Here is a 57,671-nt window from a genome sequence, read left to right on the forward strand (position 1 = left end):
ACGCGCCGATCTGGCTCGAGGTCAGCGCCACCACCTGTTCCGTGGTCAGCACGCCCACCTGGGTTGTCGTCAGGGCGGCAACCGCTGCCGTGCTCAGGCCGGAGATGTCCGTCGTCTCGATCGCCACGATGGCCGCCGTGTTCAGCGCGCCAATCTGGGCCGTCGTCAGGGCACCCAGCTGGGTCGAGGTCAGCGCCACCACCTGCTCAGTGGTCAGCACCGCCACGTCGCGGGTTTCCAGCGCCCGCACCTGGGCCGTCGTCAGCACGCCCAGCTGTTCAGTCGTCAGCACCGCAATCTGGGCGGTGTTGAGCGCCGCCACTGCCGCCGTGCTCAGGCCGGAGATGTCGGAGGTCTCGATGGCGACGATCGCAGCGGTGGACAAGGCACCGATCTGGGCCGTCGTCAGGGCGCCCAGTTGAGCCGAACTCAAAGCAGCCACCTGCTCGGTATTCAGCACCGCCACGTCACGGGTTTCCAGAGCGGCAATCTGACTCGTCTTGAGGACGCCGATCTGTTCCGTCGTCAGGGCAGCCACCTGTGCCGTCGTCAAGGAGGCAATTTGAGCTGCGGACAGGGAAGTCGTAAGTGCAGTGATATCAGTGGTTTCGATCGCCACGACCTGAGCCGTGGTCAGAGCACCGATCTGAGCCGTGGTCAGGGCGGCAATCTGGCTCGAAGTCAGGGCCACCACCTGATCCGTGGTCAGTACCGCCACGTCGCGGGTTTCCAGGGCGGCAATCTGGCTCGTCTTGAGGACGCCGATCTGTTCCGTCGTCAGGGCAGCCACCGCAGCCGTCGTCAGGGCAGCCACCGCGGCCGTATTCAGCGCCGTCAGGTCACCCGTTTCGATCGCCACTACCTGGGCCGTCGTCAGGGCCCCTACCTGGCTGGTCTTCAACGCGCCGATCTGGCTCGAGGTCAAGGCCACCACTTGTTCCGTGGTCAGCACGCCCACCTGGGTCGTCGTCAGGGCGGCAACCGCCGCCGTGCTCAGGCCGGAAATGTCCGTCGTCTCGATCACCACGATGGCCGCCGTGTTCAGCGCGCCAATCTGGGCCGTGGTCAGGGCACCCAACTGGGTCGAGGTCAGGGCCACCACCTGCTCGGTGGTCAGCACCGCCACGTCACGGGTTTCCAGGGCACGCACCTGGGCCGTCGTCAGCACGCCCAGCTGTTCAGTCGTCAGCACCGCAATCTGGGCGGTGTTGAGCGCCGCCACCGCGGCCGTGTTCAGGCCGGAGATGTCGGAGGTCTCGATGGCAACGATCGCAGCGGTGGACAAGGCACCGATCTGGGCCGTCGTCAGGGCGCCCAGTTGGCTGGAAGTCAGGGCAGTGACCTGGTCGGTGGTGAGCACCGCCACATCACGGGTTTCCAGGGCAGCAATCTGGCTCGTCTTGAGGACACCGATCTGTTCCGTCGTCAGGGCAGCCACCGCAGCCGTCGTCAGGGCAGCCACCGCGGCCGTGTTCAGCGCCGTCAGGTCACCCGTTTCGATTGCCACTACCTGGGCCGTCGTCAGGGCCCCTACCTGGCTGGTCTTCAACGCGCCGATCTGGCTCGAGGTCAGCGCCACCACCTGTTCCGTGGTCAGCACGCCCACCTGGGTTGTCGTCAGGGCGGCAACCGCTGCCGTGCTCAGGCCGGAGATGTCCGTCGTCTCGATCGCCACAATGGCCGCCGTGTTCAGCGCACCAATCTGGGCCGTGGTCAGAGCACCCAGCTGGGTCGAGGTCAGCGCCACCACCTGCTCAGTGGTCAGCACCGCCACGTCGCGGGTTTCCAGCGCACGCACCTGGGCCGTCGTCAGCACGCCCAGCTGTTCGGTCGTCAGCACCGCGATCTGGGCGGTGTTCAGCGCCGCCACTGCCGCCGTGTTCAGGCCGGAGATGTCGGTCGTCTCGATGGCAACGATCGCTGCGGTGGACAAGGCGCCAATCTGGCTGGTCTTCAACGCGCCGATCTGGCTCGAGGTCAGGGCCACCACTTGTTCCGTGGTCAGCACGCCCACCTGGGTCGTCGTCAGGGCGGCAACCGCTGCCGTGCTCAGGCCGGAGATGTCCGTCGTCTCGATCGCCACAATGGCCGCCGTGTTCAGCGCGCCAATCTGGGCCGTCGTCAGGGCACCCAGCTGGGTCGAGGTCAGCGCCACCACCTGCTCGGTGGTCAGCACCGCAATGTCACGGGTTTCCAGGGCACGCACCTGGGCCGTCGTCAGCACGCCCAGCTGTTCGGTCGTCAGCACCGCAATCTGGGCGGTGTTGAGCGCCGCCACTGCCGCTGTAGACAGGCCGGAAATGTCAGAGGTCTCGATGGAAACGATGGCCGCCGTGGATAAGGCACCGATCTGGGCCGTCGTCAGGGCGCCAAACTGGCTCGAGGTCAGGGCTGCCACCTGCTCGGTGGTCAGCACCGCCACATCACGGGTTTCCAGCGCACGCACCTGGGCCGTCGTCAGCACACCCAACTGCTCAGTCGTCAGCACGCCCACTTGGGCGGTGTTCAGTGCCGCCACTGCGGCCGTGTTCAAGCCGGAGATGTCGGAGGTCTCGATGGCGACGATGGCCGCCGTGGACAAGGCACCAATCTGGGCCGTCGTCAGGGCACCAAACTGGCTGGAAGTCAGAGCGGCAACCTGCTCTGTGGTCAGGACCGCCACGTCGCGGGTTTCCAGCGCACGCACCTGGGCCGTCGTCAGTACGCCCAGCTGTTCGGTCGTCAGGGCAGCTACCGCAGCCGTCGTCAGAGCAGCCACAACAGCCGTATTCAGCGCCGTCAGGTCACCCGTTTCGATCGCCACTACCTGGGCCGTCGTCAGAGCCCCTACTTGGCTGGTCTTCAACGCGCCGATCTGGCTCGAGGTCAGCGCCACCACTTGCTCCGTGGTCAGCACGCCCACCTGGGTCGTCGTCAGGGCGGCAACCGCTGCCGTGCTCAGGCCGGAGATGTCCGTCGTCTCGATCGCCACGATGGCCGCCGTGGACAGCGCGCCAATCTGGGCCGTCGTCAGAGCGCCCAGCTGGGTCGAGGTCAGCGCCACCACCTGCTCGGTGGTCAGCACCGCCACGTCGCGGGTTTCCAGCGCACGCACCTGGGCCGTCGTCAGCACACCCAGCTGTTCGGTCGTCAGTACGCCTACCTGGGCCGTATTCAGCGCCGCAATACCGGCTACCGACAGAGCTGAAATATCCGAAGTTTCAATGGCAACGATGGCCGCCGTAGACAAGGCCCCCACCTGAGCCGTGGTCAGAGCAGCAATCTGGGAGGACGAAAGCGACTCAACCTGGCTGGTGGTCAGCACTGCCACATCGCGGGTTTCCAGGGCAGCAATCTGCCGGGTGCTGAATACATTCAACTGCGCCGTCGTCAGCGCCGCCACCTGATCGGTACCCAAAGCCGCAACAGCGGCAACGGAAAGGGCAGAAACATCAGACGTTTCGATTGCCACCACCTGCTCGGTCGTCAGGGCGGCAATCTGGGTAGTACGCAAGGCGGCAATCTGGGCAGAACTCAGCGCGGCGATCTGATCAGTGGTGAGAACAGCCACATCGCGAGTTTCCAGCGCGGCAATCTGGCTGGTTTTGAGAACTGCAATCTGCTCGGTGGTAAGGGCAGCTACCTGAGCCGTATTCAGCGCTGCGGTCGCAGCAGTGGACAGACCGACAATATCCGTCGTTTCAATCGCAGCAATCTGGGAGGTCGTCAGGGCGCCGACCTGGGTCGTCTTCAGGGCGCCGATCTGGGCAGAGGTCAGCGCAACGATCTGGGAGGTCGTCAGGGCAGCGACCTGAGAGGTTGTTAGTGAGCCAACCTGATTCAAAACCTTGAGCACCGCGATGTCAGCCGTTTCCATCACGACCAACTGCGCCGTATTCAAGGCAGCAATCTGGGTAGAGGTAAGCGCCATTACCTGAGTTGTAGTCAGGACCGGCACTTGCACCGTAGTCAGGGCCGCTATGTCGGCCGTAGTAAGGGCAGCGATCTGCGAAGTAGAGAGGGCCGCGATCTGAGCCGTGTTCAATGCGGAAATTACACTCATTTTTTTGCCCTTTTTTTGGAAGACAGCGCTCTGACTAATAACGTAAAGACACGTAAAGCGCACGATACACCATTGCGCCGATTCATTACATGAAATCGGCGTCAAGCATAAAGTGTGCCCACAACCCCGTTCGAGACCGAAGGGAATCCTTACGTCGTTTTACGGCTGGTAGCTCTAATACTTTAGGCCAGGGAAGAAAAAAAACTGAAAGACTTTTCATCCCAAACGGGACGACGGAAAAGGTTCAGCCCATTCACTGGGTGCCAGAGGACTTATGCACCAGAAACGTCACAGGGATGTGACAAGAATTGGCAGTTCGTGCTCAGGAAGCCACCGCGAGTTCCTGGCGCCGGAACTCCGCCACCAGCAAGCCGCCCTCCAGTTTGAGAATCCGGTCAGCAGCGGCTGTTGCATTATTGCGGTGGCTGATCATGACAACCAGTCGGCCTTCTGCCTTGAGCTCCCGAACCGCCCGCAACAAACACCCTTCGCCCGCGTCATCCAGATGGGCATTGGGTTCATCCAGGACGATCAGCAGAGGATCGCCGTACATGGCCCGGGCCAAGCCGATACGCTGGCGCTGGCCGGCGGAAAGCAGATGCCCCGACTCGCCAATCTGGGTGTCATAGCCTTTCGGATGCCGCAACACCATTTCGTGAATGCCGGCCCGTTTGGCCGCCCGGACCACCTGCTCCGGATCCACTTCACCAAACCGGGCGATATTCTCGGCGATGGACCCCTCGAACAACTCGATTTCCTGCGGCAGATAGCCAATCCGGGGACCGAGAAGATGACGATCCCAAGCTTCCACATCCCGTCCATCGAGCAGAACCTCACCTTGCCGCTCCGGCCAGATACCGACCAGACAACGGGCAAAGGTGGACTTGCCGGAGCCGGAAGGCCCCACCACCACCACCACCTCCCCCGAAGAAAAGCTGGCATTCAGGTGTTTGAGAATGGGCTTGGCCCGTTGGCTGGCGGTAGCCGTTAGTCCCCGGACCAGCAGTTCAGCCCGCTCCGGTACTGCATCATCCAATGAGGAAGGACGCCCCCCTCTCTCCAGCAGTTTCTCCAACCGCAGGAAGGAAACCCGGGCAGTAATGAAATTGCGCCAAGTGTTAACCATCATGTCGATGGGCGCCAAGGTACGGGACATCAGCAGATTGGCTGCCACCATGGCCCCCGGCGTCAGCCGGCCATCGATGACCAGCAGGGATGAAATGGCAATGATCAGGGACTGCTGGCTGTAGCGCACAAGCTTCGAGATTTCCTGCAGCCGGTGCGACCATTCCTGGGCCTGGTGATTCAGCCCCAGGGCCCGTTGCTGCTTCTCCCGCCAACGGCGCCGCAGGTTCTCTACCATTCCCAGGGACTCGACCACTTCACAGTGGCGGCTCTTCGCCTGCACATAGCCCAGGGCCTGGCCGCTGGACTCCAGAGCTGCCTCCAGGGGTTCGTGGGTGTAGTAATGGGTCGCCCAGGTAACACCTGCCAGGAGCAGACAAAACACAATGGCACTAAAGCCCAGCAGGGGATGCAGGATAAACAGCACCCCGATGTAAACGATGGTCCACGGCGCATCGAAAAAGGCAAAGATGGCCGGTCCGGTCAGGAACTGGCGAATGCCGGTGAGATCACCGAAACTCTGCACATGGGTTCCGGTACGATTCAGCACCGACTCGAAAGTCGCCTGAAAAACCCCGGTGCTCAAATATTCGTCCAACCGCACGCTCAGGCGCACCAGCAGCCAGGAACGCACCCACTCGGCAAAACCCATGATGCCCAGCAGGACGAAGGCAATGATGGTGAGGGAAATCAGGGTCAGTTCGCTCTGACTGATCATGACCCGGTCGAAGACCTGCAGCATGTAAAGCGTGGGCACCACCATCAGCAGGTTCGAGACAAAACTGAACAACCCCACCACCATGAACTCACGGCGGAAGCCCCATAGAGCATTGGCCAGGACGCTGCGGGAAAAGAACTCCGGCTTTTTCATGCCCCGCTCCCTCCCGAAGCCGGGGCAGGCACCGCTTTCCCCTTGATGGACTGGGGATAGAGCACGGCCAGCACCTCATCGCGCTTGCCATAGAGCTTCACGGCCCCCTCCTGGATCACCAGCAGGGAATCCACCACCCGCAAAACGCTGGTCAGGTGGGAAATAACCACCACCGCAACACCGCGGGCCTTCAGCATTTCCAGCGCCTGGGCCAGGGCCAGGTCACCAGCCTCATCCAGGCTGGCATTGGGCTCATCCAGCACCACCAGCTTGGGATTGCCATAGATGGCCCGGGCCAGGGCCACTCGTTGGCGCTGCCCGCCGGAGAGGAAGCAGCCGTCGCTGCCGACCTGACTGTCGTAGCCCTCGGGCAGGTCGGCAATGTTCTCGTGCAACCCGACGACACGCGCCGCCGCCTCCACCTGCTCCATGTCGACGTCACCGAAGCGAGCAATGTTCTCGGCCAGGGTCCCTTCAAACAGTTCCACATCCTGAGGCAGATAGCCCAGGTGTGGCCCCAGTTCCGTCTTGTTCCATTGGTAGATGTCGACGCCGTCCAGACGCACCTTGCCCACTGCGGCAGGCCAAACCCCCATCAGTACCCGGGCCAGGGAGGTTTTGCCGGCAGCGGAAGGGCCGATGATGGCCAGAATCTCTCCGGGAGAAACCTTGAAATTCAGTCCTTTCAGGATCGGCGCCCCGCCACCGGGAGCCGCCGCCACCACGCCCTCCACCGTCAGATGCCCCTGGGGGGCCGGCAGCCTCATGCTGGCCGGCTTCGCCGGCAGGTCATGCAGGACCTTTTCCAGCCGATCAAAGGCGTCACGGGCGCCCACCACGATCTTCCACATCGAAGTCAATTGCACCAGCGGCTGGACCACCCGACCACCCAGAATGGTCGCAACAATCATGGCGCTGCCGCCACCACTCATCAGTCCTTTCAGCGTCAGCCAGCATCCGAGCCCCAGCAGCAACGAGCCCTGGCCGATCTGGACGACCTTGGCCAGGGTCATCCCTTTCCCCGCATGATCGGAAGCAATCGCCTGCAACCGCAGGAAACGGCGTTGCCGCACCATCCAGCGCTCATGCAGATGGGACAGCATGCCCATCGCCTGAATCACCTGGGCATTGCGCAGAACACCGTGGGCGTAGCCCTGGGCTTCCATCATGGCACTTCCCGCCTGCTTCAGAGGGGGATCGGTACGGCGCTCCTGAACGTAGGTCAGCACGAACTGGATCAGCGCGCCGATCACCGAAAAGTGACCCAGTACCGGGTTGATGCTGTAGATGAGCAGCAGGAACAGCAGGGAAACCGGCACATCCAGCGCCGCCATGAGGGCAGGACTGACAAGGAAGTCGCGCAACGTGCGCAAGTCCGAGAGGGAATGCACTGCGCCGCCCGGCAGGCGTCGCAAACTGGCATCGAACACCAGGTTGAACAGGCGATCCCCCAGCAGGGCTTCAAGCTTGAGACCAGCCTGGAGCATGATCTCGGCCCGGACGTAATCCAGCACCACCGTCAGCACATAAAGCCCGAGCACCAAGCCCGTCAACATCACCAGGGTGGTGAAGTTGCGGCTGTAGATGACCCGGTCGTACACCTGCATCATGTAGGCGACCGGCGCCAGGGCAAGGATATTGATGAAGCAGCTGAAAAAGAACGCCTGGCGGAAACTGCCACCCAACTGGCCAAAAATCCGCCACAGCTCTGAAGTGCGTTTGCCGGCAGCGTTCATGTCGACCTCTCTGGCAAGCACTGCACCACGGCTTCCGGCATTTCCGGCAGCAACTGCCGCCAGAACTCGGGCTCGTACTTCCACCAGGCATGCCCGCCCATCGGCGCCTGTCCACCGTTGACGGCGAAATAGAAGGAAGGCTTGAGTTCCATGGCAAAACGGGAGGCCATCACTTCATTGGGCAGGATGAAATCGGTGGATAGCCCGCCCATGATGGAGAAGAAAAGGTCTTCGCTGGAGCCGGTGCGGTCGAAGATATCCACCGCAGCGCCGAACTCCTGGAGCAGGGACAGGCATTTGCGCACCCGCCGCAGCGAGAGTCCTCCATTGCCGACATGGGCCCGGGTCCGCTTGCCCCGCGGCCCATCGAAAACCCCGGCATTGACCAGAATCTCCACACCATCGGGCCAGGGCGCCCCCACATAATCGAAAGGCTGGGCAGCCCAATAATCCAGTTCGTCCTGCAGCAAGATGGCATCGGTCTGCAGGATGAGCAGATACTCATAGCTGAGGAAACGGGTATAGAACCCGGGACTCAGCAGCAAGCGGTTGTAACCGGGAATGGAGACGAAGTTCTCGGCGGGAAAGGCCAAGTACTGCATTCCCGGGTAACGGGCCTGGTATGCCGAAAGATCCAGGCCTTCAGGACCGATAAAGAGCAATGGGTGCCGGCCGCCGAGCACGGTCAGGGAATGGTCCAGAGAGTACTGTTCCAGGGGGTCGAGGCGGTCCTTGTAGATGGGAACCAGGATGATGGTTTTACGCATGGCCGCCGCTCCGGGAATCATCACTGGTCCAGGCCCAGATAGCCGCCCTGGTAGCTGCGATCACCGCTGGCAATGGCCGCGATGAACTGCTCCACGGCAAGAAAGACCTGCTCGCAACGATTGTCGATATGGTGCTTATCCAGAGCCTCCGCAACGCGTTGAATCAGGCCGCTTTGCCCGGCTGCATCGAAACGGGCGACGGCCTGGTCATTGATGGCCCGGGGATCGATCAGATCGGCCACTTCGTAATAGAGGGGAATATCGCCGAGCAAGGCCACTTCAGGCAGATTGCGATAGAAGGAGGGCACGATGGGAATCCCACCCACCATCAGGGCGTTGTAGACCCGAATCGGCACGCCGCCCAGAACCGGAGCGATCCAGTGGGTCTTGTGGGCCGCCCACTCGCGAAAGTTGTCCAGATCCGACTTGTGCTTGTAGTCGTTGCTGGCAAACCCGACCGTGGGGAAGGTCTTGGTCACGGTGGCCAGAGCCCGGTTGCGACGCTGATAATTGCCGTAGAAGGCATGAGGCCCTAACGGTTCGTTGCTGCGGGCTTCCAGCAGCACACTGAAATGGTCGGCCACGAACTTCCGGGTCCATTGATGCACGCCGATAAAAACAGGGCCAATGACGCAGGGATTGAAGTGGGACAGCAGGAAGGCGTTTTCGGAAGTCCCCGAGATATAGAAATCGCAGTTCATCGCCAACATGGCGCTCATCTGGATCCAGTGCTGGGAATCCCAGTCCCAGATGACAAACAGAACCTCTGGGTTCCGATTGTAGAACTCCATGTAGACCGGCAGATTCCTGCCCACATCGTTGTTGGTCAGGAACAGCAGGCTGCCGGGTGGAAAATGCAGATCGGGGTCGGTGAGGAAATCCGGTGGCAGAGGGATGAACTCCCGGCCCGCCGCCAGAGGCTGGCACTTCTTCAGATGCTCGCCGAGATAAACCTTGCCCACCTTGCCAAAGAGTCCGCTGGCGGCCTTCTTCTCGATCTGGCTGCGCTTGAGCATGGCCAGGGAATCGAAATAGGCGTCCTGCAGAATTTCGTGGATGCCCTTGTTCAGGTCAGCCAGGGCATTGATCAACTCGACGGGATTCTTGGCGGAGGTCATTGGCAGCAATCGAAATGCAATAGTCAGGCAAGAGGGCCGGCTGGCGCCGGCTGCATACGGGCGGATACTGCCTTTACAGCATCAATCACCGCCGTTACCTGGGAATCATCAAGGGTCGGCCCCATGGGCAGACTGAGGACTTCACGGTGCAGAATCTCCGTGATGGGGAAAGCGCCTTCCCTGTACCCCAACCCGGCATAAGCCGGTTGCAGATGGGGAGGTACCGGATAGTGAATCGCCGTCTGCACCCCGGCTTCATGCAGCGCCACCTGCAGCGCATCCCGCTGGGGACTGCGCACCACGTACAGGTGCCGGGCTGACACATGGCCCGGGGCCTCCTGCATCAATTGCAGCCCGGCCGCCCCCAGTTCGGCATCGTAGCGTGCCGCGATCTGGCGGCGACGCTGGTTCCAGCCATCCAGCAACGGCAGCTTGGCCCGCAGGAAGGCCGCCTGAATCTCGTCCAGACGGCAATTGAAACCGGCCTCTTCATTCCGGTACTTGCTGCGGGAACCGTAATTGCGGAGCAACCGCAGTCGCTCTGCCAGTTGCGGATCGGAAGTCGTGATTGCGCCGCCATCGCCCAGGGCACCAAGGTTCTTGCCCGGGTAAAAGCTGAAACCGGCGGCATGCCCCAGGCTGCCGGCCCGTCGCCCGTGGCAGGTTGCGCCATGGGCTTGGGCGGCGTCCTCGATCACCTTCAAGCCATGACGCTCCGCCAGGTCCATCAGAGGCGCCATCTCGGCAGTCTGGCCATAAAGATGAACCGGCATGATGGCCTTGGTACGTGGCGTGATGGCCGCCGCAACGGCCTGCGGATCCATGTTGCCGGTATTGAGCAAAGGCTCGACCGGGACCAGACGGGCTCCGGCATAGGTGACGGCCAGCCAGGTGGCGATGAAGGTATTGGCGGGAACGATCACCTCGTCCCCGGCGCCAATGTCGTAGGCCCGGAGAATCAGGTGCAGGGCCTCCAGGCCATTGGCCACGCCTATGCAGTAGTCGGTCTGGCAATAGGCGGCAAATTCGGCTTCGAACGCCTCCACCTCCTGGCCCAGGACAAGCCAGCCGGAATCCAGCACCCGTGTCAGGGCTGTATGGAGTTCCGGGGCCAGGGAACGATTGAGTTCCTTGAGATCAAGAAAGGGAATCACGCCTGACGCTCCCGAACCGCGGACATGAACTGATCGTAATCCCGGATGTAATCGGCTTCGTCATACTTTGAGGAAGCCAACACCATGCACACGGCACCGGACGAAAAATTGTCCAGATACCGCCACATCATGGGGCAGACATAAAGACCGAAGTAGGACCGGTTGAGATGGAAGCGGCGCTGTTCCTGCCCGTCATCCAGCACCACGTCGAAACTGCCGGACATGGCCACGATGAACTGGTGCAGGTTGCGGTGGGCATGGGCGCCCCGGTCGGCGCCGCCAGGCACATCGTAAAGATAGTAGACGCGCTGGATGTCGAAGGGCACGTGATTCCCCCCTTCGATAAAGGTCAGGTTACCCCGGGGATCGTGAATCTTTGGCAAATCCAGGATGCGACAGTCGGCCAACGGCATGGCGATCTCCTAGACCGGAGGAAGGGAGGCGACGACATAAATCTCGCCGGCAATATCGGGATAGCGTTCGCCCATCTGCATAAAGGCCTCGATCATGGCGGGAGTCCAGTGGCTTTCGATCTGCCCGTTGGAAACCGGCTTGAGCCAGTAGCCGCCGAAAACGTCCACCCGCAATCCGGCCTGGCTGAATGCCGCCCGAAAGGACTCTGGATTAAAGACCCGGCGATGGCCGTGGTGCCGGTCCATCTCGTTGAGGGCATCCTCCTGGGGCAGCAGGCCCATGATGGTGGCGGCCTGCCGGTGCACGGAACGGGCATTGGGCACGGCGGCAAAGATCCGGCCACCGGGCTTCAGCCACTGCCGCGTCCGGGCCAGGATATCCACCGGGTCCTGCACATGCTCCAGCACATGGCCAAGGATGATGGTATCGAACCGCTGGGTCGGCTGGAATTCCTCGAACAGCGCATGTACCACGGTGGCCGCAGGGAAACGCTGGCGCAGGCTGTCGCAAAACAGGGCCGAGCCCTCGACGATGGTCATGGCCTTGCCGGTGGTGGCCAGTAGTTCAGTCATCACGCCTTCTGCCGGCCCCATTTCCAGCAGGCTGTCCCCCTGGAGATGGCGCTGCAGGATGCGGAAACAATAGCTGATGGCCGCTGGCATGACCCCTGCGGAATACAGGGATGCCTGGGATATCTGCTGCAGTTTGCTTTTTTCTTCTGTACTCACGCACTTCCCCCGGGGCGGTGGGCCGCCCTTATCTTTCAATGAATTCAAGCATCAGGCCGTTACGGAACATGACAAAACTGATGCGCCGCCCGCCAAATGCAACTGCCGCCACCGGCGCCACGGTTACCCGGGCCCGCTGGCTGCGGGCCCACTCCAGGGCGCCTTCGATATCCGCCACCAGATAGGCGAAGTGATACATCTTGATACCGGCATTAAGCCAGGGGGTCAAAGTCTCGGCCCCGGGCAGGTTCTCCAACAGTTCGATACGGGGCCCCGGACCGACGAGAAAGCAGCCCGCCACGCCCTGAACGGGATCGGCAAAATCCTCACCTTCCTGACGATAACCAAGAAAGGCAAAGAATGGGCGCTCTTTCTCCAGGGAAGCTGTGGCATAGCCCACATGGTGGAACTCGTACCCTTCGGGCAGCTCCGCCAGGGCCTGGGGCAACTCAAGCACGATACAGCCTCCGCGCGGTCAATTGGGCCAGCTTTTCCAAGCGGGGCGCCAGATCATGCCACGCGGCACGGTTCACCCGGTGCTCCACCGCATCCACACGCCGTCCATCCAGATCGAAATGCCCCGGCAAACGGGTACGCTGGGCGATGCCGCAGGAGTCATGGAAAGACACCACGGATTCGTTATCGGCCACGGTCCTGCAATACACTTCGTCCAGCCCCAGCTGCTCGAAGGCACAACGGTAGATCAGCCAGGCACTTTCCACCGCGGCCAGGGAGCCGGGCCTGAGAATCCAGCGTCCCCACTCCCCGGCATGACCGGCGGCATCGATGTCATAGAGCGAGATCACCCCTTCGGGCAGACCATCTTGCTGCCGCTCCACCACAAAATAGTAGTCACCCGGGCGCTCATAGTACTGGGCCAGCCATGCCAACTGAGCCGCCAGACTGGAGGAAGTGGCATGCAGGAAGCGGTTGAGCTGCGGATTGTTGCGCAATTCCAATACCAAGGCGGCATCCCCGTCGCCGATGGGACGCAGACGGAAAGCAGGCCCCGCCACAGTCAGGTCATGCCGCATGGAGGGCCAAAGCTCCATCCACAATCTGGCTGACGCTATTCAGCTCGGCCAGCGCTTCCTCCGAGAATTGCAGGCCCAATTCATCCTCGATGGCAAAAATGACCTCGATGTGCTTCAAGGAGTCCCATTGGGGCGTGTTCTTGCGCGAGCTGTCGGGATTCACTTCGCATTTGAGAACAGTGGCAAGAACGGCCAGCACCAAGGCTTCAATTCTCTGACGATCCATAATCGACTTATTACTCCTGGTTCAGGGTTACGCCGGCAGCCGGGGTGAAATCCCTCACCAACTGGGCCGGCATATTATGCAGTCCAGCCTCTGGATGGGTATCGCAGCCCAACAGGCGGGCCAGCCAGTCCAGTGCCGGCTGATTGCGCGGACCGTGGGCAACCCGGAATGCCAGCTCCTGGCAACCGGCAAAGATCGGCATCCGGCGCAGGGCTTCCAGGATGATGGTGTCTTCCAGCTGGCGCCCCATGGCCCGGCAGCTGACGCACAACTCTTCCACCAACAGGCGTTCGCCCTGGCGCTCTGCCACGATCACCGCGATCACGCCGCTATCCGACAAACGATCGCTCAGTTGCACGCTGGCAATGCAGGCATCCCGACGCTCCAGCCGCTCGGCCACCTCGGCCTGGTTGAAACGGCGCATGGCCAGATTGAACTGGTTGGTCTTGTTGCAAAGGTCCGCCAGCCGGGTCAGTTGAGCCACCGGGTCGATGCGATACACCAGGCTCACCTGCAGGCTGCGGAAATATTCGGCCGGATCGGTTGCATGTTCGGCCAGGGCATCCCGCTCCGCGTTGGCCTTGAGATCCTGGATGCGCTTGGCATCGTCACTCTCCACCTTCCAGCGCCATAGCCCCGGGTAATAGTGGATCGCGCGGCAGGTCAGGGTAGCGTCCGGGTGGGCATAGACGGCATGGACCGATGGCAGTTGCATGGTCACGCTGGCCAGTTCCCCCGGATTGTCATCGACGAACAGCACGGCATCGGCAGCAATGCGCAAGGCCTTGGCAATGCGCTCCACCGCAGCGGCCTTGTCGCCCCAGGAGACCTCGGTGGCCGAAAAGTCTTCCCAGCGCAGGGGATAATCCTGGCGCTGGGCAAACAGGGCCTCCACGTCGGCGCGCTCGTTGCGCGAGACCAGGGCCACGAAGACGCCCCGCTGCTGCAGGCCTTTGACGTAGTTTTGCAGGGCCTCGTGACCGGGCGTCAACTGCACGCCCTGAATGCCCTCTTCACCGAGTACGCCGGCATGCAGGGTATGGTCCAAGTCCAATGCCACCGCTTTTACCGGCGGCAGCAGGGCCCCAGGCAACCAGTGGCAGGCCAGCTCCCGGGCCAACTGGACCTGGGCGGCATTGGCCACGGGAGTCCCGGCCAGCGCCGCAGAGCGCGAATCCCTCAGGGGCACGCCGGCTTCGCTGCAGACGCTGCCGAGATCGGCGAAGTAAACGGCCGGCAAAGCATCCACCAGCGACTGCAACCGGGCCCGCTGCGGCGCCTCATCGAGCCAGGTGGCAATGATGACGGGGGCCTTGGACATGCTGCGCAAGGCATGCAGACGCCCTTCCAGCCAGGGCAACCATTCATCGAAAGCCATGCGGGCGAGAAAACGGTCGCTATCCAGCCACAACAGTTCCGCATCTGCCTCCTGCCGGTCCACGAACATCAGGGAATCGTCATAGCCGCCCAGACGGAAGTCGGCCTGCCAGCCGCAGAAGGCGAAATAGGGAGTCGTCAGGGGCACCAGAGGCTCGAAGGCATGGTTGCGCCACACATTGACGCTTGCCGACTGGCGGGAAGGCGACGGAAGTGCGAGTCCCTGCAACGCCAGGCGGCTCGGGCGGGGCGCAAACAGGACAGCCTGGGCCTCGAACAGGGACATGGCCCCTTCGATGGTCTTTTCGGTCGGCAATTTTGCAGTAGCAGTCATTTCAAACGTTCCGTCGCTCAGTTACGGCAAGCCCGATTCTATCCAACGCCCCGCCAGTCGGGCGACGGGAGTATCAGCTTTCCAGGGGGACTTTCTGCATCACCGTCAGAAGATGAGGGCCCCGCCACTCCTGAATGCGCATGCTGAAAGCACCCTTGAAGCCATAGGTAGCGGCCCAGCGATTCACATTGTCGAAATACAGAGGGAAGGTCTCCTCGGTAATGATATTGACGTGGGTCGGGTCCCGAAATGCCACCCCATTGGGATAGGCCGGGGTGAGGGAAAGGAACATGCCGCCCACCTTCAATACCCGGTAGACCTCATTCATCAGTTCGATAAAGGAATTGCGCCGGTCCGGCGCATAGACCAGGCGCGGCACATGCTCGATGAAATCGTGGGCCGTCACGTAGTCAAAGAAATTGTCCTCGAAGGGAATGGGCTCCACCACCAGATCGGCACAACGGATATTGGCTTCGAGGTTTTCCAGCACATCGATGCCGTACAGTTCGTCCGCATTGAACGGGTTTTTGGGTTGGGGGCCGCAGCCCAGATCCAGCGTCTTGCTCATTGCATGCTCCCAGCCGTTGCGGCAATCCGCAGCGGCCATTGGTCATTTCTTGGAAATATAGGGGTTGCCGGGGAAGGACGTGATGGACCAGAGCCCGGAAAACTGCCGCACATCGATATCCGGCCGTTCCTTATAGACGATGGCCAGCAGATAGTTGTATTTCTGCTGGTGCCGGGCGCACAGCGTCTCGGCAGCCTCGACCTTCTGGCGGTAATCAACGAACTCGGGATTGTCTTCCCGCGCCACAATCTCGCTGGCGCCTTCGTACCACATGTCATACAGCCCCCGGGTGGCCACCGCGGGCAAGTCCAGCCCCAGGGCAACCTTGTGCAATTCGCGGCGGGACAGGGTATAGACGTAATTGCCGGAGGCTTCGTACCCCGCCGGCCAATCCCCGACATAAGCCGGATGGTCGATCAGGGGGTCCTGGGGTTCGATCAGCACCACCGCCTTGCGCGCCACGCGCAGCATCTCGTAGAGCGCCACCATGGGACGGGGAAAATGGTGGAAGGCCTCCTTGCACAGCACGTAATCCACCGAGTCATCCTTGAAACTCAGGGCTTCGGCATTTTCGACCCGGTAATCCCGGATCAGGCCGCGCTGCTTGGACTGGCGCAACAGGTGCTCGCCAATGCTGGTGGGCAGGACCGACTTGAAACCTTCCCGGGTCATATGGAAGGCATCGGCACCGAACGGGTCACCCACCGTGATCCAGCTATTTTCCTTGGTATGGGACAGGCACTTGAAAACCGGCTCGAAAAACCGGCGGGCACGCCACCAGCCGACAATATCCATTTTCTGGAAAAGCTCGAACTCGGTGTCGTTCTGGGTATTGACCACGTCGAAATCGACATGGGAAGAATAAAGCCGCTCCACCGCCGACGGTGCCAGCCCAGTGCCTTCCAGCAAGCCTTCACGCCGCAGGAGGTCCGACAGCCGCCCTGCCAGACCATCGCCGGCACCCGCCGACGCGACCAACCGGGCAATGTCCCCCAGCGTCCGCTCACGGCGCGCCAGGCGAGCCTCCAGCGGTGCTACATGCAGCTCGGAAAACTCTCCAAGCAAAGTGCTCACAGTCTTGTCCTGCAATTGGCAACTCCCCCAGTTAAGTTTTTTTAGCGACCTACTCAGGTACCGCACAGGGCATCTTCCGCCCCCCCGAGTTGACTGCGCCGCCACATGGCAATGTAGGCAGCCTCCAAATTACGACAGAAAGCATCGGTATCGAACAGGGGCTGGGTCGCCAGATTGGCCTGCAGGCGGGCTTTCAGCGCCGCCAGCCGCGCCGGGTCCGTCGCCAGGGCCAGGGCCAGGGCTTCGTATTCCGCCAGGGATTTGGTGGCCAGTTCCGGCAGACCCACGGCATGCACCAGGCTGCCGGCAACCCGGGCCGGGAAGGCATTGCCCATGTAGGTGACGACAGGCAGGCCGGCCATCAGGGCATCGGCTGCCGTGGTGTGGGCATTGTAGGGATGGGTGTCGAGGAAAATGTCGGCCTGGCGGTAGCGGGCCAGATGGTCCTCAACCAGGGGAACGCGGCCGGCAAAGACCAGGCGGGACGGATCCACGCCCCGGGCCTGGGCCTCCTTGCGCAGATTGCCCTGGGACACTTCATTGCGCGACACCAGCCACAGCACACTACCGGGCACCTGGCGCAGCAGGTTCATCCAGATGTCGAAGACGGGCGGCGACACCTTGTAGTCGTGGCTGAAAGAACAGAACACCACGCCCTGCTCGGGCAGCCCGCATTCGCTGCGACTGGGCGTGCGCTCGGAAATCTTCACCCCCGAGTCGGTCGGCAGGTAGGCATCCGGCAGATAGACGACCTTCTCGTCGTAGAAGCACTGGTGTTCCGGGGGAATGACGAAACGGTCGGCCAGGATGTAGTCCATGTAATCCAGGCCCAGGGTGCCGGGGTAGCCCAGGTAATTGACCTGCACCGGCGCCGGCCGGTAGGCGAAGACGTCGGTACGGGAATCGGCGGTGAAACCGGCCAGATCCACCGCAATGTCGATCTCCATCTCCCGCATCAGTTCGGCGATTTTGCGGGTACCCATCTGCTTGGCATCGATGAAATGATCGAAGGCCTTTTCCATGCGCCCGCGCAGGCGGCTCTGGTCATTGATGCCCAGGGAAATGGCAACCGTCTCGAAGCGGGACTTGTCGTGGCGCTCCAGAACCCCGGCAATCAGATGACCCACCGGGTGTTCCCGCAGATCAGGGGAAACATAGGCGACCCGGATACGCTCATGCCGGTACCGTTCCCCGCGCCACAGGGGCTCGGCCTTGGGATAGTGGTGCTGGGAAAAGGTCCGGGCGCAGCGTTGATGGTCTTCCGCCGAATCGGACAGGGCCATGAAGGCCAGGGACTTGCAAGCCCGCCGCCCGGCCCGCACGCCGGCGACAATGGCTTCCCGCAGGGCAGCGAAGTCGGTCCAGTCGCAGGCATGGAGGCGCTCATAGCTGAGCAGGCCGTAGCCATAATCGTAGTTGGGATTGATCGCCAGCAAACGCTGGAACATGCCCACGGCCTCGGTACTGCGCTTGAATTCGGTGAGCAGGATGCCGCAGTTGCCCAGGGCCAGCTGATGGTTGGGATCGTAGGTCAACACCCGGTTGAAACGCTCCAGGGCTTCCTGGTGCCGCATCAATTCCCGCAGGAGGGCGCCGCTGTTGATCAGCACCTCGGTATAGTCCGGGCGCACTTCCAGGGCCTTGTCGTAGGCCTGCAAAGCCTCTTCCTTCTGCCCCAGGGCCTGCCGCACGGCCCCCAGCACGAACCACAGGGGAGCGAACTGGGGCGCCACCGCCACCCCGTGTTCCAGCAGGGGGATGGCCTGGGCTGCCTTGCCCTGCTTGAGCAGGATGACTCCCACCGAATACAGGGCCGCCGCATCGTTCGGATTGTTTTGCAGGCAGATGTTGAAAAGGGCCAGGGCTTCGTCGAGCCGACCCTGGTTTTGCAATTCAATGGCCTGGATCAGCAGGGTATTGGGGGCGTTCATGAATGAGCGGCGATTTCGGTCAAAGTAAGGCTGAATCTGGCTAATAACGGCACGGGCGCCCAATTATCAAGCCCATCCGGCCCTTTTGCGCAGTTTCCACGAAAAAAACTCAAAAAAAACGCACTCCGTGGAGTGCGTTTTCTGGAATGCGAAAAAATCTGAATCGGAGCAATCCCCATCACACCTGGATATTCATCACATCCTGGTAGGCGGAAACCAGCTTGTTGCGCACCTGGACCATCTCCTGGAAGGAAACGTTGGCCTTCTGCAGGGCGATCATCACTTCATGCAGGTTGGTATTGGAATCCCCGGCGGAGAAATCCTGAGCCATGGATTGGGCCTGTTGCTGGGCCGAATTGACCTGATCGATGGAATTCTTCAGCACCTGGGCGAAATCGGCCCCACCGGCCGACGCGGCAGCGTTATCCACCGACTTGGCGGCAGCGGTCCCTGCGGTGCTCCGCAGCTGACTCAACAAATTATCAATACCTTTGGTGTCCATGTGCTTCTCCAACAGTCACCAGCGTTATAGCAAAAGACAGGCCAACCTGAAAGCTATTCGTTCAAATAACCGGCCAAACGGTACTGCCTGAGCTTATGACGCAAAGTCCGCTCGGAAATTCCCAGTTTTTCAACCGCCAGTTTGCGGGAGCCCCCCACCGAGGCCAGCGTCTCGAGGATAAGCTCCCGTTCCCAGTCCTTAATACTATCGGCTTTTTTCCCGCCGGACTGAAGGGCTCCGTCTTCCTCGACCGATATGGCCTGGGGGGCCTGCGGCGCCAGCTGGGGCACCTCCATCATGACCGGAGGCGGCGGCACATAGGCCGGCGCCGCCGCGGCCGGAGCACCGGGACGGGCCACCAGATGCAGATGTGCCGCATCCACCTGGTCCCCGGGCGCCAGGATCAGGGCCCGCTGCATCACATTGACCAGTTCCCGCACATTACCCGGCCAGGAATGGACGCGCAGGGCCTGTTCGGCCGCCGGCGTCAGCAAGAGGCCGGGGCGGCCAGATTTGCCGCCCTGATCGGCAAGAAAATGCCGGGCCAGGGGCACCACATCGTCCGGCCTTTGCCGCAAGGCGGGAATCAGCAAGGGAAAGACATTGAGCCGGTAATACAAATCCTCGCGGAAGATGCCCTTGGCCACTGCCTCGGCCATGTCCCGGTTGGAGGTGGCCACCACCCGGATGTCCAGACGCACCGGCTGTTTGCCGCCGACCCGCTCCACTTCCCGCTCCTGCAGCACCCGCAGCAACTTGGCCTGCAGCGCCAGGGGCATTTCCGTCACTTCGTCCAGCAACAGGGTACCGTTCTGGGCCTGCTCGAACTTGCCGGCCTGGGCCTGATTGGCACCAGTGAAGGCGCCTTTTTCATAACCGAAGAGGGTCGCTTCCAGCAGGCTTTCGGGGATGGCTGCGCAATTGATGGCGACAAAGGGGCCTTTGCGCCGGGCGGAATGGTTGTGGATGTAGCGAGCCACCACTTCCTTGCCCACCCCGGACTCCCCGGTGAGCAGGACGGTGGCGTCGGTCTGGGCCACCCGGGCGGCCAGGGAAAACAGGTTGCGGGAAGCGGCATCCACCGCCACCACGTCGGAATCCTCACCCATGGCCGGCAGGCGGTAACGGGCCACATGCTCGAGCAGGGCCTTGGGCTCGAAAGGCTTGAGAAGGAAGTCGCAGGCCCCCGCCCGCATGGCCTCAACCGCACGGTCCACATCGGCAAAGGCCGTCATCAGCACCACCGGCAGGTGCGGATACTGGCCACGGATTTCCTTCAACAGGGTGATGCCGTCCATGGGCTCCATGCGCACGTCGCTGACGACAATGGCCACCGGCCGTTCGGCCAGGACCTTCAGCGCTTCCGGGCCGGAGGCTGCCGAGAGGACAGCCTCACCGGCCAGTTCCAGGGTATCCACCACTGCTTCCCGCAGGTTGGGATCGTCCTCGACGACCAGGATGGGCAGGTTGTTCGCCATCTGCTTTCTAGCTTTCCACGACAAATTGGCTTGCCGGCCCCGCCGGCAATTCCAGGGTAAATTCCGAACCTTCTCCGGGCTGGGAGCGGACACTGATGGTTCCGCCATGGGCCCGGGCAACACCGAGAGCAATTGCCAGGCCAAGTCCGGTTCCCTGGCCCCGGGTTGTAAAAAATGGCTCGAAAATCCGCGCCTGGGCTTCGGGGGCAATGCCAGGCCCGGTATCGCTGACGGCGATGTAACAGCGCCCTTCGCTTACCCGGGCCTGCAGCAGCACCCGGGGCGGGCGCTCGGTCCGCCCTTCCACCACCTGCAGGGCATTTTCCAGCAGGTTGGTCAGGGCGCCGGCAATGGCCTTGCGCGCTCCCATCATTATAAAGTCGCCGACCTCGGCCTCCACCCGGAAATCCACGCCATGGCGCTTCATCAACGGTTCCACGGCCTGCACTGCCTCGGTCACCAGCGCCGCCACCGGAATGGCTTCCCGGCCGATGCTTTCACCCCGGGCAAAGAGCAGCACGTCCTGGATCAGGCGCTCCAGGCGCTTCAACTGCTCCGTCGCCTTGTCGGCAAAGCGGGTCCGGGCCTCGGGCGCCAGTTCCGGCTTGCCCAGATTGCTGCTGTACAACAGGGCCGTGGCCAGGGGCGTACGCAGCTGATGGGCCAGGGAGGCGGCCATCTCGCCCATGGCCGCCAGGCGCTGATTGCGCTCCAGGTTGGCCTTCATTTCATGGGCATGAGTGATGTCGTGCACCAGGAGAATCTGGCCGCCGGCGGAATCCAGGGGGCTTTTGGCAATGCTCACCCGCCGGCTGCCGACCTGCCATTCATCCGGCGCCCCGGTGGGCACCAGGGCCTGGCCGGAGACCCGGGACCAGCCCTCGCCCACCAGATCCTGGCCGAACATGGCCTTGGCTGCCGGATTGGCCTCGGTCACCAGAAAAGCGCTATCCAGCACCACCACCCCTGCCGGCAGGGCATTGAGCAGCAAGGACAGACGCTCGGACAAAGCCTCCTTTTCCTTGTACTGACGCCGCAACTCGCCGTTGGCCACCGCCAGTTCGGCCGTCAGGGAGGCCACCCGGCCCTGCAGGGCATCGTAGGCCTGGGTCAGTTCCTGGGAAACCTGATTGAAAACGTCGAAGGCTTTTTGGAGTTCCTGGGCCTTGGCGTCCGGGCGCTCCTGCACGGGTTCCGGCAACGATGGGGACATGGGAAAGAAGGCGAGAGTTGATTGCAATAAGCGGATACAATATAGAATATTTCTTAGAAATTTTCGCTTTTTGCTTGATTAGTATCTGACTTCCCGGCCCAGCGCCCCTCCTCAGTCTCTGCAAACACATACTATCGATGGCGGCATCCCAGGACACTGTAGATACCACGGCCTCCCAGCCAGGCAACAAGATCAGCGAAAAACTTCGCGAAGCCCTGGGCCGGCTGACCAACCAGCAAAAGATCGCCCTCATGGTGGCGGTCGCCGCCATCGCCGCGCTCATCATGGGCACCATCCTGTGGAGCCGCCAACCCGACTACAAGGTGCTGTTCAGCAACCTGTCGGAAAAGGATGGCGGCACCATCATCACCGCCCTCGAACAGCTCAACGTTCCCTACAAGTTCACCGAGGGCGGCGGCGCCATCCTGGTACCCGGTGAAAAAGTCCATGAAGTCCGTCTGCGCCTGGCCTCCCAGGGGCTGCCCAAAGGCGGTGCTGTCGGCTTCGAGCTGATGGAAAACCAGAAGTTCGGCATCAGCCAGTTCGCCGAACAGGTCAATTTCCAGCGCGCCCTGGAAGGGGAACTGGGCCGCACCATCCAGTCCGTGGCCGCCGTCGAGTCCGCCCGGGTGCACCTCGCCATCCCCAAGCCTTCCGTATTCGTCCGGGAAGAACAGAAACCCACCGCCTCGGTCATGGTGCACCTCCACCCCGGCCGCACCCTGGAGCCCGCCCAGGTGGCGGGCATCGTGCATCTGGTGTCCTCCAGCGTGCCCCAGTTGCCCATGTCCAACGTGACGGTGATCGACCAGAACGGCAACCTGATTTCCCAGCTGAAGAGCAAGCTGATCGAGGCCGGCCTGGACCCCACCCAGATCAAGTACGTCCAGGAAGTCGAGGCCAGCGTCATCAAGCGTATCGACGACATCCTTGCACCGGTGGTCGGACCGGGCAACGCCCGGGTCCAGGTGGCAGCGGACATCGACTTTTCCCAGACCGAACAGACGGCCGAGAGCTACCGCCCCAACACCACCCCGCCGGACATCAGCATCCGCAGCCAGCAGACCTCCGAAACGGCCAACGTCAATCCGCCGGCCCAGGGCGTGCCTGGCGCCCTGACCAACCAGCCGCCGGTGCCGGCTACCGCCCCCATCACCTCGCCGCCAGTGGCCGGCCAGGCGACGGCCCAGACCGGCGCCACCAACGGCCAGCCGCCCCCGCCGGGACAGATCAACGCCGCCGGCGTGCAGGCCCCCATCTATTCGGCAGGCCAGCCCATCAACACCCGCAAGGACTCCACCATCAACTACGAGGTGGACAAGACCATCAAGTACGTCAAGCAGTCGGTGGGGGTGATCAAGCGGCTGTCGGTGGCGGTGGTGGTGAACAACAAGAAGGACACCGCCAAGGACGGCAAACCCACCACCCGCCCCCTGACCGAAGCAGAACTGAAGCAGATCAACGACCTGGCCCGGGAAGCCATGGGCTACGCCAAGGAGCGCGGCGACACCCTCTCCGTGGCCAATGCCGCCTTCACCGCCGTGGAGAAGGAAGACAACGAGCCGCCCCTGTGGAAGCAGCTGGCAACGCCGGAAATGGGCAAGGACCTCTTGAAATATCTGCTCATCGGCGCCATCGTTGCCTATATCCTGCTGGCTGTGGTGCGCCCCATTCTGCGCACCATGTTCCCGCCCCCGTCGCCGGAGGTCGAGGAGGAGGAAGGGGAAGAAGGCGAGGAGGACGTCGAGGTGGATCTCACCGCCATGGGCGGCGATCTCATCCTGGCCACCTACGAAGGCAAGATGCAGAAGGCGCGGGAAATCGCCCACGCCGATCCCAAGGCTGTGGCCAACATCATCAAGGATTGGATGGGCGTAAATGCCGGCTAGCGAAGATGGCCTGGAAAAGGCCGCCATACTCCTGATCGCCCTGGGCGAGGAAAACGCCGCCGCGGTGCTGCAGCAGCTCGGCCCCCGGGAAGTGCAGAAGCTCGGCCACGCCATGGCCACCCTGCGTACCGTGCCCCGGGCCCGGGTGGAATCGGTGCTGGAAGAATTCCACACCATCCACCACGAACATGCCGCGGTGCACGTGGATACGGATGCCTACATCCGCAATGTGCTGACCAAGGCCCTGGGCGACGACAAGGCCTCCAACCTCATCTCCCGCATCCTCCAGGGCGGCGAGACCTCGGGCATCGAAGGCCTGAAGTGGATGGATGCCAGCACGGTGGCCGACCTGATCCGCAACGAGCACCCCCAGATCATCGCCACCATCCTGGTGCACCTGGAGCACGACCACTCCAGCGAAATCCTCAGCCTGTTCCCGGAACGGCTGCGCAACGACGTCATCCTGCGCGTCGCCACCCTGGAAGGGGTGCAGCCGGCGGCCCTGAAAGAGCTCAACGACGTCATGCTGCGTCTGCTCTCCGGCTCCGCCAACATCAAGAAGTCCGCCATGGGCGGTGTCCGCACCGTGGCCGAGATCCTCAATTTCATGGGCTCGGCCAACGAAACTTCGGTGATCGACTCGGTGCGGGAATACGACCCGGATCTGGCCCAGAAGATCCTCGACGAAATGTTCGTCTTCGAGAACCTGCTGGACCTGGACGACCGCAGCATCCAGCTGCTGCTGCGCGAAATCCAGTCCGACTCCCTCATCCTGGCCATGAAGGGTGCTTCCGAGAACCTGCGCGAGAAGATTTTCAAGAACATGTCCCAGCGGGCTGCCGAAATGCTGCGGGAAGACCTGGAGGCCAAGGGCCCCGTGCGCATTTCCGAAGTCGAAACCGAGCAGAAGGAAATCCTCAAGATCGTTCGTCGCCTGGCCGACGAGGGCCAGATTGTCCTCGGCGGCAAGGGCGGCGAAGAGATGATCTAGCCGTAGAGGGACCCCCGAACTGCCATGACCGCCGGCTACATCCCGAAAGAAAAGCTGACCGCCTACGAGCGCTGGGAGCTGGCCGCCTTCGACGAGCCGGAGACGCCCCCAGCCCCCGAACCGGAGCCGGAACCGCCGCCCCCGGCCGAGGAGCCGCCGCCCCCGGCAGCCGAGCCGGAAGAGACCATTCCCTTCCCCACGGCGGAAGAGATCGAGCGCATCCACACCGAGGCCCACGAGGCCGGCTACAACGCCGGCTACGAGGAAGGCGCCGCCCGCGCCAAGGCTGAGGCCGAGCGCCTGGACAACCTCATTCACAGCCTGGCCCAGTCGCTGCAGGTGCTGGACCAGGACATCGCCGACCAGTTGCTGGGACTGGGCCTGGAAATCGCACGCCAGGTCACCCGCAGCGCCCTCAAGGTCAAACCGGAACTGCTGCTGCCGGTAGTCAGGGAAGCCCTGGCCGCCCTGCCGGTCAGCCATGCCCATCCGACCCTGACCCTGCATCCGACGGATGCCGCCCTGTTGCGCGAGCACCTGGGAGAACAGATCAGCCACGGCGGCTGGCGACTGCTGGAAGACCCGGACATGGAAGCCGGCGGCTGCCGGGTCCAGGCCGGCGCCAGCGACATCGACGCCACCCTGGCCACCCGCTGGAAACGGGTCCTGGAAGCCATCGGCACCGAGCAGGACTGGTTCCAGGGTTAAGCCCGGAGCACCCCCTTGAGCATCCCGCCCCCCTCCTCCCTGGCCGTGTGGCAACAGTTCCTGGCGAACTGCACCGAAGCGGCCGGCAATACCCATCCCCTGATGCCCGCGGGTCATCTGACCCGCATCAACGGACTGGTGATGGAGGCGGCCGGCCTCAAGCTGCCCCTGGGCAGTTCCTGCCGCGTCCTGCCTCCGGGCGGTTCGCCGGTGGAGGCGGAGGTGGTCGGTTTCAACGGCGAGAAGCTCTTCCTCATGCCGTCGGACGACGTCTATGGGCTGTCCCCGGGAGCCGCCGTGGTGGCCCTGGAAACCCCTTCGCCGCCCCCCCTGGTCGGCAAGCCGCCCCCCTTCCGCCGCCGTTCCGTGGACAAGGCCAAGCTGGTTCCGGTCGGCATGGGCCTTCTGGGACGGGTGGTCGATGGCGCCGGCCGTCCCCTGGACGGCCTCGGCCCCCTCCATGCGGAAGCCCTGCGCCCCCTGCACAGCCGGCCGGTGAACCCCATGTCCCGGGCCCCCATCAGCCGTACCCTGGATGTGGGCGTGCGCGCCATCAACGGCCTGCTCACCGTCGGCCAGGGCCAGCGGATGGGCCTCTTCGCTGGTTCCGGCGTCGGCAAGTCGGTGCTGCTGGGCATGATGGCCCGCTATACCGAGGCCGAGATCATCGTCGTCGGCCTGATCGGCGAACGGGGCCGGGAAGTGAAGGAGTTCATCGAGCAGATCCTTGGGGAAGAAGGCCGGCGCCGTTCCGCCGTCATCGCCGCCCCCGCCGACACCAGCCCCCTGATGCGCCTCCAGGGCGCCGCCTACGCCACCTCCGTGGCCGAATATTTCCGCGACCAGGGCAAGCAGGTGCTGCTGATCATGGATTCCCTCACCCGCTATGCCATGGCCCAGCGGGAAATCGCCCTGGCCATTGGCGAGCCCCCGGTGACCCGGGGCTATCCGCCCTCGGTCTTCGCCCGCCTGCCCCAGCTGGTGGAGCGGGCCGGTAACGGCCCGGATGGCGGCGGTTCCATCACCGCCTTCTACACCGTCCTGGCGGAAGGGGACGATCAGCAGGACCCCATCGCCGACTCGGCCCGAGCCATCCTCGATGGCCACATCGTGCTCAATCGCCAGCTGGCCGACGCCGGCCACTATCCGGCCATCGACATCGAGCAATCCATCAGCCGGGCCATGGTAAACCTGATCACCCCGGCCCAATTCGACCTGGTACGGCGTTTCAAACAGCTCTATTCCCGCTACCAACGCTCCCGGGACCTGATCGCCGTCGGCGCCTATGTCGCCGGCTCGGACCCCATGGTGGACCAGGCCATCCAGCTGATGCCCCTGCTGGAAAAATTCCTGCAACAGGACCTCTCCGACCGCTCCAGCATTGAAGCCACCCTGGCCATGCTGCAACAGATATTTCCAAGCATCGGCTAGTTTCCCTTTCCCCATACTCTAGAATGGGGAACATGGACTGGAACCGCCAATGACCAAGCCTTTCACCCTGCAACCCCTGCTGGAACTGATGCAGAACCGGGCCGACGAAGCCAGCAAGGAACTCGGCCGGCGTATTGCGGCCGAGCAGGACACCAAGGCCAAGCTGAACATGCTGATCCAGTACCGGGACGAGTACGCCGAACGCTTCCGCCAGGCCTCGGCCCAGGGCCTGAGCCCGGCAGGCTGGCGCAACTTCCAGGAATTCATCGGCCGCATCGATGAGGCCATCGCCCAGCAGCGGGTCGTGGTACTGACCTCGGAACAGCACACGGCCGCAGGCCAGGCCGAATGGCTGGCCCACCACCACAAGCTGAAAGCCATCGACACCCTGGCCGAACGCCATCTGGCTGCCGAACTGCAACGGGAAATGAAGCAGGACCAAAAGCAGCAGGATGAATTTTCGGCCCGCAAGGCCCGTTCCGATCAATCCGACGCAGCCTGACTCCCTGGCACGGGGATTGCTCATCCATCGACAGTTCCGATTTGCGGATGAGAGATAACCATGCCCAGCCCTGCCGTTGCCGCCCCCGTCAATATGCCTCCCGCCATGGCAGGGGCCGCCAATGCTGCCGCTGCCGCTTCTAGTGCCAGCAACAGCGGCGATGCATCGGCTTCGGCGGCGATCAATGGCCCGATTGGCGCCGATTTCGCCGCCCTGCTTCTGGCCCAGATGGGTACTGCGGTAGAAATGGTGGCGGGTGGCGACATCGCCGCCAATACCGAGTCCGCTGAATTGACGGAAGAAACAACCGACCCCACCGCCAACGCCAGCGACATGTCGGCATTGTTTGCCGCCCTCGCCTTTACGCAGACCCAGCCGACAACACCGGCAGCCCCGATTCTGGCCAAGGAAGCCGGCAACGGCCCGCTGACAGCGCCGGAACTCAAGATCGGCGAAGGCACCGGTAGCGCCAAGGGAGCCGACCCCCTGGCTGCACAAGCAGAGGGTGGAGTGCCATCCCCGGTCATCGGCGGTAGCGCTGCGGAGAACAGCGGCAACGATTTTGGCAACAAGCCTGGCGGCAAAGCGGCAAACATTGCCGCCTTCGACACCACACTGAAGCAAATCGAGGCCAAAACGGACATTTCCGCCCCCGTGCTGCCGGATGCGCCGCCGGCCGTGCATGCCGCCCATCAGGCCCACGGCAGCGCCAATACTACTTCCTCCGTGACTCAGGCCCGGGTCGACACGCCGGTGCGGGACCCGGCCTTTGGCCAGGAATTCAGCCAGAAAATCGTCTGGCTTGCCGGCCAGGACAAGCAGTCCGCCCAGCTGACCCTGAATCCGCCCCAGTTGGGACCGGTGGAAGTCAGCCTGAAGATCAGTGGCGACCAGGCCACCGCCGTCTTCTCCTCACCCCACGCCGAGGTGCGTGAAGCCATTGAAGCCGCCCTGCCCCGTCTCCGCGAAATGATGGGCTCGGCCGGTCTGGAGTTGGGACAGGCCAACGTCAGCAGCCAGTCTTTCCAGCAGCAGCAACAGGAACAGGCCGCCCAGAACCAGGCTGCTGCCTCCCGGGGCGGCAGCACAGGCGGTATACTTGCGGAAGGTGGCAATGAACCGGCTACAACTACAGGTACCGTGATTCGCCAGAGCAACGGCCTGGTGGACACCTTTGCCTGAGACAGACGGCCCTGCCGATAAAAACACGACCGCCAAAGCGGCATGACAAATAGAGGAGTCCACTATGGCGAAAGCCGAGGCCAAACCGGCCGCTGAAGGTGAACAGGCGCCAAAGAAAAAGGGCAAGCTGCTCATCATCATCATCGCTGCTGTCGTCCTGCTCGGCGCCCTGGGCGCGGGGGCCTTCTTCATGCTCGGTTCCTCCAACCATGATGAGGACGAAGAGGTTGCCGCCGATGCACCCAAGGCCAAGAAGAAGAGCGGCAAGGAATCCCCGCCCGTCTATGTGGCCCTGGAGAACTTTACGGTCAATCTGGTGCCCGACCAGGGAGAGCAGTATCTCCAGGTGGCGGTATCCATCGAACTGGGCGATGCTGCGGCCGGTGAGCAGATCAAGCTGCACATGCCCAAGCTGCGCAACAAGGTGATGCTGCTGCTGTCGAGCAAGAAAGGCTCCGACCTGGTTTCCAAGGAAGGCAAGGAAACCCTGGCCGAGGAAATGAAACAGGAAATGAACGGCGTTCTCGACCCTGCAGGCAAGGGCAAGGACGGCCCCATCAAGGAAGTGCTTTTCACCTCCTTCATCATTCAGTAGAAACCGGAACCCAATGTCCCAGGATTTCCTGTCCCAGGAAGAGGTCGACGCCCTGCTCAAGGGCGTGACCGGCGAAAGCGACGAACCGGAGCAATCCGGCGACGCCGAGGCCGGCGTTCGCGCCTACAACCTGGGCACGCAGGAACGCATCGTGCGTGGGCGCATGCCCACCATGGAGTTGATCAACGAGCGCTTCGCCCGTTATCTGCGCATTGGCCTGTTCAACTACATGCACCGCAACGCCGAAATTTCGGTGGGCCCCATCAAGGTGCAGAAGTACAGCGAGTTCATCCGCAATCTGGTGGTGCCGACCAACCTCAACCTGGTGTCGGTCAAACCCCTGCGCGGCACGGCCCTGGTGATCTTCGATCCCAACCTGGTGTTCCTGGTGGTGGACAACATGTTCGGCGGCGACGGTCGCTTCCATACCCGGGTCGAAGGGCGGGACTTCACTGCCACCGAGCAGCGCATCATCCAGGGCATGCTCAACGTGGTTTTCGGCGAATACGAGCGTTCCTGGAAGCCGGTGCACGAACTGAAGTTCGAGTACATCCGCTCGGAAATGAATTCCCAGTTCGCCAACATCGCCACCCCTTCCGAAATCGTCGTTTCCACCTCCTTCACCCTGGAATTCGGCGGCGCCACTGCCGACATGCACATCTGCATGCCCTATTCCATGGTGGAACCGATCCGGGACCTGCTCTACAGCACCATGCAGAGCGACCAGCTATCCACCGACAAGCGCTGGGTGGGCACCCTGCGCCGGCAGTTGCAGACGGCGGAAGTGGAGCTGGTGGCAAATCTGGCCCATGCCACGGTTTCGCTGCGGCAGGTACTGAAGATGAAACCGGGCGACGTCATCCCGGTAGTCATTCCCGAGGTCCTGAACGTGGAGGTCGATGGTGTCGCCATCATGGAATGCAAATACGGCCAGCAGAGCAACCAGTACGCTCTCAAGGTAGAACGATTCATCGCGGCGGATAACCCCGACGCCCCGCAGGGAGAAGCCAATGGCTGACGAAAACACCGAGAACCCCCAGGACGCGGCCGACGCCATCGGCGAAGACGATTGGGCCGCCGCCATGGCCGAGCAGGCCATCGCGGAAAGCACCCCGGAAACCCCGGCAGCCCAGCCGGCCGACATCTTCCAGTCCTTCGGCGGCGCCGATGCCCAGAGCGGCATGATGCGCGAGCTGGACATGATCCTGGACATCCCGGTGCAACTCACCGTGGAGCTGGGCCGGACCAAGATCACCATCAAGAACCTGCTGCAACTGGCCCACGGCTCCGTGGTGGAACTGGATGCCCTGGCCGGCGAACCCATGGATGTGCTGGTCAACGGCACCCTCATCGCCCAGGGGGAAGTGGTGGTGGTTAACGACAAGTTCGGTATCCGCCTGACGGACATCATCACGCCCTCCGAACGCATGCGCAAACTGGGCCGCTGACACCAGCAGCCACCGCTTCGGCGTCGAACCGCCCTCATCCACAGGTGAGCGGCGGTTTTTTATTTCCGGTGCATGGATTAACATAGCGGCCATCCTTACCGGGAATCCGGCCCTTCATGCCGCCGCCCTGCGGCTTCAACCCATATCGACGCCCGTGCCCCAACACCCCCGCATTCCTTCGACCACGGCAGGCCTCCTGACCTTGCTGGCGCCGACGCTGGCCCTGGCCCAGAGCGCCCCGGCAGCAGCTCCCGGCGTCTCCGGCAGCAGCGTCGTGCAGGCCTTTGTCGGTCTGCTCATCATCGTTGGCCTGCTGCTGCTCGCCGCCTTTTTCATGCGCCGGATCTATGGCGGCCGCCCCTTTGGTCAGGGCCCCATGAAGTTGCTGGGCGGCATCGCCGTCGGCAACCGGGAGCGCATCCTGCTGGTGGAAGTCCAGGACACCTGGCTCGTCATCGGTCTCGCCCCCGGCCAGATCCGCACCCTGCACACCCTGCCCAAGGGCGAACTGCCCCAGGGGACAACCGGTCTGCCCGGTACTCAACCCTTTGCCCACTGGCTGAACCAGGTGATGGCACGTAAAACCGATAGTACTCAATGAATCTCGCAAAACTCCGCCCCCTGCTGCTGCTCGGCATCCTGCTGGCCCCCGCGGTCGCCCTGGCCCAGGCCGGCGGCCTACCGGCCTTCAGCAGCACCCCCGCCCCCGGCGGCGGACAGAATTACACCCTGTCCATCCAGACCCTGCTGACCCTTACGGCCCTCACCTTCATTCCCGCCGTACTGCTGATGATGACCGCCTTCACCCGCATCATCATCGTCCTCTCCATGCTGCGCCATGCCATGGGCCTGCAGACCACGCCGCCCAACCAGGTGCTGCTGGGACTGGCCCTCTTCCTCACCTTTTTCGTCATGTCCCCGGTGGCCGACCGGGTCTATACCGAAGCCTACGTGCCCCTGGCGGAAAACAAGATCACCTTCCTGCAGGCCCTGGAAAAGGCCGAGCAACCGGTGCGGGGCTTCATGCTGAAGCAGACCCGGGAAGCCGACATCGCTCTCTTCGCCGGATTTGCCGGCATCAAGAACATCGAGAGTCCGGACAAGGTGCCCCTGCGCATTCTGGTCCCGGCCTTTGTCACTTCGGAACTGAAGACGGCCTTCCAGATCGGCTTCATCATCTTCATCCCCTTCCTCATCATCGACATGGTGGTGGGCAGCGTCCTGATGTCCATGGGCATGATGATGATGTCCCCGGTCATGGTGGCCATGCCCTTCAAGATGATGCTGTTCGTCCTGGTGGACGGCTGGCATCTGGTGCTCGGCTCCCTCGTCCAGAGCTTCGCCACATGACCCCCGAAACCGTCATGAACATCGGCCGCCAGGCGGTGGAGGTGACCATCCTGGTTTCCTCACCCGTGTTGCTGGTAGCGCTGGTGGTGGGCCTGTTGATCAGCATCTTCCAGGCAGCCACCTCCCTCAACGAAACCACCCTGTCGTTCGTACCCAAGATCATTGCCATGTTCCTGACGCTGATCTTCGCCGGCCCCTGGATGCTGCAGATGATGACTGACTACATCCAGCGCCTCTATTCCAGCATCCCGAGCCTGATTGGATGATCAGTGTTACCTCCGCGGAACTGAATGCCTGGATTGCGGCCTTCATCTTTCCCCTGGTCCGCATCCTGGCCTTCGTCGCAGCGGCACCGGTATTCAATAATGCGGCGGTGCCGCGGCGTGTTCGCCTGATCCTCGGGCTGGCACTAAGCGCAGCAATCATCCCCGCGGTACCTGCTCTGCCCCCCATCGAACCGGCTTCAGGCATAGGTTTGGCGATCCTGGCCCAGCAGATATTGATCGGAATCGCCCTGGCGACGGTCATGCGTTTCGTTTTTGCCGGCATCGGCCTGGCCGGCGAACTGATGAGTTTTCAGATGGGGCTTGGTTTTGCCACCCTGTACGATCCGCAAAGCACGGCCCAGACAGGTGTTGTCGCCGAGGTGGTCACCCTATGCGCAACCATGGTTTTTCTCGCACTGAACGGACATCTGCTCATGATTGCCGGGCTGGTCGAGAGCTTCCAGAGTATCCCCATCGCCACCCCATCGGTCAGTGCCGGACTGTGGCTGAACCTGGCCGAAGCAGGTGCCAAGGTGTTCAGCATCGGCCTGCTGCTGTCATTGCCAGTCGTTATAGCCCTGATGATTACCAACCTCGCCTTGTCCATCCTCTCCAAGGCGGCGCCCCAACTCAACCTGATGGCGGTTGGTTTCCCTATCACATTGACCATTGGACTGGGCACCCTGGCGTTGACCCTGCCCTATATGGTGCCGCCGCTGACTCGTATCTTCGACGAAGGATTCCGCCTGATGCTGGAGGTATTCGTCCCCATCAAGCCATAGCAAGCCCACTCACTCAGGGGTTGCTGCGGGCCATCTGCACCAGCCCTTGGGCATACCGTTGTGCGATCGGCGTCGAAGATTCGATACCCTCGACATAATCCACCACCCGATAAGAAGCAAAGCCGTTTTCCCGCCGCAGTTGCTCTGCCCGCCGCTTGATGACCATCATGGCCTCACCGGAACCACCAGTGTGGAAACGCTTCATCTTCAGGTCCAGCACATAGACGTTGTCCGCCACCTTGGCCTCCACCACTTCCCAGTTCGGCGCCAGAGGGTCGTAGATGTTGTAGAGAATCCAGGCACCAGCGCCAGTAAGAACGATCTTCTCCAGGGAATAGGAGATGGTTTCGCTCAGCTTAATCTGTGAATTGGGTAGCAGAGAGGACTTGTGGGGATACGATCCGCCGACGCTGTCCCATCTGGCGCAACCCGCCAGCAAAAGACTGCCGGCAAGTGCAGTAACAAGCAGCTTACCCATCACAGCATGCTGAACAGGCTGAGGCTGGAGACGCTCATAAAGGCCTTTTGAGAAGCCTGGAGCTGGACCTGCTGCTTGCTCAGATCAGAAAGAGCAGAAGCGTAGTCCAGATCCCGCAGATCCGAAATGATTGAGGAATACTGGATGTCGATATCGGAACTGGCGCTGGCCAGCGAGTCAAGTTCGCCGAGCTTCGCACCCACAGTGGAACGCACGCTGACCGCATTGTCCTTGGCCGCATAGAGGTCATCCAGCGCACTGCTGATGGCACCGGGGAGGGCTGCTGCTGCTGCCGGATTATTGGCCACAGGCGTTTTCAATGTATCAATCAGGTTCTTCATGGTATCGAAGACACTCTGGTCTGACACGTTGCCATTGCGGTCCCGAACGCGCATGAAAATATCGACACCGGACTCGGTAATTTCCATTTGCCGGGAAGCATCCACCTGCAATTCACGGGTACCCTGGTCGCCAGCAAAAGTTACATAAGGATTGGTGTTGTTATAGGGACCGGTATTGGCAGTGATGCTGAAAGGACGGACAGTGGATTGATAACCGGAGAACAGGTAGTGGCCATTGCCATCCTGGCTGTTGCTCAGGGCCACCATCTCATCCAGACGAACCTGCAGCTCTTCTGCAATCGCGGCCCGGTTGGCATCGTTCAGGGTCGTGTTGCCGGCCTGGATGGTCTTATCCAGGACTTCCTGCAACACATTGACGGCGCTATTGAGCTGGGTTTCCACAAGCTTCAGGCTATCCTTGGCCTGGCCCTGGTTCTCCATGTAGCGCTTGTTCACCTCTTGTGCCTGGGTGTTGATCAGCACCTGGGACGCGGCGACAGGATCATCCTCCGGCGTCACCACCCGGCGTCCGGAGGTAATCTGGTTATAGGTCTTGAGTTGGGCCGCCTGATTGTTCAGGATGCCGTTGGTCCCCGAACTGTAGATCATGTTGGTACTGATACGCATGATGGCTGCTCCTTAATCGCCGGCTGTCAATCAGCTGCGAATGGATAGAATCGTGTTGAACAGGTCGGAGGCAATGCTGATCATCTTGGCCGAAGCCTGATAGGCCTGCTGATACTTCAACAGGTTCGAGGCTTCTTCATCCAGGTTGACCCCCGACTGGGCTTCCCGGGCGGCAACCCCTTGATCCACCAAGGCTTGTTGCGCATCGCGGGTCACCTGGGTTTCCCTGGTCTTGTTGCCAATGGTACTGACCAGGCGGGCATAGGAAGCCTGATAGGTACTCGCGCCGCCATCCACCGTCCCCTGGGTCTGCAACTGCCCCAGCAGGTTTGCGTTACGGCCGTCAGAAACCCCGCCGGAATTGCGGTCCAGGGTAAAAGTATCGTTATCGGCCGGGTTGCCGCTGATTTCAAAAGAAATCCCGTTGATCGTGTATTTGGTCGAAGGGTTGTTATAGGGAACCGAGCCGGCAGAAACCGTATTGGTTCCGGATGCATCGGTATAGGTCACGGTCAAAGCCGTCGGCACGCCACCGATGGAAAAAGACAGGTTGCCCCCATTGAAGGTCATGGTGATGGTGCCTGCAGGTGCTGCAGCAGGATCCGTGTATCCGGGTGAAACGGTACTGGAAGAAATGACACCGCTGCCGGTATTACTGCTGCCGGAGCCGGAACGTACCGGCTGGGCAGCAGCAAAGAGGCGGGAATCGGCAGCGATTGCCTGGTTGACCGAAATATTCCGGGCAATTTCCCGGGTCGGCTGAATCAGGAACGAATCACCTGCTGCTATACCGGCGCTGATCGAAAAATTGATACCGTCGCTGGCGCCAACCGTCGCCGACAGTGCATTGGGATCAGCATCGCTCCATTGCTTGTTGTCAGCCAAGCGCGTCAGGGTATAGTTCGCTCCATCGTAGGTCAGGCGATAGTCGCTGGCGGTGATGTTGGTCGCGTAATGGGCCGACGTCATGTCCAGGGTCGTACCGGTATCGGCGTAAACCTGCTGCACCAGCGAGTTCAAGTCGGTATAGCCCGGCCACTGAGTACCATCGGAAGCACGAACGGCCGTGTAGGTTCCCGCGGTCTTATCGTAGGTCAGGCTGAACGCCCCGCCATTGAGAACCATGGGCGGCGGATTGACGAAGCTGGCGCTGACTGTGGCGGTTCCCGTGTTGAGGGCATTGGCCCAGGACTTGGGGTCGGAAATATTGAAAAAGTCCGCATTGAAATCCGCGTCGCCGGCCACGTTGCCCAGCATGTCCTGCCCCAAGGCGTGCTGGGCATTGAACGTCAGCGCCAAGGAAGCTGCCACCTGACCGAGGGAGTTGGCGGCCTTATCGAGGGACTCGCTGCGGAAGGCCAGCAAGCCACCCAGGTTGCCTCCGGTCACCAAGTATTCTGGTAGTTCCTGAACACCACCCACGGTACGCATGCCAACCACCATCCGCTGGGGGTCGGCAACAGAAGGCTGCACAGCCAGGGTACTGGCCTTGGTACCGACCACCAGTTGCTGGCCGGTACCAAAAAATACGCTGATCGCGCCGTTGGAGTCTTCGGAGGTAGTGACCCGCACTTCCTTGTTCAACTCGGCAATAAGCTGGTCTCGCTCGTCCAACAGGGCATTGGCGGGCTGGTTAACGGCAGCCTGTGCAGTGACAATGCGCTCGTTCAACTCGGCAATCTGGGTCGCATAGGAATTGATGGCGGAAACCGTGCTTTCCAGCTGGCTATTCACACCGGAATACATTGCCGTGAGTCGGGACTCCAGGTTCTGCAGCCGGGAGGTAAAGGTCTTGGCCGAGGAAACCAGGGCATCCCGGGAAGTGGTCAGAGCCGGATTGGAGGCAACCGTCTGCACCCCCTTGAACAAATCCTGCAGCGTCGGCGACAGGCCGGCCTTATCATCGGCCAGCATGTTATCGATCTGCTTGATCTGATCGTAGTACTTGGACAACTCGCTGGCCTTGGTCTGGGACTGGTTGATCTGGTCAGTCACCACCGAGTTGTAGATGCGGGTAATGGTATCCACCCGGGTTCCCTGGCCGATGAAGCCGGACCCGGTGGCAATGGAAATGTTGTTGGACTGACTGATGCGCTGCCGGTTGTAGCCCGGGGTATCGACGTTGGCAATATTATTGCCGGTCGTCAGCAGCCCCATTTGGGCGGCATTGATGCCGGTAATACCGATACCGAATAATCCGTTGGACATAGCGCACCTCGATTCCTGCCGTATTTAACGGCGAACTACCGCAAAAATTGAGGCAGGTCAGCCCTGAAGGGCCTGGCGCAAGGTGGGTCCATTGATGATGCGGCCTAGTTTGTCCGCATACATTGGGTCCGTGGCGTATCCTGCCTGTTGCAGAGATCGAGCAAACTCCATGCCATCCTGTTGCCCCAGGGCTCCCGCAAAGCGGGGGCGCTGCAGCAGGTTGGCATAGTCACGGAAGGCCTCGGCATAGGAACCGTAGGCACGGAATTTTTCCTTAGAGGTCTGGGCAACCCCATTCACATATTCGGTAGTGGTCGCCTCAACGGTAGCTCCCTGCCAGCTTTTGCCGGCTTTGACGCCAAACAGGTTATAGCTGGAAGATCCATCCGTCCGACGTATTTCAGATTTTCCCCAACCGGTTTCCAGCGCCGCATGAGCCACCAGGAAATGGGCTGGCACACCGGTAGCCTGGGAGGCCTCTACCGCATGGGGCCATAGCCGATTGACGAAATCCTTGCCACTCGAAGAAGCGGAGGAGGACGCCCCAGGCGTCACCTGTGCGGCAGATTCGGCACTAGCAGCGGCAGGAATTGCCGAAGCGGTACGGGCTGCATTTCTTGCCGCAATCTGCTCCCTTGCCAGGGCAAGTGCCTGACGCATGGTCTCAGGCGACGAAAGGGCCGAAACAGGGGCAACACCCGCAGATAAAGACGAGGAAGAGGGGCTCGTCGGATTATCGGCATCCGGCGGCAAAAAACGCCCCATCTGCTGTTCAATCAGTTTGGCAAACCCCAACTGCCCGGAGGACGACAGTTTCTGGGCCATTTGCTGGTCCAGCATCGACGTGTAGAAGCGGGACTGGTCGCTGTCAAACAAACCATCCTGGGGCAGGGTGTCGCGCATGCTCTTCAACATCATGTTGAGGAACAGGGACTCGAACTGCTCCGCCACCTGCTTCAGACCCTCGCGCGGGTTCTGTTTCAGTTTCAGGCGCAGGTCATCCGACTGTCGCACATCGACAGCCAGACGGGAGGCGGAGAGGTCACCGGATTTCATGATGGGTCAGATTTTAGGCGGTCCGCAGTTGCAGGTCACCCATCAAATCACTTCCAGTTCGGCACGCAGAGCACCGGCCGCTTTCATGGCCTGCAGAATAGCCAGCAAATCCTGGGGATTGGCGCCCAATGCATTGAGGGCCTTGACCACGTCTGCCAGATTGGCACTGGCCTTCACGCTCTGCAGCGCCCCGGCATCCTGCTTGATCTGGATGTCCGCCTGGTTGGTCACCGTGGTCTGCCCGCCTGACAAGGCGTTGGGCTGACTGACGTTCGCCTGGTTACCGATCACGACATTGAGATTGCCGTGGGCGACGGCACAGGCATCCACATTGACCGACTGATTCATCACCACGGAACCGGTCCGGGCATTGACGATCACCTTGGCCGGCAACTTCATCGGCTGCACATCCAGGTTTTCCACCCGGCCCATAAAAGCCACCCGGGCATTAGGGTCTTCCGGCGCCCGCACCTGGATCATGCGTCCATCCAAAGCCTGGGCCACCGGACCGAAGTCCCGCGCCATCTCGCGATTGATTGCATCCACGATGCGCTGGGCCGTACCGAAATCGCTGGTGTTCAGCTCGTAATGGACGAAAGGTCCTTGACCCACCGGGGTCGGCACAGAGCGCTCGACAGTGGCACCGCCAGCGACGCGCCCGGCAGAAAGGTGATTGATCTGGGCCGAGGAACCTCCGGCAGAAGCTCCGGCACCGCCAACCACCACATTACCCTGGGCCATGGCGTAGACGTTGCCGTCAGCCCCCTTCAGGGGCGTCATCACCAGGGTACCGCCACGCAGGCTCTTCGCATTCCCCATGGAAGACACCGTAATGTCGATCTGTTGCCCAGGCTTGGCAAAGGGCGGCAATACGGCCGTCACCATCACGGCGGCGACATTACGCAACTGCAAGGACTGGCCGGGCGGCAAGGTCACTCCCAGTTGGGACAGCATGTTGATGATGCTCTGGACGGTAAAAGGCGTCTGGGTCGTTTGGTCACCGCTGCCATCCAAACCCACGACCAGACCATACCCCACCAGCTGGTTGTTACGCACCCCCTGAACGCTGGCCAGGTCTTTGATGCGCTCGGCCTGAGCCGGTTGCGGCAATAACGGCAAAAGGGAGGCGGCAACAATTGCCACCCCCCGCAAGGTTTTCCCGATATTCATTGCCATGCTCCTTCTCCCGCGTTTTCTCCTAGAACGGGATAAAGGTAAGGAAGAATCGTGCCAACCAGCCCATGACCTGGGCTTCATTGATGATGCCGGAGGACTTGTACTCAATCCTGGCATCGGCCATCTGGGAGGAATTAACCGCATTGGCCGCTGTGATCATATAAGGATTGACCACCCCGGAGACCCGGACAAACTCCTGCCCCTGGCCAATCGCCACCTGCTTCTCCCCGGACACCAGCAGATTGCCATTGGGCAGGACCTCGATCACGGTGGCAGTCATGGTCCCGGTAAAGACATTGCTGCTGCCGGACTCGCCCTTGCCATCAAAGGTGTTGGAACTACTGGTCTGGGCATTCAAGCCCTGGAAGGACTTGCCCGGCACACCGGCCAGGGCGGTAACGGAAGCGTTGATGGCCCCGGTTTTCTCGGCACTGGTGTTGCCCTTGATGGAGGCCTGGGTGTTTTCCACGATATTGACGACGATGGTATCGCCGACAAAACGGGCCCGACGATCCTCGAACAGGGGACGGCTGGCAGTCTGCATGAAGATACCGCCGTTGTTGGTCGCCAAGTCGTTGCGCGGCTGGGGCCTGGCAGTCATGGGCTGGTGCACATTGGTCGGCGGCACGGAGGCGCAGCCGGAAAGCAATGTCAGCAATCCAATAATGAACGGCAGGGACAGTTTCATGGCTTTTCTCCCTGGTGGCTTACATCTGGGTCAGACGACTAAGCATCTGGTCGGAGGTGGAAACCACCTTGGAATTGAGTTCGTAGGCCCGCTGGGTCTGGATCATGGTCACCAGTTCCTCGGCCACATTCACGTTTGAGGTTTCCACATACTTCTGGTTGAGCACGCCGAGGCCATTGGTTCCCGGCGTGTTGGGCGTAGGCGTGCCGCTGGCTGCGGTTTCCAGGAAGAGGTTTTCCCCCACGCTCTGCAAGCCAGCCGGATTGATGAAACTAACCAACTGCACGGAGCCGATCTGGACCGCTGCAGTATTTCCCGGCTGGGTCACGCTGACCGTACCATCCTTGGCAATGGTGACGGAGAGCGCATTCTGGGGAATGGTGATATTCGGCTGCAGGGGATAGCCGCTGGCCGTCACCATCTGCCCCTGATTGTCCTTATGGAAGGAACCGTCACGGGTATAGGCCGTAGAGCCATCCGGCATCAGAATCTGGAAAAAACCGGCGCCGTTGATGGCCACGTCCAGATCATTCCCTGTCTGCTGCAAATTGCCCTGGGTGTGGATGCGCTCAGTGGACACCGGCTTAACACCGGTACCCAATTGCAGGCCGGCGGGAATCTGGGTCTGCTGGGAGGATTGGGCACCAGGCTGACGCATGGTCTGATAGAGCAGATCCTCGAACACCGCCCGGGACTTCTTGAAGCCATTGGTGGAAGTGTTCGCCAGGTTGTTGGCAATCACGTCCATCTGCATCTGCTGGGCATCGAGGCCGGTGCGGGCAATCCAGAGTGAGCGGATCATTTGTTATTCCTTGCGTTGGCCAAAATTAGCGGGCGGCGGTCAGCAACTGGCCAGCGGCCTTGGCGTTGGCATCTGCGTTCTGCAGCATCTTCATTTGCATGTCGAACTGGCGGGCAATGGAAATCATGTTAACCATGGCATCCACCACATTGACGTTGCTGCCTTCTAGGGTTTCCGGCGCCAGGCGCACATTGGCATCCAGATTGGCCGGCTGGCCGTTCTTCTGGCGAAACAGGCCGTCAGCGCCCCGCTCAAGCTGATCCTCTGGAGGATTCACCAACTTCATGCGGGCCACGATATTGGTGGTGTTGGGCACCCCAAAGGTGGGGACCACGGAGATCGTGCCATCCGGCGCCACAGAAATACTGGAATCTGGCGGGATGCTGATGGGACCGCCTTCGCCGAGTACATTCTGACCGTCTTTGGTCTGCAATTGACCGTTGGCATTCACGTCCAGGCTGCCCGCCCGGGTGTAGGCCTCCTTGCCATCGGCGCCCTGGACGGCAATCCAGCCCTTGCCCTGCACGGCCACATCCAGGGAACGGCCGGTATACATCATGGGCCCCTGATCCATCACATCCTTGACCGAAGCATCCACGGTAAAGGTGCGGGTGGCGAACCCCTCCCCTTGCACCGGCACAGCCCGAAAATGGTGCTCCTGAGAACGATAGCCAGAGGTGGCCGCGTTCGCCAGGTTGTGGGCCACTCCAGCCTGCCGCATGAAGGCATGCTTGGCACCGGTCATGGAGGTGTAGATCAGACGATCCATAGGGGCTCAGTCCAGTTGCTCAGAGATTCAACGATTAGCGCAGATTGACGATGGTTTGCATAATCTGATCCTGGGTCTTGATGGTCTGGGAGTTCGCCTGGTAGTTGCGCTGCTGGGTAATCATCTTCACCAGTTCGGACGTCAGATCCACGTTGGACTCTTCCACCGCATTCGATTGCACTTCCCCCAGACGACCGGTGCCCGGAGCATCCACCGTCGGCTGTCCGGAAGTGGAGGTTTCGATCCACTGATTGCCGCCGATGGCCTGCAAGCCATTCGGATTGTCGAAGCTCGCCAGCACCATCTGGCCTACATTGCGTGTCTGGCCGTTACTGTAACGCCCCTGGATAACGCCATCCTTGCCGATATTCAGGCCCGCCAGATTGCCGGAGCTGTAGCCGTCCTGAACCCGCCGGTTGGTTGCAAAAGCGTCACCATACTGAGTCGTGCCGGCCAAGTTCAAATTGAATGTCATGGGAGTGGTTGCTCCCCAAGTCACACGTCCCAGATTAGTTGCAACCTGATCCAGATCAATGGACACAGGAATCTCGGGCAATGCCCCACCAGCTGCTGGATTGGGTGCAACAGGCGCACCGCCGATGGTTTCAAGCTGCCCCACACTATCAAAAGTAATTAGGATAGGTGTCGCCAAGTTGGGCGAGTCACCTGCACCATCCATTCGGGTACCGTCCACGTTAGTGTAAAGCTCCCACTCCCGGGGATTGGCCGTCTTGACGAAGTACATCGTCATGGTATGCGGATTCCCAAGAGAGTCGTAAATGGTCAGACCCGTTGAATAGTTGTAGCCCGCCGGGTCAATGTTCGGCTCCCCACCGGCACCGACAGAGAAGGTTTTGTCGGTTACCCGGGAGTCCAAATTAACAGCAACTTGGGCCCCGGCGTATTCGCCACCGGTACTGGAACCGGTCGCCACCGGCGACAATTTCAGCAGATCGGCCGTAACCTGAAGCTCCCGCGGATTCTGCTGCCGGATGGAACCGTCCATGCCGGCCGGATAACCCGTCAAGCGCAGATTCTGGTCATTGACGATATAGCCGTTCTTGTCCAGATGGAACTGACCATTGCGGCTGTAACTGATGGCGCCATTCTGACTGAGACGGAAGAAGCCGTTGCCGTTGATGGCGATGTCCAGGGTATTGTTGGTGGTGGACACGTTGCCTTGGGTAAATTGCTGGACGATGCCCGACAAGTTGGTACCGATACCCACCTGGTTGGCGCCGCCAGCCCCGAGGGTCGACGCATAGACATCGGCAAAATGCGCATCCGCCGACTTGAAGCCGACAGTGCTGGAGTTGGCGACGTTGTTACCGATGACGTCCAGTGCCTTGGAAGAAGTGTTGAGGCCACTCAAGCCTTGTTGGAATGCCATATTGTTCTCCTGCCCTTACAGAATCTGGCGAACGTCGTCGTAGTTGATCAAGGTCCCGGTTCCCACATCCAACTGGAAACCGCTGGTCCCACGGACTACAGCAGAAACTGTGCCAACCTGTAGTGGTTGAGACGTGACCTTGGTATCGCCTTTGGTCGCCTCCACCGTCACCGTGTACACACCATTGGCAGAGACAGTGCCGGCCTCATTCTTTCCATCCCAGGCATACAGGTGGCTACCGGCCTTGGTTGCTCCCATATCCACTTTATTGACCACCACGCCATTGGCATCCTTGATGGTCAGCACCACCTTGTCGGCATCGCTTTCCAACTCGAAACCACCGACAGCCTGGCCGTCAGTGAGGCCAATATTGCCGCCGGGCACCAGGACATTTTTGCCGAGCATTGCCGCCGCCTGCATGGACTGGCCATCGTCGTAGATGTTGAGAACCTTCTCCAGGGTGGAGTTGAGCTTTTCAATGCCGCTGACGGTGTTGATCTGGGCCAGCTGGCTGGTCATTTCCGCGCTCTGCATCGGATTCAACGGATCCTGGTTCTGCAGTTGGGTCACCAGCATGGTCATGAACTGGCTCTGGATGTCGTCAGCCGTCGTGGACTTTTTGCTCGTCGTTTTATCGGTCGCCACGCCATTCAGAGAGGCATACGGGTCCGTAATGGCGGTATTGGAAGAAGTACTGGTTGCCATGTTGCTCTCCTAAATCTGGTTACTGGCCCATGGCCAAGGTACGCATCAACAGGGTTCTGGCCGTATTCATTACGTCGGCATTGCTCTGGTAGGAGCGGGAGGCGGAAATCATATTGACCATCTCCTCCACCACATCCACATTGGGCATGGAGACATAGCCCTCGGCATTGGCGGCCGGATTTTTGGGGTCATAAACCATCCTGGGCGGCGCCGCACTCTCCACCACCTGTTTCACCCTCACTCCCTGGGCCGACTCATTGCCCATGGGCGTGGCTTCGAATACCACCTGTTTGGCGCGATAGGGAGTGCCATCGGCACTGGTAATGCTGTCTGCGTTGGCCATGTTGGAAGCAACTGCATTCAGACGCACAGACTGGGCCGTCAGAGCGCTACCGGCCACATGGAACATGTTGAAAATACTCATGAACTAGACTCCTTACTGTCCGCTCTGGCCTTGAATCGCCGACAACATGGTCTTGAACTGACCACCGATGAACTGCAGACTCGCCTCGTACTGGACAGCGTTCTCGGCAAATTTGGCGCGCTCGATATCCATATCAACGGTATTGCCGTCAGCGCTGGGCTGATTGACCGTGCGATACATCAGGGAAGCGGGGCCTGCACTGCTGGTGCCAGAAATATGCCGGGGCGAGGTGGTACTCATGCCCAGGTCGGACTGCCCCTTGCCGGCCAAGGCATTTTGCAAGGCAGAGTTGAAATCAATGTCCCGCGCCTTGAAATTCGGGGTGTCCGAATTGGCAATATTGGCAGCCAGCACCTGTTGGCGATAGGCACGCAGCCCCAACGCCTGGCGGTTGAAATTTATGGTTTGATCAAGTTTGCTGACCATGGCTGCCATCCGGAAATAATTAGCTGAGCTAGCAATGCACTTTTCGTGCCACACAAAACCACCCCTCTGAGGCAAGAAATTACAGAGGGGGGCGCAACAAGCAGCCATGTTTCGGCAACTTTTGCCGCCTGGAGTACCCCGCCATTCCCTGTCCTAAGGCAAAATAGCGACATGCTGCTCCCTTTCAGAATCTTTGCCCTTATCCCCACCTTAGTGCTGGCGCTGACCCTGCATTTGCAGATCGGCAATGCCCATGCCCAAACGCCTACGCAGAATGGGGACGTAGTCATCAACGCGGTGGACCAATTTCTCCGCACACAGACCAAAGGGCTCCCGGGGCGGGTCCAGTACACCATCACACCTCTCGACAGCCGCACCCAGCTAGCCGCCTGCCCTGCGGTTGAGGCCTTCCTTCCCCCGGGCGCCCGCCTCTGGGGGCGCATTTCAGTAGGGGTGAAGTGCCTCGGCGATGCCGGCTGGAGCATCTATGTGCCGGTCCAGGTCAGCGTCACAGCCAACTACTTGGTGGCCGCCCGCCCCCTCTCACCCGGGCAACCCCTCACTCTCAATGATGTCGTTGCCCAGAGCGGCGACCTGGCCGGATTACCAAGCGGCGTCGTAACAGATGTACAGCAGGCCGTCGGCAAGACCTTGCGTAATGCCATTTCCGCCGGCCAACCTTTGCGGGCCGAGATGCTGATGGCGCCGCTGGTCGTTCAACAGGGTCAAACCGTAAAGATCATGTCCCGTGGCTCTGGCTTTTCCGTAACCAGCGAAGGGCGCGCCATGAACAACGCAGCCGAAGGTCAGATCGCCCAGGCACGCCTGGCCAACGGACAAACGGTGAGCGGCATTGCCCGGCCCGGCGGCATCATTGAGATCGGCCATTAGCCGCAGCCGGACAAGATTCAATGCCATCAGCCACACCAAAAAAACGCTAAAGTTTCTGCAGGTTTGTGCCGTTAAATCCAGCAAGATGAAAGCCTGAAAGGGTTCGCCGTGAAAATTGAATCGTCTCTCGCGCCCGCCGGCACCCCCGGGGTTGATACGCAGAAGCGCACGACCAAGCCACAGACCAAGACCGAAGCCAGTTCCGGGGATGTGCAATTGAGTTTCGCCGGACGGCTGCAGTCCCTGGAAGAGCAGGGCAACGCTCCGGTGGACAATGCCAAGGTAGCCGCTATCAAGCAGGCCATTGCAGAAGGGCGCTTTTCCATCAACGCCGACGCCATTGCGGACCGCCTGATTAATTCGGCACAAGAATTGCTGAGGAAGCAGGACCAATCCTGATCCGGCGCCCGCCCTCCTCCCTATGAATCAAGCGACGATGACCCTCAAATCCCTGTTGGAAGGCGAACTTGCCCAGATGGGGGATTTCATCAAGCTGCTGAAGGAAGAGCAAGGCGCCTTGACTGCCGGGGATACCGAAGCCCTGGAGGCCCTCAGCGCCACCAAGGTTGCTTTGGTGCAAACCTTGAATCGTAGCGGGGAAGCCCGTAACGTCGTGCTCAGAAGTGCGGGTCTGGAAAACGACCGCCCGGGCGTAGAGGCCTGGATTCGGGGCAACCCGAAGGATCTCGCCGTTCAGCAATTGTGGAACAGCCTCAAAGTCGCCGTGGTGGAAGCCAGGGAACTCAACCTGCTGAATGGAAAGCTGATTGCCATGCGCCTGCAGCACAACCAGCAGACCCTGAGCGCTTTGCTGTCCACCTCCGCCACTCCCCAGAGCAATCTCTACGGCCCCGACGGTCAACCGACCCAACTAAGTGGCCGGCGCATCATCGACGCCGCCTGAACCTCCGGTTCCGGGCTCCCCGTTCCCGGAGCCCCCCCCTGCCCTCCCGTTTTACTTTACTACTCCAAGGCCCCTCTATCTGGCAGGAGTCGCGATGCCCGCTGGCGAAGCAGGAGGAACACCGGCCGGCGGCGCCATGGGCGCCTGAGGAGTCGGAGCGACCACGGCAGGTTTTTCCGGCAGCATGGAATCAATCAGGATGCTGACCCGCCGGTTCCGGGCCCGCCCTTCCACCGTCTCATTCATCTCGACCGGCCGGGTTTCGCCGTAACCGATGGCTGTCAGATGGGTAGGAGCGACTCCGGCATCGACAAACAACCGCAGCACCGTGGTGGCCCGCACCGCGGACAACTCCCAGTTAGACGGGAATTGGGCGGTCCGGATGGGGATGTTGTCGGTATGTCCTTCGATGGTGATGGGGAAATCGGTCGGCGCCAGTACCTCACCGACCGCCCGCATGGCCCGGATGGAGGTCTGTTCCAGCTGGGCCTGACCTGGGGCGAAGAGAATGCTGTCGTTGATTTCGATAGTGACGCCACGGGCCGTTTCCAGCACCCTGACCTTGCCCTGCTGCACCAGGGGCGCCAGGACGGCAAAAATGTCCTTGGCCACATTGCGCATCTTGTCCCGTTGCTGCTGTTTGGCCTCGACGACCTTGGGATCCTCCTTCACCACGATCTGCTTGACCACACTGTCCGGCGTCCGCTTGGGCACGACCGTGATGGCGCCCCCATCGACGATGGAGGGGTTCTTGAAGGCAGTGATCAGGGAATCCGATAGCACCCGGTACTTGCCCTCGTTCACCGACGAGATGGCGTACATCACCACGAAGAAGGCAAACAGCAGGGTAATGAAGTCGGCGTAGGAAACGAGCCAGCGCTCCAGATTCTCATGCTCGTCCGCGTGCTTTTTATTGCGGCGTCCCATGGGATCAGCTCACGTAACCCTGGAGGCGGCTCTCGATGATGCGCGGGTTGTCGCCGTTGGCGATGCCGACCAGGCCATCCACCAGCATTTCCCGCAGGGTCACCAGGCGGGCAATATGAGCCTTCAGTTTGGTGGACATGGGAATCAGCACCAGGTTGGCCATGCCGACGCCGTAAATGGTGGCCACGAAGGCGACGGCGATACCGGCCCCCAACTTGGAGGGATCGGACAGGTTCTCCATCACGTGGATCAGACCCATCACCGCGCCGATAATGCCGATGGTGGGAGAGAAACCGCCGGCGGATTCCCAGAACTTGGCACCGGCCTTCAGTTCCTCTTCATAGGTGCCGATTTCCACCTCCAGCACCTCCCGCAGACGTTCCGGCTCCGCACCGTCCACCAGCAGTTGCAACCCTTTCTGGATAAACGGATCGCGCAACTGGGCGATGAATCCCTCCAGGGCCAGCAGGCCCTCGCGCCGGGAGACATGACTCCAGTCGGAAATGCTGTTGATCATCCAGGCGTGATTGACCGCCGGCGGCACCCACACCCACTTGAGCATCTTGAAAGCCCGGACCACGGTGGATACGGGACTCTGCAGCAGGACGGCACCGAAGGTCCCCCCCAGCACGATCATGGCGGCGGTGGGCTGCAGCAGGGAGCCGAGGTGCCCGCCTTCGAGAATCTGCCCCCCGATGATGGCACCAAGCCCCAGGAGCAAACCGATAATGCTTATGCTATCCATGGCGTTTTTTCTTCTTTCCTGAAGTCTCACCCAGAACCTTGGCCCGCAAGCGGGCGATGGCCTGACTATGCAGCTGACAGACGCGGGACTCGGTCACCCCCATGACTTCGCCGATTTCCCGCAGATTGAGGTCCTGCTCATAGTAGAGGGCCATCATCAATTTTTCCCGTTCCGGCAACTCGCCGATGGAAGCCACCAGGGTCTGCCGCAGGCTCTGCTCCTCGAGCAGGCGCAGGGGATCGGCATCGTGATCCGTCAGGTGGCGCTCCAGGAAGCCCTCCTCGCCCTCTTCGGTGAAGTCCTCGAAATAGAGCAGTTGGTGGCCCCGGGCTTCGCCCAGCATTTTCTGGTAATCGGCCAGGGACATGTCCATGGCTTCGGCCAACTCTTTTTCCGTGGGAACACGGCCGTGCTCCTGTTCGAGTTGGGTGATGGCTTGTTCGATGCGGCGCAGGTCCCGGCGCAATCCCCGGGGCAGCCAGTCGTTCTCCCGCAGGCCATCCAGCATGGCCCCCCGGATGCGCTGCGCCGCGTAGGTCTCGAACTGGGCGCCGTGCCCGGTCTCGAACCGGTTCATGGCATCCAGCAGACCGATCATCCCGTTCTGCACCAAATCCTCCACCTGCACACTGGACGGCAGGCGTGCCATCAGGTGGTAAGCGATGCGCTTGACGAGAGGAGCGAAGCGCTGGACGAGCTGTTCCTTGTCGAGCTGACCAGCGGCGTTATACATATGTCGGTTGGGCTATCCGGCGTGGATAGGGCTCGGCGTAATGCGTTGGCTCAAGTGTAGCAGCTGTTGCACGAATTGTTCGAGTCCGCCCCCTTCCCTACCCGACTGGGGCCAGTGCAGCATGTCGGCCGCCAGGCCGCGCAGGCTGCGGGCCGCCGGACTGTCCGGGAACGCCGTGACCACGGGCTGGGCGAGTCGGGACGACTGGCGCAGGGCATCGTCCAGGGGGATGCAGCCGCTGTAGTCCAGGCTGACGTGCAGGCGCTGGCTGGCAACCTGGGCGATGTTGTCGAAAATCGCTTCCGCATCGGCGGCGGCCTTGACCTTGTTCACCAGGATGCGGAAGTCGCGCCGGGCGTAGCCGGTGCTCATTTTCTTGATCAGGGCATAGGCCTCGGTGATGGCGGAGCCGGTGGCAGAGAGCACGATCACCGTTTCCTGGGCCGCCAGGCCAAGAGGCGAGAAACCCAGGGGATGATCCACCGCCGTATCCACCAGGATGACGTCGGCCGGATGCTCCATCTCCGCCAGGCCTTCCACCAGGGCCTGCTTCTGGGCCAGGGAAAAACGGGAAAGCTTCTTCACGGCCCGGGCCGCCGGCAGCAGGCGCACGCCGGCACCAGCGGCGAGCAGCACCTCTTCCAGGGGCTTTTCCCGGTTCACCACATGCACCAGGTCATAACGGGCCGGCACGCCGAACAGGGCGGCCTGGTTATCGGCGCCGGTATTCTCGTCCAGGATCAGGACTTCCTTGCCCTGGCGCGCCAGGGCGGCCGCCAGGTTGGCCACGGCCACGCTTTTGCCGACGCCTTCGCAGCCGGCGGCAAAACTCACCACCCGCAGTTGCTCGCGCCCGAACAGGCGGCGCAAGCCGGCCGCCTGGTCACCCCGGAATTCAGCCACGACGGCCTCCATAGGTGCCGGTCAGGCCCGCATTGGCCATCATCAGGGCCGGCTCGACGCCGGCATAGCGATGGGGAGAGGTTTCCGGCAGGTCCTTGAAGGCCCGGTGCAGCAGATAGGCCCGGTTAGGCAGGTGCAGATCTTCAGGCACGCGCTGGCCGTTGGAGACGTAGTGCAGCTTGAGGCCGTGGCGCATGATGGCATCCAGGGGCGTCGCCAGGCTGGCAGCTTCGTCCACCTTGGTCAGGATGCAGCCGGCCAGGTCTTCGCCCTGGTAGGCGGATATCACATCATCCAAAGTATCGCCGCGGCTGGTGGCCGACAGGCAGAGCAGGCGGCGCACGTCGCCGTTGGCGCCCATCAGCATGGAAATCTGCTCGGCCACCAGGCGGTCCTTCTGGCTCATGCCCATGGTGTCGATCAGCACCATGTGCTTGTGGGACAGTTCTTCCAGGGTATTGCGCAGATCGCCCACGTCCCGCACCAGATGCACGGAAACGCCGAGGATGCGGCCATAGATACGCAACTGCTCGTGAGCGCCGATCCGGTAGCCGTCGGTGGTGACCAGAGCCAGCTTGTCGGCACCGTGGCGCACCACGCAACGGGCGGCCAGCTTGGCGGTGGTGGTGGTCTTGCCGACCCCGGTGGGACCCACCAGGGCGTACACGCCGCCCCGGTCGATGATGTCGTTGTCGTTGCCGATGGTCAGCAGGGAACGGTCGGCGGCACCCTTGATCCAGGCCTGGGCCTGGGAGGCATCCAGTTCGGCAGGCAGTTCGGCCAGCAGTTCGCGGGAAAACTGGGGGGAGAAGCCGGCATCCAGCATCTGGCGCAGCATGTCCGTCTTCACCGGCTCCATGCGGGCGGTCTCGCCCCAGGCGAAACCGGCCATGTGCTGCTCGACGATTTTGCGCAGGGCGCGGATCTCTTCCATCATGACCGCAGCCGGGATTTCCTCTTCCTCGCGCACCGCACGGGTAGCGCCGGAGCGGGCGGCCATCTCGGGACGGGGCGCCAGACGCTGAGCCGGGCGGGCGACGGCCGGGATGGGGCCACTGGCGGGGTTTGCAGCGGCACCACGCTGGGAAGGCTGCATTTCTGCGGCTCGGGGAGCAGGGGCAGGCCGGGCCGGCGCCGCAGCTGGTGCAGGGCGGGAGGCGCTGGAGAGGCTGACCTTGTAGTCCTCCACCGCCACCTCGTCCCGGGAGGGGCCGGGCACGATCATGGCCATGTCGCGGGAAGCGACCGCCATGATTTCCACGCCGCCGGGAACGCCCCGGTTGGAGAGGATGATGGCGTCGGGACCCAAGGTCTCTTTGACCTTACGCAGGGCTTCCCGGGCATTTACGGCGATGAATTTTTTGACGTTCATGATCTACCCCCGATGAGCGAGGTGACTTTGATGATTTTGGATTCGGGAACTTCACTGTGGGCGATCACCTTGAGCTGGCTCACGGTGCGCCGCAGGAAGCGGGAAAGAAGGGTACGGATGCTGGCCGGCACCAGCAGCACCGCGGGCAGGCCCAGCTCTTCCTGACGCTGGGCGGCGGCGGCGGTCTCGCGCATCAGGGTATCGGCCAGGCCGGGCTCCAGGCTGCCTTCGCCGGAACCGGCAACGGCCTGGACCAGGATGCGTTCCAGTTGGGGGTCCAGGGACATCACCTGCATGTCGGCGGTGCCGGGATAGAGTTGCTGGATGATGCTGCGGCCCAGGGCAACGCGCACGGTGGAGGTCAGGGCCTCCGGATCTGCATTGCGGGGCGCGTGGTCGGCAAGGGTTTCGATGATGGTGCGCATGTCGCGGATATGCACACCCTCTTCCAGCAGGTTCTGCAGCACCTTTTGCAGCGTTCCCAGAGGAATGACCTTGGGCACCAGATCCTCGGCCAGCTTGGGCATTTCCTTGGCCAGATGGTCCAGCAGCTGCTGGGTTTCCTGGCGCCCCAGGAGTTCGGCGGCATGGGACAGGATCAGGTGGTTGAGGTGAGTGGCGACCACGGTGGAGGCATCCACCACGGTGTAGCCGTAGGACTGGGCCTGCTCCCGCAGGCTGGCGTCAATCCAGACAGCCGGCAGGCCGAAGGCCGGATCCTTGGTCGGGGTTCCGGACACGGTACCGGCCACGCGGCCGGGATTGATGGCCAGGAACTGGCCGGGGAAGGCTTCGCCGCCGCCGACCTCGACCCCCTTCAGCTGGATGCGATAGGCGTTGGGACGCAGTTCCAGGTTGTCCCGGATGTGCACCGGCGGCACCAGGAAGCCCACTTCCTGGGCAAATTTCTTGCGGATGCCACGAATGCGCCGCAGCAGTTCCCCATCCTGGGACTTGTCCACCACCGGGATCAGACGGTAGCCCACTTCCAGGCCCAGCACGTCCAGCGGCGCCACGTCGTTCCAGCTGGCTTCCATGTTCTCGGGCGCCGGCGGCGCCTGCACCGGCACCGGCGCAGTCTTGACCAGCTCGGCCCGCTTGGAAAGCAGGTAACCCAAGCCACCCAACATGGCGGCAAGGAGGATGAAAACAAAGTTGGGCATACCCGGAATCAGGCCCATGATTCCGAGAATGGCGGCGGTAATCCACATCACCCGGGGATTGGCGAACATCTGGCCAAGGAACTGGCTGCTGATGTCCTGGTCATCCCCCACCCGGGTCACCACCATACCGGCAGCGATGGAAATGATCAGCGCCGGAATCTGGGCCACCAGGCCGTCGCCGATGGTCAGCAGGGTGTAGTTCTTGGCCGCCACCCCCACGTCCATGTTGTGCTGCAGGACGCCGACGATGAGGCCGCCGATGACGTTGATCAGCATGATGATGATGCCGGCCATGGCATCGCCCCGCACGAACTTGGAGGCACCGTCCATGGAACCGTAGAAATCGGCTTCGCTGGCCACCTCAGCCCGGCGGCGGCGCGCCTCGTCCTCGGCGATGAGGCCAGCATTGAGGTCAGCGTCGATAGCCATCTGCTTGCCGGGCATGGCGTCCAGGGTGAAGCGGGCCGCCACTTCGGCTACCCGGCCGGCACCCTTGGTGATGACCATGAAGTTGATGATCACCAGGATTAGGAAGACGACGATACCCACCGCCGTATTGCCGCCCACCAGGAAGTGGCCGAAGGCTTCGATCACCTTGCCGGCGGCGTCCGGCCCTGTATGCCCCTGCAGCAGCACCACCCGGGTCGAGGCCACGTTCAGGGACAGGCGCAACAGGGTGGTCACCAGCAGGATGGTGGGGAAGACGGAGAAGTCCAGGGGCTTGAGCGTGTAGATCGCCACCAGCAGGACGATGATGGAAAGGGCGATGTTGAAGGTGAAGAAGAGGTCCAGGGCAAAGGCCGGCAGGGGCAGGACCATCATCGCCAGGATCATCAGGATCAGGACGGGTGCCGCCAGCTGGCGCGGATTGAGGCGCCCGAACAGGCCTTGCAGGGACATGGCGTTACTAGCCATTGGCAGCCTCCACCATCATATCCTGGGGAATGGGCAGATCCCGGGGCGGCACCGGATAGCTGCCGCCGACTTCCCGATAACGGTTCAATTGATAGACGTAGGCCAGCACTTCGGCGACCGCGTTGTACAGGGCACCGGGAATTTCATCCTCAAGCTCGGCGAAGCGGTACAGCGTACGAGCCAGGGGCGGAGCCTCCAGGAGGGGCACGCCATGCTCGGCACCGATTTCCCGGATGCGCAAGGCCACGGCATCCACGCCCTTGGCCACCACTTTGGGCGCCCGCATGCCCGCGGTGTAAGCCAAAGCAACAGCAAAGTGGGTCGGGTTGGTGACGATGACGTCGGCCTTGGGCACCGCGCTCATCATGCGACGCTGGGCAGCCTCGCGCTGCAGGCGGCGGATGCGTCCCTTGACCTCGGGACTACCTTCCATTTCCTTGTGTTCCTGCTTGACCTCTTCCTTGGTCATCTTCAGCTTGTCGTAGTACTGCCACAGCTGGAAGGGCACGTCGGCGGCAACGATGAGGAACATGGCCGCCACAATCAGGAGAAAACTCCAGGAAATCATGTCGCCGGCCATAGCCAGACCGGCATCCAGGGGCAGGGAGAGCAACTGGAAGAGCTGGTCCTGCTCACGCCAGATAACCCACACCGCCACGCCGCCGATGAGACCGGCCTTGGCCACGGCCTTGACCATCTCGACCAGCCCGTTCCACGAGAAAACGCGCTTGATGCCGTTCAGCGGATTGAGGCGGGTCAGATCGGGGGTAAAAGCTTTGGGGGCGAAATTCCAGGCATTCAGGAGAAAGGGGGATGCCAGCGCTGCCAGCACCAATGCCAGGATCAGGGGCCAAAAAGCAACCACGGCGTCCCAGGACAAGGCCGAAAAACGGGTCAGAGCATATTCGGGATCATCCACGGCCCGCCTGTCCCACACCAGCCCCTTGCGGAACACCAGGGAAAGACGCTGCACGAACCAGCCGCCGAGGAACCATACCGTGCCGGCGGAAACGATCAGGACGAGAAAAGAGCCCAGTTCCCGGGAATGGGGAACCTGACCCTGCTCCCGGGCCTGCTCTATGCGCCTGCCTGTTGGCGCTTCTGTTTTCTCGAGATCGCTATCTTCCGCCATGACCGGCATCCATATGGATTACGGCCATTATAGGAAAAAATCAAAAAAATTAAAGAGGTAAGCGATTTATTTTGTGAACAGTCTCAAAATTTTGCCGCTCCTCGGCAACTTTTGCCGCCCTGCAAACGACACCGGGGAGGCCAAGCCCCCCCGGTAGTACGTTGACTGCTAAGGGTTTTCAGGCGAATTCCAGCGCCCGCGCGCCGCCGCCCGGCCCCAGATCCAGATGCTGACCCAGATCCGAGAGCAGCTCCTTCATATCCAGGATCAAAACGATCTGGCCATTGGACAGGGTGGTAACACCGGCCACACCACGGGGACGGAAGTCGTCGAGGGACTTGATCACGGCATCGTCCCGGCCGGCGAAGCTGTCCACCGACAGGATGAAGCTGCGCTCCGCCGTCTGCATCAGCACCCCATACTCGGGATCCCGATCCTGGGGCCAGCCCAACAGACGGGCCAGGGAAATGACCGGCAGGATTTCGCCGCGCACCACCAGGGTCTCCTTGCCGCCCACTTCCTGCAGCTTGTCCTTCTCGATGGGCAGGATTTCCCGGACCATGGACAGGGGCAGTGCAAAAGGCTGATCGCCGAGCAGCACCAGCAGCACCGGCAGAATGGCCAGGGTCAGGGGCAGGGAGATGATGAAAACGGAGCCCTTGCCCGGCTCGGAACGGATCTCGATGGCACCGTTGAGCTTCTGGATGTTGGTCTTGACCACGTCCATGCCCACACCGCGGCCGGATACGTCGGAAATCTGGGATTTGGTGGAGAAGCCGGGCAGGAAGATCAGGTTCAGGCTCTGGCGTTCGTCCAGGGTATTGGCTTCCTCTTCGGAAATCAGCCCCTTCTCGATGGCCTTGGCCCGGATGCGCTCGGCGCTCATGCCGCGGCCGTCGTCGGCCACGATCAGGACGATGTGGTCACCTTCCTGGCGCGCTTCCAGGCGCACCACGGATTTCACCGGCTTGCCGGCCGCCGAACGTTCGTTGGACGGCTCCACGCCGTGGTCCACCGCATTGCGGATCAAGTGGATCAGGGGATCTGCCAGATCCTCGATCATGGTCTTGTCCACTTCGGTTTCTTCACCGGCCAGCACCAGCTCCACATCCTTGCCCAGCTGCCGCGCCAGATCGCGGGCAATCCGGGGATATTTCTGGAACAGGCGGCCGATCGGCTGCATGCGGGTCTTCATGACCGAGTTCTGCAGGTCGGACACCAGCAGATCCAGCTGGCTGACGGCCTGATCCAGGGCATGCAGGGTTTCGGCGTCGGTTTTGCCGGCCAGGATATCGGCCCGCAGGCTGGTCAGCCGGTTCTTGGTCAGGCCGATCTCGCCGGACAGGTTGAGTACCTGGTCGAGACGGGCCGTATCGACACGAATGGTGTTTTCCCGTACCGCGGCACGCTCTTCGACGCGGCGCCCCACCGGCGCGCCGCCGGCCCCCGGCTTGTCGTTGACACGACGACCGGAAGGCGGGAAATGGGGTTGCACCGGGGCTTCCGCCACCACCACTTCGGCAGCAGCAGGAACCACGGCCGCAGGTGCGGCAGGCGCCACACCGGTCACTGCCGCATGCAAGGCCTGCCAGTCGGGCTCGCCGGACTGGGCTGCCGGGGCAGCAGCAGGCGCCGCCACCGGCTCGGCAGCGACGGCTGCCGGAGCGTGGGCTTCCCCACCTTCCAGCACATGCCGCAGGGCATCCAGCATATCGTCTGGAGCAGGACGGGGCTGCACGCCGCCGGAAAGCTCGCCGAACATGTCGCGCACCCCCTTGGTGGCGGCCATGATGATATCCATGAGCTCAGGCGAGAGCTGCATTTCCCCATTGCGCAGGCGGTCGAACAGGTTCTCCGTCAGGTGGCACAGAGTCACCAGTTCGGTTGCATTGAGGAAGCCGGCACCACCCTTGATGGTGTGGAAGCCGCGGAAAATATCGTTCAACAAGCCCCGGTCGTCTGGCGCCTTCTCCAGATCCACCAGTTTATTGTCCACATCGGACAGAAGGTCGTTGGCCTCCTGCAGGAAATCCTGCAGCAGGTCTTCCATTCCGGCGAAGTCGCTCATGGCGCTACTCCCTTAGAAGCCGAGGCTATCCAGCAGGTCGTCGACCTGCTGCTGGTTCACCACCACATCGGTACGGCCTTCACTGCTGATGACAGGACCGTTGAGGAGGCTGTTTACGTTTTCGTTGCGACGTGCGTCGGGAATCACATCCACCAGCACCTGCACCAGTTGGTTTTCCAGGTCCTGGGCCAGCACCACCACCTTCTTGATGACCTGGCCGGTCAGATCCTGGAAGTCCTGGGCCATCATGATTTCCAGCAACTGGTCGTTGGTGGCGGCCGCCTTCTGGGGTGCCGTGTCCCGGAGGAAGGCACGGGTTTCCGCCGCCAGTTGCTTGAACTCCTCCACCGACAGCTGGTTGGCGTACAGCTTGTCCCAGCGAGCCCCCAAGGCGCGGGAGGAAGTTTCCAGCTCATCCTGCAGCGGCTTGGCAATATCGGTTGCGTTGAGCACCCGGCACGCCGCCTGTTCGGTCAGGTTGGCAACGTAGGCCAGGCGATCGGTGGCATCGGGAATGGCATGGACCGTCTTTTCCAGGAGCTTGTCGTAACCCAGCTCATGCAAGGTGTCGTGCAGCTGCCGGGCCATGTGGCCGATCCGTTTGAAGACCCGGTCCCGTTCGTCGCCCGTCGCCTCACCCTCACCATCCTCGGCGGCAGGAATGACTTCAACGGCAGGCTCGGCGACTGGTGCCACGGTGGCGGCAACGCTGTCGAACAGCGCCTGCAGATCGTCGCTGTCATTGGTAGCAGCGGGGGCCGCCGCAGCGGCAGGGGCTGCCGGGGCAGGAGCGGCAGCCGGCTCGGGACGAGCCGAGGCAATGCTGTCGAAGAGGGCTTCCAGATCGGCGCTGTCGCCGCTGAGATTGGCATCGCTCATGACTCAAGCCCCCATTTTTTCGAAAATCTTTTGCAGCTTTTCAGCCAGCACCGCAGCAGTGAAGGGCTTGACGATATAGCCGCTGGCGCCGGCCTGGGCCGCGGCGATGATGTTTTCCTTCTTGGCTTCCGCCGTGATCATCAGCACCGGCAGATGCTTGAGATTGGGCGTCGCGCGAATGGTCTGCAATAGGGTCAGGCCATCCATGTTCGGCATGTTCCAGTCGGAAACCACGAAGTCGAAGCCCCCCCCTTGCAGCTTCTGCAGTGCGATGGCCCCATCCTCGGCCTCATCGACGTTGGTGAATCCCAGTTCCTTGAGCAGGTTGCGGACGATGCGCCGCATGGTGGAAAAATCATCCACCACCAGGAATTTCATCTTTGGATCAGCAGACATGCTTCACTCCGTTAATTCTTATCGTTCGAGCAGGGGACGCAAGGTATCAGCCAGCACTTCGGCGTCGAACTTTGCCACATAGGAGTCCACCCCTACGGCCTTGCCCATCGCCCGGTTGGCTTCTGAAGACAAAGAGGAATGCATGACCACAGGCACGCCTTCGAAACGTGCATCCCCCTTGATGTTTTTGGTCAGGACGTAGCCGTCCATTTCCGGCATTTCCGCATCCACCAGGATCAGGCGGATTTCATCGCGCAGGCTCTTGCCCATCTGCTGGGCATGAGCGGCGATGGCCTGCAGGCGGGTCCAGGCCTCCATGCCATTGGTGGCATGCTTGTGCTTGACGCCAAGTTTGTCGAGCACTTCGGAAATCTTCTTGCGGGCCACGATGGAGTCATCCACGAAGAAGATGCTCACTTCTTCTTCGACGCGGGCCGGAGCGATGTCGATGATGATGGCCTCGCCGAAGGCATTGGCCAGAATCTGCTCCACGTCGAGGATGGACACCAGATGCCCGCCCTCCAGCTCGATGACGGCGGTGATCAGTCCCTGGTTGGCGGCCAGCACGGTCTCCGGCGCCTTCACCCGCTCCCAGTCCACACGGATGATGCGATCCACCTCATGCACCAGGAAACCCAGGGTGCGCTTGGAATACTCGGCCACCATCATGGTCTTGCCCAGACCGGCGGGCGGGTTGTCCAACTCCAGGAAGGAGGC

General features: G+C 61.7%; 57 protein-coding genes (1 of these 57 running past the window's edge). 16 read left to right on the plus strand and 41 right to left on the minus strand.

The window, feature by feature from the left end; all coding sequences use genetic code 11:
* The 18 genes from OEL49_RS05870 to OEL49_RS05955 all read right to left on the minus strand — a co-directional run.
* A partial coding sequence (locus OEL49_RS05870; protein ID WP_287874211.1) for a heme utilization protein occupies positions 1-4,042 on the minus strand: 4,042 nt, incomplete at its 3' end.
* Positions 4,043-4,364: 322 nt separating this feature from the next.
* Positions 4,365-6,038, minus strand: a complete 1,674-nt coding sequence (locus OEL49_RS05875; RefSeq protein ID WP_014236857.1) for a type I secretion system permease/ATPase — start codon at positions 6,036-6,038, stop codon at positions 4,365-4,367.
* Positions 6,035-7,774 carry a type I secretion system permease/ATPase gene (locus OEL49_RS05880; RefSeq protein ID WP_014236856.1) on the minus strand — a complete coding sequence of 580 codons (1,740 nt, stop codon included), beginning with the start codon at positions 7,772-7,774 and terminating at the stop codon, positions 6,035-6,037. Before OEL49_RS05880 ends, OEL49_RS05875 begins: the two co-directional genes overlap by 4 nt.
* Positions 7,771-8,541, minus strand: coding sequence for a DUF5672 family protein (locus OEL49_RS05885; protein ID WP_014236855.1), 771 nt, complete (start codon positions 8,539-8,541; stop codon positions 7,771-7,773). The genes OEL49_RS05880 and OEL49_RS05885 overlap by 4 nt, the downstream gene beginning before the upstream one ends.
* Positions 8,542-8,561: 20 nt before the next feature.
* Complete coding sequence (locus OEL49_RS05890; RefSeq protein WP_014236854.1) at positions 8,562-9,659, minus strand: hypothetical protein; 1,098 nt, start codon at positions 9,657-9,659, stop codon at positions 8,562-8,564.
* A gap of 23 nt (positions 9,660-9,682) precedes the next feature.
* A complete protein-coding gene (locus tag OEL49_RS05895; RefSeq protein ID WP_014236853.1) occupies positions 9,683-10,813 on the minus strand; it encodes a DegT/DnrJ/EryC1/StrS family aminotransferase in 1,131 nt (376 codons plus the stop codon).
* Positions 10,810-11,226: a sugar 3,4-ketoisomerase gene (locus OEL49_RS05900; protein WP_014236852.1), complete on the minus strand. Its 417-nt coding sequence runs from the start codon at positions 11,224-11,226 to the stop codon at positions 10,810-10,812. The genes OEL49_RS05895 and OEL49_RS05900 overlap by 4 nt, the downstream gene beginning before the upstream one ends.
* Positions 11,227-11,235: 9 nt before the next feature.
* On the minus strand, positions 11,236-11,889 hold the full coding sequence (locus tag OEL49_RS05905) for a class I SAM-dependent methyltransferase (RefSeq protein WP_014236851.1): 654 nt from the start codon (positions 11,887-11,889) through the stop codon (positions 11,236-11,238).
* A 94-nt stretch (positions 11,890-11,983) separates the two neighbouring features.
* Positions 11,984-12,412, minus strand: coding sequence for a VOC family protein (locus OEL49_RS05910; RefSeq protein ID WP_014236850.1), 429 nt, complete (start codon positions 12,410-12,412; stop codon positions 11,984-11,986).
* Entirely contained in the window at positions 12,405-12,989 is a 585-nt protein-coding gene (locus OEL49_RS05915; RefSeq protein WP_014236849.1) for a GNAT family N-acetyltransferase, read from the minus strand. Before OEL49_RS05915 ends, OEL49_RS05910 begins: the two co-directional genes overlap by 8 nt.
* A complete protein-coding gene (locus OEL49_RS05920; protein ID WP_043797977.1) occupies positions 12,979-13,215 on the minus strand; it encodes an acyl carrier protein in 237 nt (78 codons plus the stop codon). Before OEL49_RS05920 ends, OEL49_RS05915 begins: the two co-directional genes overlap by 11 nt.
* A 10-nt stretch (positions 13,216-13,225) precedes the next feature.
* The gene (locus OEL49_RS05925) at positions 13,226-14,926 is read right to left on the minus strand and encodes an HAD-IIIC family phosphatase (RefSeq protein ID WP_014236847.1); all 1,701 of its coding nucleotides are present in this window, start codon (positions 14,924-14,926) and stop codon (positions 13,226-13,228) included.
* 73 nt (positions 14,927-14,999) lie between these two features.
* Complete coding sequence (locus tag OEL49_RS05930) at positions 15,000-15,494, minus strand: methyltransferase domain-containing protein (RefSeq protein WP_014236846.1); 495 nt, start codon at positions 15,492-15,494, stop codon at positions 15,000-15,002.
* 42 nt (positions 15,495-15,536) lie between these two features.
* Positions 15,537-16,583, minus strand: a complete 1,047-nt coding sequence (locus tag OEL49_RS05935; RefSeq protein WP_157870604.1) for a class I SAM-dependent methyltransferase — start codon at positions 16,581-16,583, stop codon at positions 15,537-15,539.
* A 38-nt stretch (positions 16,584-16,621) separates the two neighbouring features.
* The gene (locus OEL49_RS05940; protein WP_014236844.1) at positions 16,622-18,499 is read right to left on the minus strand and encodes a tetratricopeptide repeat protein; all 1,878 of its coding nucleotides are present in this window, start codon (positions 18,497-18,499) and stop codon (positions 16,622-16,624) included.
* A gap of 178 nt (positions 18,500-18,677) precedes the next feature.
* On the minus strand, positions 18,678-19,001 hold the full coding sequence (gene fliE, locus OEL49_RS05945; protein ID WP_014236843.1) for a flagellar hook-basal body complex protein FliE: 324 nt from the start codon (positions 18,999-19,001) through the stop codon (positions 18,678-18,680).
* Positions 19,002-19,054: 53 nt separating this feature from the next.
* A complete protein-coding gene (locus OEL49_RS05950; protein WP_014236842.1) occupies positions 19,055-20,479 on the minus strand; it encodes a sigma-54-dependent transcriptional regulator in 1,425 nt (474 codons plus the stop codon).
* A gap of 7 nt (positions 20,480-20,486) precedes the next feature.
* On the minus strand, positions 20,487-21,692 hold the full coding sequence (locus OEL49_RS05955) for a sensor histidine kinase (protein ID WP_014236841.1): 1,206 nt from the start codon (positions 21,690-21,692) through the stop codon (positions 20,487-20,489).
* A gap of 137 nt (positions 21,693-21,829) precedes the next feature.
* Here OEL49_RS05955 and fliF point away from each other — a divergent pair, with 137 nt between their 5' ends.
* The 13 genes from fliF to fliR all read left to right on the plus strand — a co-directional run bounded on the left by fliF (position 21,830) and on the right by fliR (position 32,836).
* Positions 21,830-23,581: a flagellar basal-body MS-ring/collar protein FliF gene (fliF, locus tag OEL49_RS05960; RefSeq protein WP_287874212.1), complete on the plus strand. Its 1,752-nt coding sequence runs from the start codon at positions 21,830-21,832 to the stop codon at positions 23,579-23,581.
* On the plus strand, positions 23,571-24,572 hold the full coding sequence (fliG, locus tag OEL49_RS05965) for a flagellar motor switch protein FliG (RefSeq protein WP_014236839.1): 1,002 nt from the start codon (positions 23,571-23,573) through the stop codon (positions 24,570-24,572). The genes fliF and fliG overlap by 11 nt, the downstream gene beginning before the upstream one ends.
* Positions 24,573-24,596: 24 nt before the next feature.
* Positions 24,597-25,280, plus strand: coding sequence for a flagellar assembly protein FliH (locus OEL49_RS05970; protein WP_014236838.1), 684 nt, complete (start codon positions 24,597-24,599; stop codon positions 25,278-25,280).
* 15 nt (positions 25,281-25,295) lie between these two features.
* Positions 25,296-26,711: a flagellar protein export ATPase FliI gene (gene fliI / locus OEL49_RS05975; RefSeq protein WP_414635384.1), complete on the plus strand. Its 1,416-nt coding sequence runs from the start codon at positions 25,296-25,298 to the stop codon at positions 26,709-26,711.
* Between the two features lie 49 nt (positions 26,712-26,760).
* Entirely contained in the window at positions 26,761-27,213 is a 453-nt protein-coding gene (gene fliJ, locus OEL49_RS05980) for a flagellar export protein FliJ (protein ID WP_014236836.1), read from the plus strand.
* A gap of 60 nt (positions 27,214-27,273) precedes the next feature.
* Positions 27,274-28,395 carry a flagellar hook-length control protein FliK gene (locus OEL49_RS05985; protein ID WP_287874213.1) on the plus strand — a complete coding sequence of 374 codons (1,122 nt, stop codon included), beginning with the start codon at positions 27,274-27,276 and terminating at the stop codon, positions 28,393-28,395.
* 64 nt (positions 28,396-28,459) lie between these two features.
* Entirely contained in the window at positions 28,460-28,990 is a 531-nt protein-coding gene (gene fliL, locus OEL49_RS05990) for a flagellar basal body-associated protein FliL (protein WP_014236834.1), read from the plus strand.
* A 13-nt stretch (positions 28,991-29,003) separates the two neighbouring features.
* Entirely contained in the window at positions 29,004-30,008 is a 1,005-nt protein-coding gene (gene fliM / locus OEL49_RS05995) for a flagellar motor switch protein FliM (protein ID WP_014236833.1), read from the plus strand.
* On the plus strand, positions 30,001-30,438 hold the full coding sequence (gene fliN, locus OEL49_RS06000; RefSeq protein ID WP_014236832.1) for a flagellar motor switch protein FliN: 438 nt from the start codon (positions 30,001-30,003) through the stop codon (positions 30,436-30,438). The genes fliM and fliN overlap by 8 nt, the downstream gene beginning before the upstream one ends.
* Positions 30,439-30,592: 154 nt before the next feature.
* Positions 30,593-31,039: a flagellar biosynthetic protein FliO gene (gene fliO / locus OEL49_RS06005; protein WP_287874214.1), complete on the plus strand. Its 447-nt coding sequence runs from the start codon at positions 30,593-30,595 to the stop codon at positions 31,037-31,039.
* On the plus strand, positions 31,036-31,788 hold the full coding sequence (gene fliP, locus OEL49_RS06010; RefSeq protein ID WP_014236830.1) for a flagellar type III secretion system pore protein FliP: 753 nt from the start codon (positions 31,036-31,038) through the stop codon (positions 31,786-31,788). Before fliO ends, fliP begins: the two co-directional genes overlap by 4 nt.
* Positions 31,785-32,054, plus strand: a complete 270-nt coding sequence (fliQ, locus tag OEL49_RS06015) for a flagellar biosynthesis protein FliQ (protein WP_014236829.1) — start codon at positions 31,785-31,787, stop codon at positions 32,052-32,054. Before fliP ends, fliQ begins: the two co-directional genes overlap by 4 nt.
* Positions 32,051-32,836 (plus strand): flagellar biosynthetic protein FliR, encoded by a 786-nt coding sequence (gene fliR / locus OEL49_RS06020; RefSeq protein ID WP_014236828.1) that lies wholly within the window; start codon positions 32,051-32,053, stop codon positions 32,834-32,836. Before fliQ ends, fliR begins: the two co-directional genes overlap by 4 nt.
* A 13-nt stretch (positions 32,837-32,849) precedes the next feature.
* Here fliR and OEL49_RS06025 read toward each other — a convergent pair whose 3' ends face one another.
* From OEL49_RS06025 to flgB, 12 genes are read right to left on the minus strand one after another with little or no spacing between them, the layout of a single operon-like run.
* Positions 32,850-33,314, minus strand: coding sequence for a hypothetical protein (locus OEL49_RS06025; RefSeq protein WP_014236827.1), 465 nt, complete (start codon positions 33,312-33,314; stop codon positions 32,850-32,852).
* Positions 33,314-34,282 (minus strand): flagellar hook-associated protein FlgL, encoded by a 969-nt coding sequence (gene flgL / locus OEL49_RS06030; protein ID WP_014236826.1) that lies wholly within the window; start codon positions 34,280-34,282, stop codon positions 33,314-33,316. The genes OEL49_RS06025 and flgL overlap by 1 nt, the downstream gene beginning before the upstream one ends.
* Positions 34,283-34,312: 30 nt before the next feature.
* Positions 34,313-36,490 carry a flagellar hook-associated protein FlgK gene (flgK, locus tag OEL49_RS06035; protein ID WP_014236825.1) on the minus strand — a complete coding sequence of 726 codons (2,178 nt, stop codon included), beginning with the start codon at positions 36,488-36,490 and terminating at the stop codon, positions 34,313-34,315.
* A 57-nt stretch (positions 36,491-36,547) separates the two neighbouring features.
* Complete coding sequence (gene flgJ / locus OEL49_RS06040) at positions 36,548-37,546, minus strand: flagellar assembly peptidoglycan hydrolase FlgJ (protein ID WP_287874215.1); 999 nt, start codon at positions 37,544-37,546, stop codon at positions 36,548-36,550.
* A 42-nt stretch (positions 37,547-37,588) separates the two neighbouring features.
* Positions 37,589-38,722, minus strand: a complete 1,134-nt coding sequence (locus OEL49_RS06045; protein ID WP_287874216.1) for a flagellar basal body P-ring protein FlgI — start codon at positions 38,720-38,722, stop codon at positions 37,589-37,591.
* 22 nt (positions 38,723-38,744) lie between these two features.
* Positions 38,745-39,410 (minus strand): flagellar basal body L-ring protein FlgH, encoded by a 666-nt coding sequence (locus OEL49_RS06050; protein ID WP_014236822.1) that lies wholly within the window; start codon positions 39,408-39,410, stop codon positions 38,745-38,747.
* 19 nt (positions 39,411-39,429) lie between these two features.
* A complete protein-coding gene (flgG, locus tag OEL49_RS06055; protein WP_014236821.1) occupies positions 39,430-40,212 on the minus strand; it encodes a flagellar basal-body rod protein FlgG in 783 nt (260 codons plus the stop codon).
* A gap of 25 nt (positions 40,213-40,237) precedes the next feature.
* Entirely contained in the window at positions 40,238-40,981 is a 744-nt protein-coding gene (gene flgF, locus OEL49_RS06060; RefSeq protein WP_014236820.1) for a flagellar basal-body rod protein FlgF, read from the minus strand.
* A gap of 34 nt (positions 40,982-41,015) precedes the next feature.
* Positions 41,016-42,371 (minus strand): flagellar hook protein FlgE, encoded by a 1,356-nt coding sequence (flgE, locus tag OEL49_RS06065; RefSeq protein WP_014236819.1) that lies wholly within the window; start codon positions 42,369-42,371, stop codon positions 41,016-41,018.
* A gap of 15 nt (positions 42,372-42,386) precedes the next feature.
* Positions 42,387-43,076 carry a flagellar hook assembly protein FlgD gene (locus tag OEL49_RS06070; protein WP_014236818.1) on the minus strand — a complete coding sequence of 230 codons (690 nt, stop codon included), beginning with the start codon at positions 43,074-43,076 and terminating at the stop codon, positions 42,387-42,389.
* A 19-nt stretch (positions 43,077-43,095) separates the two neighbouring features.
* Positions 43,096-43,500 carry a flagellar basal body rod protein FlgC gene (flgC, locus tag OEL49_RS06075; RefSeq protein ID WP_014236817.1) on the minus strand — a complete coding sequence of 135 codons (405 nt, stop codon included), beginning with the start codon at positions 43,498-43,500 and terminating at the stop codon, positions 43,096-43,098.
* 12 nt (positions 43,501-43,512) lie between these two features.
* On the minus strand, positions 43,513-43,926 hold the full coding sequence (gene flgB / locus OEL49_RS06080; RefSeq protein ID WP_014236816.1) for a flagellar basal body rod protein FlgB: 414 nt from the start codon (positions 43,924-43,926) through the stop codon (positions 43,513-43,515).
* A 171-nt stretch (positions 43,927-44,097) separates the two neighbouring features.
* Between flgB and flgA the strand changes: the two genes are divergently transcribed.
* From flgA to OEL49_RS06095, 3 genes are all read left to right on the plus strand, one after another.
* Complete coding sequence (gene flgA, locus OEL49_RS06085; protein WP_014236815.1) at positions 44,098-44,817, plus strand: flagellar basal body P-ring formation chaperone FlgA; 720 nt, start codon at positions 44,098-44,100, stop codon at positions 44,815-44,817.
* Positions 44,818-44,925: 108 nt separating this feature from the next.
* The gene (gene flgM, locus OEL49_RS06090) at positions 44,926-45,216 is read left to right on the plus strand and encodes a flagellar biosynthesis anti-sigma factor FlgM (RefSeq protein WP_014236814.1); all 291 of its coding nucleotides are present in this window, start codon (positions 44,926-44,928) and stop codon (positions 45,214-45,216) included.
* A gap of 37 nt (positions 45,217-45,253) precedes the next feature.
* Positions 45,254-45,721, plus strand: coding sequence for a flagella synthesis protein FlgN (locus OEL49_RS06095; protein ID WP_287874217.1), 468 nt, complete (start codon positions 45,254-45,256; stop codon positions 45,719-45,721).
* Between the two features lie 75 nt (positions 45,722-45,796).
* On the opposite strand, the gene motD is transcribed toward OEL49_RS06095, so the two are convergent.
* The 11 genes from motD to OEL49_RS06150 form a co-directional block, all read right to left on the minus strand.
* The gene (gene motD, locus OEL49_RS06100; protein ID WP_014236812.1) at positions 45,797-46,648 is read right to left on the minus strand and encodes a flagellar motor protein MotD; all 852 of its coding nucleotides are present in this window, start codon (positions 46,646-46,648) and stop codon (positions 45,797-45,799) included.
* A gap of 4 nt (positions 46,649-46,652) precedes the next feature.
* Complete coding sequence (locus tag OEL49_RS06105; RefSeq protein WP_014236811.1) at positions 46,653-47,393, minus strand: flagellar motor protein; 741 nt, start codon at positions 47,391-47,393, stop codon at positions 46,653-46,655.
* Entirely contained in the window at positions 47,386-48,126 is a 741-nt protein-coding gene (locus OEL49_RS06110) for an RNA polymerase sigma factor FliA (RefSeq protein WP_014236810.1), read from the minus strand. The genes OEL49_RS06105 and OEL49_RS06110 overlap by 8 nt, the downstream gene beginning before the upstream one ends.
* Before the next feature lie 12 nt (positions 48,127-48,138).
* Complete coding sequence (locus tag OEL49_RS06115) at positions 48,139-49,029, minus strand: MinD/ParA family ATP-binding protein (protein ID WP_130459970.1); 891 nt, start codon at positions 49,027-49,029, stop codon at positions 48,139-48,141.
* On the minus strand, positions 49,022-50,401 hold the full coding sequence (gene flhF, locus OEL49_RS06120) for a flagellar biosynthesis protein FlhF (protein WP_287874218.1): 1,380 nt from the start codon (positions 50,399-50,401) through the stop codon (positions 49,022-49,024). The genes OEL49_RS06115 and flhF overlap by 8 nt, the downstream gene beginning before the upstream one ends.
* On the minus strand, positions 50,398-52,479 hold the full coding sequence (gene flhA, locus OEL49_RS06125) for a flagellar biosynthesis protein FlhA (protein ID WP_014236807.1): 2,082 nt from the start codon (positions 52,477-52,479) through the stop codon (positions 50,398-50,400). The genes flhF and flhA overlap by 4 nt, the downstream gene beginning before the upstream one ends.
* Entirely contained in the window at positions 52,472-53,611 is a 1,140-nt protein-coding gene (flhB, locus tag OEL49_RS06130; protein ID WP_014236806.1) for a flagellar biosynthesis protein FlhB, read from the minus strand. The genes flhA and flhB overlap by 8 nt, the downstream gene beginning before the upstream one ends.
* A gap of 178 nt (positions 53,612-53,789) precedes the next feature.
* Positions 53,790-55,679, minus strand: coding sequence for a chemotaxis protein CheA (locus OEL49_RS06135; RefSeq protein WP_014236805.1), 1,890 nt, complete (start codon positions 55,677-55,679; stop codon positions 53,790-53,792).
* Between the two features lie 12 nt (positions 55,680-55,691).
* On the minus strand, positions 55,692-56,558 hold the full coding sequence (gene cheZ, locus OEL49_RS06140; protein WP_014236804.1) for a protein phosphatase CheZ: 867 nt from the start codon (positions 56,556-56,558) through the stop codon (positions 55,692-55,694).
* 3 nt (positions 56,559-56,561) lie between these two features.
* A complete protein-coding gene (gene cheY, locus OEL49_RS06145; RefSeq protein WP_014236803.1) occupies positions 56,562-56,954 on the minus strand; it encodes a chemotaxis response regulator CheY in 393 nt (130 codons plus the stop codon).
* Between the two features lie 18 nt (positions 56,955-56,972).
* Positions 56,973-57,671: the 3' portion of a chemotaxis protein gene (locus OEL49_RS06150; protein ID WP_014236802.1), read on the minus strand. It continues 240 nt past the right edge of the window; 699 of the gene's 939 nt are visible here — the last part of the coding sequence; its start codon lies beyond the right edge, outside the window; it ends in the stop codon at positions 56,973-56,975.

It is taken from the genome of Azospira sp. (assembly GCF_030247495.1).
Classification (GTDB): domain Bacteria; phylum Pseudomonadota; class Gammaproteobacteria; order Burkholderiales; family Rhodocyclaceae; genus Azospira; species Azospira oryzae.

Coding starts and splice junctions, on each gene's coding strand:
- OEL49_RS05875 (WP_014236857.1), bottom strand. CDS start 6,038: ATGAAAAAGCCGGAGTTCTTTTCCCGCAGCGTCCTGGCCAATGCTCTA.
- OEL49_RS05880 (WP_014236856.1), bottom strand. CDS start 7,774: ATGAACGCTGCCGGCAAACGCACTTCAGAGCTGTGGCGGATTTTTGGC.
- OEL49_RS05885 (WP_014236855.1), bottom strand. CDS start 8,541: ATGCGTAAAACCATCATCCTGGTTCCCATCTACAAGGACCGCCTCGAC.
- OEL49_RS05890 (WP_014236854.1), bottom strand. CDS start 9,659: ATGACCTCCGCCAAGAATCCCGTCGAGTTGATCAATGCCCTGGCTGAC.
- OEL49_RS05900 (WP_014236852.1), bottom strand. CDS start 11,226: ATGCCGTTGGCCGACTGTCGCATCCTGGATTTGCCAAAGATTCACGAT.
- OEL49_RS05905 (WP_014236851.1), bottom strand. CDS start 11,889: ATGCCAGCGGCCATCAGCTATTGTTTCCGCATCCTGCAGCGCCATCTC.
- OEL49_RS05915 (WP_014236849.1), bottom strand. CDS start 12,989: ATGCGGCATGACCTGACTGTGGCGGGGCCTGCTTTCCGTCTGCGTCCC.
- OEL49_RS05920 (WP_043797977.1), bottom strand. CDS start 13,215: ATGGATCGTCAGAGAATTGAAGCCTTGGTGCTGGCCGTTCTTGCCACT.
- OEL49_RS05925 (WP_014236847.1), bottom strand. CDS start 14,926: ATGACTGCTACTGCAAAATTGCCGACCGAAAAGACCATCGAAGGGGCC.
- OEL49_RS05930 (WP_014236846.1), bottom strand. CDS start 15,494: ATGAGCAAGACGCTGGATCTGGGCTGCGGCCCCCAACCCAAAAACCCG.
- OEL49_RS05940 (WP_014236844.1), bottom strand. CDS start 18,499: ATGAACGCCCCCAATACCCTGCTGATCCAGGCCATTGAATTGCAAAAC.
- fliE (WP_014236843.1), bottom strand. CDS start 19,001: ATGGACACCAAAGGTATTGATAATTTGTTGAGTCAGCTGCGGAGCACC.
- OEL49_RS05950 (WP_014236842.1), bottom strand. CDS start 20,479: ATGGCGAACAACCTGCCCATCCTGGTCGTCGAGGACGATCCCAACCTG.
- OEL49_RS05955 (WP_014236841.1), bottom strand. CDS start 21,692: ATGTCCCCATCGTTGCCGGAACCCGTGCAGGAGCGCCCGGACGCCAAG.
- fliF (WP_287874212.1), top strand. CDS start 21,830: ATGGCGGCATCCCAGGACACTGTAGATACCACGGCCTCCCAGCCAGGC.
- fliG (WP_014236839.1), top strand. CDS start 23,571: ATGCCGGCTAGCGAAGATGGCCTGGAAAAGGCCGCCATACTCCTGATC.
- OEL49_RS05970 (WP_014236838.1), top strand. CDS start 24,597: ATGACCGCCGGCTACATCCCGAAAGAAAAGCTGACCGCCTACGAGCGC.
- fliJ (WP_014236836.1), top strand. CDS start 26,761: ATGACCAAGCCTTTCACCCTGCAACCCCTGCTGGAACTGATGCAGAAC.
- OEL49_RS05985 (WP_287874213.1), top strand. CDS start 27,274: ATGCCCAGCCCTGCCGTTGCCGCCCCCGTCAATATGCCTCCCGCCATG.
- fliL (WP_014236834.1), top strand. CDS start 28,460: ATGGCGAAAGCCGAGGCCAAACCGGCCGCTGAAGGTGAACAGGCGCCA.
- fliM (WP_014236833.1), top strand. CDS start 29,004: ATGTCCCAGGATTTCCTGTCCCAGGAAGAGGTCGACGCCCTGCTCAAG.
- fliN (WP_014236832.1), top strand. CDS start 30,001: ATGGCTGACGAAAACACCGAGAACCCCCAGGACGCGGCCGACGCCATC.
- fliP (WP_014236830.1), top strand. CDS start 31,036: ATGAATCTCGCAAAACTCCGCCCCCTGCTGCTGCTCGGCATCCTGCTG.
- fliQ (WP_014236829.1), top strand. CDS start 31,785: ATGACCCCCGAAACCGTCATGAACATCGGCCGCCAGGCGGTGGAGGTG.
- fliR (WP_014236828.1), top strand. CDS start 32,051: ATGATCAGTGTTACCTCCGCGGAACTGAATGCCTGGATTGCGGCCTTC.
- OEL49_RS06025 (WP_014236827.1), bottom strand. CDS start 33,314: ATGGGTAAGCTGCTTGTTACTGCACTTGCCGGCAGTCTTTTGCTGGCG.
- flgL (WP_014236826.1), bottom strand. CDS start 34,282: ATGCGTATCAGTACCAACATGATCTACAGTTCGGGGACCAACGGCATC.
- flgK (WP_014236825.1), bottom strand. CDS start 36,490: ATGTCCAACGGATTATTCGGTATCGGTATTACCGGCATCAATGCCGCC.
- flgJ (WP_287874215.1), bottom strand. CDS start 37,546: ATGAAATCCGGTGACCTCTCCGCCTCCCGTCTGGCTGTCGATGTGCGA.
- OEL49_RS06045 (WP_287874216.1), bottom strand. CDS start 38,722: ATGGCAATGAATATCGGGAAAACCTTGCGGGGGGTGGCAATTGTTGCC.
- OEL49_RS06050 (WP_014236822.1), bottom strand. CDS start 39,410: ATGAAACTGTCCCTGCCGTTCATTATTGGATTGCTGACATTGCTTTCC.
- flgG (WP_014236821.1), bottom strand. CDS start 40,212: ATGATCCGCTCACTCTGGATTGCCCGCACCGGCCTCGATGCCCAGCAG.
- flgF (WP_014236820.1), bottom strand. CDS start 40,981: ATGGATCGTCTGATCTACACCTCCATGACCGGTGCCAAGCATGCCTTC.
- flgE (WP_014236819.1), bottom strand. CDS start 42,371: ATGGCATTCCAACAAGGCTTGAGTGGCCTCAACACTTCTTCCAAGGCA.
- OEL49_RS06070 (WP_014236818.1), bottom strand. CDS start 43,076: ATGGCAACCAGTACTTCTTCCAATACCGCCATTACGGACCCGTATGCC.
- flgC (WP_014236817.1), bottom strand. CDS start 43,500: ATGAGTATTTTCAACATGTTCCATGTGGCCGGTAGCGCTCTGACGGCC.
- flgB (WP_014236816.1), bottom strand. CDS start 43,926: ATGGTCAGCAAACTTGATCAAACCATAAATTTCAACCGCCAGGCGTTG.
- flgA (WP_014236815.1), top strand. CDS start 44,098: ATGCTGCTCCCTTTCAGAATCTTTGCCCTTATCCCCACCTTAGTGCTG.
- OEL49_RS06095 (WP_287874217.1), top strand. CDS start 45,254: ATGACCCTCAAATCCCTGTTGGAAGGCGAACTTGCCCAGATGGGGGAT.
- motD (WP_014236812.1), bottom strand. CDS start 46,648: ATGGGACGCCGCAATAAAAAGCACGCGGACGAGCATGAGAATCTGGAG.
- OEL49_RS06105 (WP_014236811.1), bottom strand. CDS start 47,393: ATGGATAGCATAAGCATTATCGGTTTGCTCCTGGGGCTTGGTGCCATC.
- OEL49_RS06110 (WP_014236810.1), bottom strand. CDS start 48,126: ATGTATAACGCCGCTGGTCAGCTCGACAAGGAACAGCTCGTCCAGCGC.
- flhF (WP_287874218.1), bottom strand. CDS start 50,401: ATGAACGTCAAAAAATTCATCGCCGTAAATGCCCGGGAAGCCCTGCGT.
- flhA (WP_014236807.1), bottom strand. CDS start 52,479: ATGGCTAGTAACGCCATGTCCCTGCAAGGCCTGTTCGGGCGCCTCAAT.
- flhB (WP_014236806.1), bottom strand. CDS start 53,611: ATGGCGGAAGATAGCGATCTCGAGAAAACAGAAGCGCCAACAGGCAGG.
- OEL49_RS06135 (WP_014236805.1), bottom strand. CDS start 55,679: ATGAGCGACTTCGCCGGAATGGAAGACCTGCTGCAGGATTTCCTGCAG.
- cheZ (WP_014236804.1), bottom strand. CDS start 56,558: ATGAGCGATGCCAATCTCAGCGGCGACAGCGCCGATCTGGAAGCCCTC.
- cheY (WP_014236803.1), bottom strand. CDS start 56,954: ATGTCTGCTGATCCAAAGATGAAATTCCTGGTGGTGGATGATTTTTCC.